The sequence below is a fragment of the Mycobacterium sp. 1423905.2 genome, from assembly GCF_001673155.1.
In the GTDB taxonomy this organism is placed as follows: Bacteria; Actinomycetota; Actinomycetes; order Mycobacteriales; family Mycobacteriaceae; genus Mycobacterium.
In genome coordinates, this window is the sequence record NZ_LZLE01000005.1 from 1 (window position 1) to 55,925 (window position 55,925).

The 55,925-nt window shown below is 66.9% G+C and carries 57 protein-coding genes, 1 tRNA gene and 1 other RNA gene; 23 read left to right on the plus strand and 36 right to left on the minus strand.

Features of this window, described 5'->3' with window-relative positions; genetic code table 11:
- The 10 genes from egtE to A9W95_RS00220 all read right to left on the minus strand — a co-directional run.
- A partial coding sequence (gene egtE / locus A9W95_RS00175) for an ergothioneine biosynthesis PLP-dependent enzyme EgtE (RefSeq protein WP_067408532.1) occupies window positions 1-925 on the minus strand: 925 nt, incomplete at its 3' end.
- Complete coding sequence (gene egtD / locus A9W95_RS00180) at window positions 922-1,887, minus strand: L-histidine N(alpha)-methyltransferase (RefSeq protein ID WP_067408534.1); 966 nt, start codon at window positions 1,885-1,887, stop codon at window positions 922-924. The genes egtE and egtD, both read right to left, overlap by 4 nt.
- Entirely contained in the window at window positions 1,884-2,582 is a 699-nt protein-coding gene (gene egtC, locus A9W95_RS00185) for an ergothioneine biosynthesis protein EgtC (RefSeq protein WP_067408537.1), read from the minus strand. Before egtC ends, egtD begins: the two co-directional genes overlap by 4 nt.
- Complete coding sequence (gene egtB / locus A9W95_RS00190) at window positions 2,582-3,859, minus strand: ergothioneine biosynthesis protein EgtB (RefSeq protein WP_067408539.1); 1,278 nt, start codon at window positions 3,857-3,859, stop codon at window positions 2,582-2,584. Before egtB ends, egtC begins: the two co-directional genes overlap by 1 nt.
- The gene (egtA, locus tag A9W95_RS00195) at window positions 3,856-5,145 is read right to left on the minus strand and encodes an ergothioneine biosynthesis glutamate--cysteine ligase EgtA (protein WP_067408541.1); all 1,290 of its coding nucleotides are present in this window, start codon (window positions 5,143-5,145) and stop codon (window positions 3,856-3,858) included. Before egtA ends, egtB begins: the two co-directional genes overlap by 4 nt.
- A gap of 134 nt (window positions 5,146-5,279) precedes the next feature.
- The gene (locus A9W95_RS00200) at window positions 5,280-5,921 is read right to left on the minus strand and encodes a sensor domain-containing protein (RefSeq protein WP_067408544.1); all 642 of its coding nucleotides are present in this window, start codon (window positions 5,919-5,921) and stop codon (window positions 5,280-5,282) included.
- Window positions 5,921-6,349: an organic hydroperoxide resistance protein gene (locus A9W95_RS00205; RefSeq protein ID WP_172826512.1), complete on the minus strand. Its 429-nt coding sequence runs from the start codon at window positions 6,347-6,349 to the stop codon at window positions 5,921-5,923. The genes A9W95_RS00200 and A9W95_RS00205 overlap by 1 nt, the downstream gene beginning before the upstream one ends.
- 15 nt (window positions 6,350-6,364) lie before the next feature.
- Entirely contained in the window at window positions 6,365-7,816 is a 1,452-nt protein-coding gene (locus A9W95_RS00210) for a catalase (protein WP_067408548.1), read from the minus strand.
- Between the two features lie 156 nt (window positions 7,817-7,972).
- Window positions 7,973-8,407: a hypothetical protein gene (locus A9W95_RS00215; RefSeq protein ID WP_067408550.1), complete on the minus strand. Its 435-nt coding sequence runs from the start codon at window positions 8,405-8,407 to the stop codon at window positions 7,973-7,975.
- A gap of 115 nt (window positions 8,408-8,522) precedes the next feature.
- Entirely contained in the window at window positions 8,523-8,906 is a 384-nt protein-coding gene (locus A9W95_RS00220; RefSeq protein ID WP_067408552.1) for a hypothetical protein, read from the minus strand.
- Between the two features lie 85 nt (window positions 8,907-8,991).
- On the opposite strand from A9W95_RS00220, the gene A9W95_RS00225 reads away from it, so the two are divergent.
- Window positions 8,992-9,459, plus strand: a complete 468-nt coding sequence (locus A9W95_RS00225) for an SRPBCC family protein (RefSeq protein WP_067408624.1) — start codon at window positions 8,992-8,994, stop codon at window positions 9,457-9,459.
- Here A9W95_RS00225 and A9W95_RS00230 read toward each other — a convergent pair.
- The 3 genes from A9W95_RS00230 to A9W95_RS00240 form a co-directional block, all read right to left on the minus strand.
- Complete coding sequence (locus A9W95_RS00230; RefSeq protein WP_371328000.1) at window positions 9,446-10,486, minus strand: DUF4185 domain-containing protein; 1,041 nt, start codon at window positions 10,484-10,486, stop codon at window positions 9,446-9,448. The genes A9W95_RS00225 and A9W95_RS00230 overlap by 14 nt on opposite strands.
- An 89-nt stretch (window positions 10,487-10,575) precedes the next feature.
- On the minus strand, window positions 10,576-11,610 hold the full coding sequence (locus A9W95_RS00235) for an aspartate-semialdehyde dehydrogenase (RefSeq protein ID WP_067408556.1): 1,035 nt from the start codon (window positions 11,608-11,610) through the stop codon (window positions 10,576-10,578).
- Complete coding sequence (locus A9W95_RS00240) at window positions 11,610-12,875, minus strand: aspartate kinase (RefSeq protein ID WP_067408558.1); 1,266 nt, start codon at window positions 12,873-12,875, stop codon at window positions 11,610-11,612. Before A9W95_RS00240 ends, A9W95_RS00235 begins: the two co-directional genes overlap by 1 nt.
- A gap of 344 nt (window positions 12,876-13,219) precedes the next feature.
- Here A9W95_RS00240 and leuA point away from each other — a divergent pair, with 344 nt between their 5' ends.
- Window positions 13,220-15,022, plus strand: a complete 1,803-nt coding sequence (leuA, locus tag A9W95_RS00245) for a 2-isopropylmalate synthase (RefSeq protein ID WP_067408560.1) — start codon at window positions 13,220-13,222, stop codon at window positions 15,020-15,022.
- Here leuA and A9W95_RS00250 read toward each other — a convergent pair.
- Window positions 15,019-15,537 carry a hypothetical protein gene (locus tag A9W95_RS00250; RefSeq protein WP_156745917.1) on the minus strand — a complete coding sequence of 173 codons (519 nt, stop codon included), beginning with the start codon at window positions 15,535-15,537 and terminating at the stop codon, window positions 15,019-15,021. The genes leuA and A9W95_RS00250 overlap by 4 nt on opposite strands.
- Window positions 15,538-15,632: 95 nt before the next feature.
- Complete coding sequence (locus A9W95_RS27075) at window positions 15,633-15,788, minus strand: DUF6131 family protein (protein WP_172826513.1); 156 nt, start codon at window positions 15,786-15,788, stop codon at window positions 15,633-15,635.
- Window positions 15,789-15,908: 120 nt separating this feature from the next.
- On the opposite strand from A9W95_RS27075, the gene A9W95_RS00255 reads away from it, so the two are divergent.
- Window positions 15,909-16,577 carry a response regulator transcription factor gene (locus A9W95_RS00255; protein WP_067408564.1) on the plus strand — a complete coding sequence of 223 codons (669 nt, stop codon included), beginning with the start codon at window positions 15,909-15,911 and terminating at the stop codon, window positions 16,575-16,577.
- Between the two features lies 1 nt (window position 16,578).
- Here A9W95_RS00255 and A9W95_RS00260 read toward each other — a convergent pair whose 3' ends face one another.
- The gene (locus A9W95_RS00260; protein WP_371328001.1) at window positions 16,579-17,565 is read right to left on the minus strand and encodes a DEDDh family exonuclease; all 987 of its coding nucleotides are present in this window, start codon (window positions 17,563-17,565) and stop codon (window positions 16,579-16,581) included.
- A gap of 245 nt (window positions 17,566-17,810) precedes the next feature.
- On the opposite strand from A9W95_RS00260, the gene A9W95_RS00265 reads away from it, so the two are divergent.
- Both A9W95_RS00265 and A9W95_RS00270 read left to right on the plus strand, forming a co-directional pair.
- Complete coding sequence (locus A9W95_RS00265) at window positions 17,811-19,040, plus strand: Mur ligase family protein (RefSeq protein WP_067408628.1); 1,230 nt, start codon at window positions 17,811-17,813, stop codon at window positions 19,038-19,040.
- The gene (locus A9W95_RS00270) at window positions 19,033-19,740 is read left to right on the plus strand and encodes a type 1 glutamine amidotransferase (RefSeq protein WP_067408566.1); all 708 of its coding nucleotides are present in this window, start codon (window positions 19,033-19,035) and stop codon (window positions 19,738-19,740) included. Before A9W95_RS00265 ends, A9W95_RS00270 begins: the two co-directional genes overlap by 8 nt.
- 73 nt (window positions 19,741-19,813) lie before the next feature.
- Here A9W95_RS00270 and recR read toward each other — a convergent pair whose 3' ends face one another.
- Complete coding sequence (recR, locus tag A9W95_RS00275; RefSeq protein ID WP_067408568.1) at window positions 19,814-20,425, minus strand: recombination mediator RecR; 612 nt, start codon at window positions 20,423-20,425, stop codon at window positions 19,814-19,816.
- 12 nt (window positions 20,426-20,437) lie between these two features.
- Window positions 20,438-20,809, minus strand: a complete 372-nt coding sequence (locus A9W95_RS00280) for a YbaB/EbfC family nucleoid-associated protein (protein WP_067408570.1) — start codon at window positions 20,807-20,809, stop codon at window positions 20,438-20,440.
- Between the two features lie 98 nt (window positions 20,810-20,907).
- Between A9W95_RS00280 and A9W95_RS00285 the strand changes: the two genes are divergently transcribed.
- Window positions 20,908-21,669 (plus strand): Rv3717 family N-acetylmuramoyl-L-alanine amidase, encoded by a 762-nt coding sequence (locus A9W95_RS00285; RefSeq protein ID WP_216638115.1) that lies wholly within the window; start codon window positions 20,908-20,910, stop codon window positions 21,667-21,669.
- Here the strand turns inward: A9W95_RS00285 and A9W95_RS00290 are convergent, their stop codons facing one another.
- Entirely contained in the window at window positions 21,670-22,107 is a 438-nt protein-coding gene (locus A9W95_RS00290) for an SRPBCC family protein (RefSeq protein ID WP_067408574.1), read from the minus strand.
- A gap of 82 nt (window positions 22,108-22,189) precedes the next feature.
- On the opposite strand from A9W95_RS00290, the gene A9W95_RS00295 reads away from it, so the two are divergent.
- The gene (locus tag A9W95_RS00295) at window positions 22,190-23,566 is read left to right on the plus strand and encodes an FAD-binding oxidoreductase (RefSeq protein WP_156745918.1); all 1,377 of its coding nucleotides are present in this window, start codon (window positions 22,190-22,192) and stop codon (window positions 23,564-23,566) included.
- Entirely contained in the window at window positions 23,563-24,879 is a 1,317-nt protein-coding gene (locus A9W95_RS00300; protein ID WP_216638116.1) for a class I SAM-dependent methyltransferase, read from the plus strand. Before A9W95_RS00295 ends, A9W95_RS00300 begins: the two co-directional genes overlap by 4 nt.
- A 5-nt stretch (window positions 24,880-24,884) precedes the next feature.
- Here the strand turns inward: A9W95_RS00300 and A9W95_RS00305 are convergent, their stop codons facing one another.
- From A9W95_RS00305 to ffs, 3 genes are all read right to left on the minus strand, one after another.
- Window positions 24,885-26,702, minus strand: a complete 1,818-nt coding sequence (locus A9W95_RS00305) for a DNA polymerase III subunits gamma/tau (RefSeq protein ID WP_067408578.1) — start codon at window positions 26,700-26,702, stop codon at window positions 24,885-24,887.
- Between the two features lie 149 nt (window positions 26,703-26,851).
- Window positions 26,852-28,138, minus strand: a complete 1,287-nt coding sequence (locus A9W95_RS00310; protein ID WP_156745919.1) for an aminotransferase class I/II-fold pyridoxal phosphate-dependent enzyme — start codon at window positions 28,136-28,138, stop codon at window positions 26,852-26,854.
- A gap of 55 nt (window positions 28,139-28,193) precedes the next feature.
- Window positions 28,194-28,288, minus strand: an RNA gene (ffs, locus tag A9W95_RS00315) — signal recognition particle sRNA small type.
- Between the two features lie 79 nt (window positions 28,289-28,367).
- Between ffs and A9W95_RS00320 the strand changes: the two genes are divergently transcribed.
- Window positions 28,368-28,453 (plus strand) — tRNA-Ser (locus tag A9W95_RS00320).
- 27 nt (window positions 28,454-28,480) lie between these two features.
- The gene (locus tag A9W95_RS00325; protein WP_067408582.1) at window positions 28,481-29,326 is read left to right on the plus strand and encodes a hypothetical protein; all 846 of its coding nucleotides are present in this window, start codon (window positions 28,481-28,483) and stop codon (window positions 29,324-29,326) included.
- Window positions 29,327-29,331: 5 nt separating this feature from the next.
- On the opposite strand, the gene A9W95_RS00330 is transcribed toward A9W95_RS00325, so the two are convergent.
- A complete protein-coding gene (locus A9W95_RS00330) occupies window positions 29,332-30,093 on the minus strand; it encodes an enoyl-CoA hydratase/isomerase family protein (RefSeq protein ID WP_253851508.1) in 762 nt (253 codons plus the stop codon).
- Entirely contained in the window at window positions 30,093-30,461 is a 369-nt protein-coding gene (locus A9W95_RS00335) for a hypothetical protein (protein WP_067408584.1), read from the minus strand. Before A9W95_RS00335 ends, A9W95_RS00330 begins: the two co-directional genes overlap by 1 nt.
- 162 nt (window positions 30,462-30,623) lie before the next feature.
- On the opposite strand from A9W95_RS00335, the gene A9W95_RS00340 reads away from it, so the two are divergent.
- From A9W95_RS00340 to A9W95_RS00350, 3 genes are all read left to right on the plus strand, one after another.
- A complete protein-coding gene (locus A9W95_RS00340; protein WP_371328003.1) occupies window positions 30,624-31,073 on the plus strand; it encodes a lipoprotein LpqH in 450 nt (149 codons plus the stop codon).
- Between the two features lie 92 nt (window positions 31,074-31,165).
- Window positions 31,166-32,914, plus strand: a complete 1,749-nt coding sequence (locus A9W95_RS00345) for a hypothetical protein (RefSeq protein ID WP_067408588.1) — start codon at window positions 31,166-31,168, stop codon at window positions 32,912-32,914.
- Window positions 32,905-34,269 (plus strand): CHAT domain-containing protein, encoded by a 1,365-nt coding sequence (locus A9W95_RS00350; protein WP_371328002.1) that lies wholly within the window; start codon window positions 32,905-32,907, stop codon window positions 34,267-34,269. The genes A9W95_RS00345 and A9W95_RS00350 overlap by 10 nt, the downstream gene beginning before the upstream one ends.
- 3 nt (window positions 34,270-34,272) lie before the next feature.
- Here A9W95_RS00350 and A9W95_RS00355 read toward each other — a convergent pair whose 3' ends face one another.
- The gene (locus A9W95_RS00355; RefSeq protein ID WP_371328004.1) at window positions 34,273-34,695 is read right to left on the minus strand and encodes a hypothetical protein; all 423 of its coding nucleotides are present in this window, start codon (window positions 34,693-34,695) and stop codon (window positions 34,273-34,275) included.
- Between the two features lie 99 nt (window positions 34,696-34,794).
- Here A9W95_RS00355 and A9W95_RS00360 point away from each other — a divergent pair, with 99 nt between their 5' ends.
- From A9W95_RS00360 to A9W95_RS00385, 6 genes are all read left to right on the plus strand, one after another.
- Window positions 34,795-36,114, plus strand: a complete 1,320-nt coding sequence (locus tag A9W95_RS00360) for a hypothetical protein (protein WP_067408594.1) — start codon at window positions 34,795-34,797, stop codon at window positions 36,112-36,114.
- Window positions 36,111-37,247 carry a hypothetical protein gene (locus A9W95_RS00365; RefSeq protein ID WP_067408596.1) on the plus strand — a complete coding sequence of 379 codons (1,137 nt, stop codon included), beginning with the start codon at window positions 36,111-36,113 and terminating at the stop codon, window positions 37,245-37,247. Before A9W95_RS00360 ends, A9W95_RS00365 begins: the two co-directional genes overlap by 4 nt.
- Before the next feature lie 51 nt (window positions 37,248-37,298).
- On the plus strand, window positions 37,299-38,357 hold the full coding sequence (locus A9W95_RS00370; RefSeq protein WP_067408597.1) for a dihydrodipicolinate reductase: 1,059 nt from the start codon (window positions 37,299-37,301) through the stop codon (window positions 38,355-38,357).
- A gap of 47 nt (window positions 38,358-38,404) precedes the next feature.
- On the plus strand, window positions 38,405-38,578 hold the full coding sequence (locus A9W95_RS00375; protein ID WP_067408599.1) for a CsbD family protein: 174 nt from the start codon (window positions 38,405-38,407) through the stop codon (window positions 38,576-38,578).
- Between the two features lie 27 nt (window positions 38,579-38,605).
- Window positions 38,606-39,109 (plus strand): nitroreductase/quinone reductase family protein, encoded by a 504-nt coding sequence (locus tag A9W95_RS00380; protein ID WP_067408601.1) that lies wholly within the window; start codon window positions 38,606-38,608, stop codon window positions 39,107-39,109.
- A 101-nt stretch (window positions 39,110-39,210) separates the two neighbouring features.
- A complete protein-coding gene (locus A9W95_RS00385; RefSeq protein ID WP_082982823.1) occupies window positions 39,211-39,834 on the plus strand; it encodes a cutinase family protein in 624 nt (207 codons plus the stop codon).
- A gap of 51 nt (window positions 39,835-39,885) precedes the next feature.
- Here A9W95_RS00385 and A9W95_RS00390 read toward each other — a convergent pair whose 3' ends face one another.
- From A9W95_RS00390 to A9W95_RS00420, 8 genes are all read right to left on the minus strand, one after another.
- The gene (locus A9W95_RS00390; RefSeq protein ID WP_253851509.1) at window positions 39,886-40,701 is read right to left on the minus strand and encodes an HAD family phosphatase; all 816 of its coding nucleotides are present in this window, start codon (window positions 40,699-40,701) and stop codon (window positions 39,886-39,888) included.
- Window positions 40,702-40,757: 56 nt separating this feature from the next.
- On the minus strand, window positions 40,758-42,167 hold the full coding sequence (locus tag A9W95_RS00395) for a mannitol dehydrogenase family protein (protein ID WP_082982824.1): 1,410 nt from the start codon (window positions 42,165-42,167) through the stop codon (window positions 40,758-40,760).
- A 193-nt stretch (window positions 42,168-42,360) separates the two neighbouring features.
- Window positions 42,361-43,179: an inositol monophosphatase family protein gene (locus tag A9W95_RS00400; RefSeq protein ID WP_082982822.1), complete on the minus strand. Its 819-nt coding sequence runs from the start codon at window positions 43,177-43,179 to the stop codon at window positions 42,361-42,363.
- Complete coding sequence (locus A9W95_RS00405; RefSeq protein ID WP_156745920.1) at window positions 43,152-44,459, minus strand: hypothetical protein; 1,308 nt, start codon at window positions 44,457-44,459, stop codon at window positions 43,152-43,154. Before A9W95_RS00405 ends, A9W95_RS00400 begins: the two co-directional genes overlap by 28 nt.
- Before the next feature lie 71 nt (window positions 44,460-44,530).
- Window positions 44,531-45,109 (minus strand): hypothetical protein, encoded by a 579-nt coding sequence (locus A9W95_RS00410; protein ID WP_067408610.1) that lies wholly within the window; start codon window positions 45,107-45,109, stop codon window positions 44,531-44,533.
- Between the two features lie 14 nt (window positions 45,110-45,123).
- The gene (locus tag A9W95_RS00415) at window positions 45,124-46,272 is read right to left on the minus strand and encodes a zinc-dependent alcohol dehydrogenase (RefSeq protein WP_067408612.1); all 1,149 of its coding nucleotides are present in this window, start codon (window positions 46,270-46,272) and stop codon (window positions 45,124-45,126) included.
- A gap of 35 nt (window positions 46,273-46,307) precedes the next feature.
- Window positions 46,308-46,463 (minus strand): hypothetical protein, encoded by a 156-nt coding sequence (locus tag A9W95_RS27080; RefSeq protein ID WP_172826515.1) that lies wholly within the window; start codon window positions 46,461-46,463, stop codon window positions 46,308-46,310.
- Between the two features lie 44 nt (window positions 46,464-46,507).
- Window positions 46,508-46,894 (minus strand): PPOX class F420-dependent oxidoreductase, encoded by a 387-nt coding sequence (locus A9W95_RS00420; protein WP_067408638.1) that lies wholly within the window; start codon window positions 46,892-46,894, stop codon window positions 46,508-46,510.
- Between the two features lie 90 nt (window positions 46,895-46,984).
- On the opposite strand from A9W95_RS00420, the gene A9W95_RS00425 reads away from it, so the two are divergent.
- Window positions 46,985-47,974 (plus strand): NAD-dependent epimerase/dehydratase family protein, encoded by a 990-nt coding sequence (locus tag A9W95_RS00425; RefSeq protein WP_067408640.1) that lies wholly within the window; start codon window positions 46,985-46,987, stop codon window positions 47,972-47,974.
- A 7-nt stretch (window positions 47,975-47,981) separates the two neighbouring features.
- Here the strand turns inward: A9W95_RS00425 and A9W95_RS00430 are convergent, their stop codons facing one another.
- Window positions 47,982-51,146, minus strand: coding sequence for an AAA family ATPase (locus tag A9W95_RS00430; protein ID WP_067408613.1), 3,165 nt, complete (start codon window positions 51,144-51,146; stop codon window positions 47,982-47,984).
- Window positions 51,147-51,232: 86 nt separating this feature from the next.
- Complete coding sequence (ligD, locus tag A9W95_RS00435) at window positions 51,233-52,267, minus strand: non-homologous end-joining DNA ligase (protein WP_067408615.1); 1,035 nt, start codon at window positions 52,265-52,267, stop codon at window positions 51,233-51,235.
- A gap of 38 nt (window positions 52,268-52,305) precedes the next feature.
- Here ligD and A9W95_RS00440 point away from each other — a divergent pair, with 38 nt between their 5' ends.
- The 3 genes from A9W95_RS00440 (at window position 52,306) to A9W95_RS00450 (ending at window position 54,746) form a co-directional block, all read left to right on the plus strand.
- A complete protein-coding gene (locus A9W95_RS00440; protein WP_067408617.1) occupies window positions 52,306-53,376 on the plus strand; it encodes an ATP-dependent DNA ligase in 1,071 nt (356 codons plus the stop codon).
- A gap of 34 nt (window positions 53,377-53,410) precedes the next feature.
- Window positions 53,411-53,977, plus strand: coding sequence for a TetR-like C-terminal domain-containing protein (locus A9W95_RS00445; protein WP_082982825.1), 567 nt, complete (start codon window positions 53,411-53,413; stop codon window positions 53,975-53,977).
- A gap of 352 nt (window positions 53,978-54,329) precedes the next feature.
- Window positions 54,330-54,746: a hypothetical protein gene (locus A9W95_RS00450; RefSeq protein ID WP_067408620.1), complete on the plus strand. Its 417-nt coding sequence runs from the start codon at window positions 54,330-54,332 to the stop codon at window positions 54,744-54,746.
- A 34-nt stretch (window positions 54,747-54,780) separates the two neighbouring features.
- On the opposite strand, the gene A9W95_RS00455 is transcribed toward A9W95_RS00450, so the two are convergent.
- On the minus strand, window positions 54,781-55,925 hold a 1,145-nt coding region (locus A9W95_RS00455; protein WP_067408622.1), incomplete at its 5' end, for a cytochrome P450.

Consider the following 55,925-nt stretch of genomic DNA (forward strand, 5'->3'; position numbering starts at 1 on the left):
CCTCCTCGACCACTGCCCATCCGTCGACATCGGCGAGCAGGGTGCGCGCGGTGTCGCCCACTTCGGCCAACCGCGCCCGGATCAATTCCGGGCCGTAGGCTAGGTGTTCCCCCAGCGCTACCGAAAAGCCTACGCGGGCAGCGACATTGGCTTCGCCGAAGCCTAGTTGTTGCGCCACTGAGGAATCCGCGGCCCACGGCGGCGCGGGTAGCCGCGGGGTCAATTGCGACACGAGCGCCGACGTCACCGCCAGCACCCCCACCCCGCGCGGACCCGCGATCCACTTGCGCGACGAGGAGTACGTGACATCGGCACCGACCGCGCAGTCGATCTGACCCAGGGCTTGAGCGGCGTCGACGACCAGCGGCAGCCCGAGTTCGCGGCACAGCTGAGCCGCCATGGCGAGCGGTTGCACCACGCCTCGGTGACTGGCCACCGGCGTCAAATGTACGAACTCCGGTGGGTTCTCGGCCAAGTCGAATGCCGCGTCGTCAAGAGCCAGGCGCCCGTCCGCCAGCGTTGGCAGCGTGCGGACTTCGAACCCGTAGGCTTCCATGACCGCCAAGTTGGGGCCGTATTCGCCGGGCAGGCAGGCCAGGGTGCGCCGGTCGGCCGGCCAGCTGCCGAGCAACAGGTCAAGCGCATGCAGCGAGCCGGTGGTGAAGACCACCTCGGCATCGGGCATGCCGAATAGCGTTGCCGCCGCGGCCCGTCCAGCATCCAGCACGGGTGTGGCGGCTTCGGCTGCGACGTACCCGCCGACCTCCGACTCGTGCAGACCGTGCTTGGCCACAGCGTCCAACACCGCGAGGCTCTGTCGAGAACAGGCTGCGCTGTCCAAGTGCAGACCCACGACCGGCGGACGCGCCGCACGCCACCGGTCGGCCAGCGTGTCGGCGTCCCCGCTTTGCCCGGCGGAGCTCATTTGGCGGCCAACGACAACCCGAAATCACCCGCGTCGTCGGTCCACCAGCAGACGCGACGCAACCCCACGGCCCCCAGCTCGGCCTCGACGGCCTCCGGACGGAACTTGCACGACACCTCGGTGAGCATCTCCTCTTCGGCGGCGAAGTCGACGGTCAAATCCAGCGCATTCACCCGCACCCGCTGCTGACGCTGAGAGCGCAGCCACATTTCGATGCGCTCCTCCTCGGCGTTCCAGCGCGCCACATGGGCGAAGGCGTCGACATCGAAGTCCGCGTCGAGTTCGCGGTTGACCACCGTCAGCACATTGCGGTTGAACTTCGCGGTCACTCCAGCGGCATCGTCGTAGGCCCGCACCAGCCGGTCGGTGTCCTTGACCAGGTCGGTGCCCAGCAGCAGGCTGTCACCTGAACGCATGACGCCGGCCAACGTGGCCAGGAATGCCGCGCGCGGCCCCGGGGTGAGATTGCCGATCGTCGATCCCAAGAAGACGAATAGTCGGCGCCCACCGCCGGGTATCTCGGTCAGGTGCTCCTCGAAATCGCCGCATACGGCGTGGATTTCGACTCCGGGATACTCTCGTTGGATGGCGTTGGCGGCCGCCGACAGCACGCTCGCGTCGACGTCGAATGGCACGAATCGGCGCAGTGAACCGCTGTCACGCAAGGCATTCAACAACATGCGGGTCTTCTCCGATGTGCCACTGCCCAGCTCCACCAGGGTGTCCGCTGCGCTGGCGGAGGCGATCTGGGCGGAGCGGGCGCGCAAAATCGCGGCCTCTGCGCGCGTCGGATAATATTCCGGCAACCGGGTGATCTGCTCGAAGAGCTCACTCCCGACCGAGTCGTAGAACCACTTGGGCGGCAGGGATTTTGGCGCCTGCTGCAAGCCGTCGAACACATCGCGGCGCAGCGAGAGATGAGCCGAGTCCTCGGCCAGATGGTTAGACAGCGACAGCGTCATCCGATTCCTTTCCCGGTCAGGGCGGTCATGCTGACTTGATCTCCATCGACCGCGACCAGGCGATGGTCGGGCACGTCCTCCCAGCCTGGGTCGTCGTCGTAGGGTTCGCTGGCCATCACGACCCCGTCCGGGCGATGCAGGATCGACAACGTATCTCCCCACGTGGTAGCGAGCAGGCGAGACCCGTTGCCGGCCAGAATGTTCAGCCTGGCGAGCGGGTCGGCGGCGCCGACCTCGGCGATGGTGTCGCCCAATGCGTCCATCCCCCGCTCGAAGATCTTAGCTGCCAAAATCGCACTGTCGCAGAGGGACTCGGCTGCCGACCGCAACGGCAATACGGTGCGGTCGACAACGCCGTTGTGCGACAACAACCAGCTGCCGTCGGTGAACGGCGCGGTCGCGCTGATCTCGATCGGCATGCCGACGGTTGCCGACCGTACGGCCGCGATCACGCAGTGGCTGCGCAGCGCTGGCGCCACCGACTCGAACGACGTTTCCCCCCACAGCGGTGCGGCACTGCGCCAGCGCCGGGGCACCGGGCCGTCGAAAAAGCCGACTCCCCATCCGTCGGCGTTGAGCAGCCCGTGTTTCTGGCGACGCGGCGCGTATGACTGCACTCGGAGACCGTGCGGCGGATCCCACACCAGAGCGGACACCGGTAGCGGCGCGCCGAGCCAACCGAGGTGACGGCACATCAGGCGTCCCAGGCCAGCCGGACACCGGAGAAGATCTGACGACGGACGGGGTGGTCCCAGTTTCGGAAGCTGGGCCGCAGGATGCTCGGCTCGACCGCCCAGGATCCGCCGCGCAGCACCCGGTAGTCGCCGTCGAAGAAGGGTTGTGAGTAACGCTCGTAGATCATCGGGACGAAGCCGGGCCAGGGCCGTAACGGCGAGCTGGTCCACTCCCACACGTCGCCCAGCATCTGCTCGGCCCCGTAGGCCGAGGCGCCCGCCGGATAGGCCCCCACGGGCGCCGGGCGCAGCGCCGCGCCGCCGAGGTTGGCGTGTTCCGCCGACGGGTCGGCGCTGCCCCACGGGTAACGCCGCCGCGAGTTGGTCGCCGGATCCCACGCGCAGGCCTTCTCCCATTCGGCCTCGGTGGGTAACCGGGCGCCGGCCCAGGCTGCGTAGGCCTCGGCTTCGAAGTAGGTGACGTGCTGCACCGGCTCGTCGGGCGGAACTTCTTCGACGTAACCGAACCGGGTGCGCGTCGTGGCGTCGGGACCCCAGAATTGCGGGGCATCAAGACCCGCGCTCTGCCGGTGCTGCCAGCCGCGTTCGGACCACCATCGCTGCTGGTGGTAGGCGCCGTCGTCGATGAAGTGCCGCCACTCCCCGTTGGTGACCGGCACCCGGCCGATGCGGAATGGCGCCAGGTCGACGACGTGGGCGGGACGTTCGTTGTCCAACGAGTACGGTTCGACGGCCGCGTCCACCCCCAGCAGGAACGGGCCGCCGGGTACCAGCACCGACGTCCCGGCCAGCCCCGGTCGGCCGGGCGGCAACGTGCCCGACTCGCGCAGCAACGGCGCGCCGGTTCGCAGGTTCAGTGCCTGCAGCATGGTTTCGTTGTGTTGGTTCTCGTGGCTGATGACCAGGCCGAACGCGAAGTCGTCGGCGTCCTGCGCCAGCGCGTCCAGGGCATCGAGCGCCGCCGAGCGAACCGTTCGGCAATACGAGCGTGCTTGCTGCGGGGACAGGAGTGGCAGGTCGACCCGGCTGGCCCGGGTGTGCACGAAGGCGTCGTAGAGCCCCTCGACGGCACTCGGCAGCAGCCCCGGCCGGGTCGGGTCGCCGCCGCGCAGCAGCCAGAATTCTTCCTGCTGACCGATGTGCGCAAGATCCCACACCAGCGGACTCATCAGCGGATCGTATTGCCGGCGGAGTTCAGCGTCGTCGAAGTCGACCAGTCGCAGCGTGCGATTCCTGGTGCGCTGCAGGTCGTCAGCGATCTTCTCGCGTGTGCTCACCGATCTCCTCGAGCCAATTCGGCGACGGTGGGGGCAATGCCATGTGCGATCACCCGGTCGGAGAAGTCGTCGGCCGCACATCTGCCGGCCTCGACGCTGAGCACCAAGCGCTGCATCGCGTCGGTCAGCTCGGCGGGAACGCGTTGGGCGACGATGGCCAGGCACTGGTTGGCCGCGGTGTAGAGGCGACGGTCACCGAGCCCCACGCGGGCGGCGGTGTCCCACGCGGTCGCCACGGGTTCGACAGCCTCGGCGGCCAGGTCGGCGGCGGCCGGGTCGTCGAGGAGAGCCGTCAGGGTGAACACCAATGCGGGCCACACCTCGTCGGGCGCGCTGTCCAGGTAGCGGATCTCCAGCCATTGGCGGGGCCGCACCGGCGGGAACAGCGTGGTCAGGTGGTAGTCGAGGTCGGCAATGGTGGGGCGCCGGCCTGCCAGCAGCACCCGGCCGTCGACCCAATCGGTGAAAGGCACGTAGTCGGTGACCGCCGACGGCTCCGGGTCGAGCACCATCATCACCGGCGCTTTCAAGGCGTATCGGGCCCACTCGGCGCCCGGGTCATCGGCGCTGACACCGAGGATCGGTCCGCAGCGCGCGGAGTCCATCTGCCCCCACACCCGCTGCCGAGTGGATTTCCAGCCCGAGAACTCGCCGCTGATCATCGGGGAGTTGGCGGCGATCGCGATCATCGTCGGTCCGAGAGCGTGCGCCAGCCGCACTCGTGCGGCCCACCCTGGCTGCGGACCGGCGTCCAGATTGACCTGGATCGAGGCGGTCGACGTCATCATCGCCGCGCCGGCGGCGCCGCTGTGGCTGGCGCCGAAGAACTCCTCCATCGCGCGGTAGCGCAGGCCCGGGTTGACTCGCTTGGGTGGCCGCAGCGGGTCGGCCCCTAAGAAGACCAGACCCAATCCCGCCTCCGCGAACGCCGACCGCAGCACCACTTGGTCGGCCGCCATCGCGTCGATGGCCGGCACGATGCCGTCCGCCGGTGGTCCGGAAAGTTCCACCGCGCCACCGGGTTCTACGGTGACGGCGCTGCCCCCGGGCAGGGGGCCCAGCCATTCGATGACCTCGGAGATCTCCGGCCAGGTGGGCCGGCGTGCTGGGGCCTGCGGATCGAAACAATGCGCCTCGAGTTCCAGGCCGACGCGGCCCAACGGGCCATCGACCAGACATCCCTTCGCGATGTGTTCCGCGACCGTCGCCGAACTGGTCATGTCGACCTCGTCCGGGCGGGCGTTCTCCAGCGGGGAAGCTGCGGCGGTGGTTGCGCCGAACGTCATCTCACGATCCCTCCGGGCCACGAGCTTCTTCCGCAGCCTAGGTTGCGCAGCTATCCCGGAACGATAGCCGCCAACACTTCATCTTCCAGATCGCACCGACATATTCCCACCGCCGCTTGGGAGTATCCGTACGGCTACTGGCCCAGCGCGTTCTGCATCGCGCCGGCCAGCACGTTGACCGCGGGCCCGGCGTTGCCAGACTGGCAGACCTTGGCCTGCAACAACACGTTTTCGCGCAGCCGGGTTTGAACAAAGCAGCGGCGGTCGGTGTCGGCCTCCTGCTTGGTCCAGGCCTCGTCGGTGGCGCTGGCCGGCCCGCCGGTGAACGACCACACCTGGGTGGAGCCGTCGTCGAAATGCACCGCGGTGGTCTGGCCCGGGCAGCCCACGGTCCGGTCGACGACCCGGTGGAAAGCCCGGGCGGCTGCGTCATTGGTGGCGAAGACCCCGACCGCCTGCTTGACCAGGTGGGTTAGGTCGGTGGCCGACGTCTGGGCGGTTGCCCCGTTGAACGAAGCCAGGTCCGGATCGTTGTAGACCTCGGGCAACCCGATGTCCGCCCAGTTGTTGCACTCGGCGAGGTCGACCCATTCCGACTGGAACGGTTGGGTGAACGTCGACTCCGAGCCCATCGGTCCGCCGACGATATTGCCGACCGATCCCCTGCCCAGGACGGCGTAGTTCACCACTCCCGGCTCCGACGGGTGCGCACCGGCCACCGGAATGGCCGGCGCGGCTGCGACCGCGAGCGTCACCGCCACCGTGGCTGCGCGCATCAGACCTTCGCTGACACCGCGACGTCGACGTTGCCGCGGGTGGCCTTCGAATACGGGCACACCTGGTGGGCCTGTTCGACCAAGTCGTCGGCGGCGCTTTGCTCCAGTCCGGGCAAGTACCCGACGATCTTGCCGGTGAGACCGAAGCCGCCCTCGGAGTCCTTACCGAAGCCGATCTCGACGGTCACCGTGGTGGCGTCGTCGAGCTTGACCTTGGACTTGCCCGCCACCAACCGCAGCGCACCCAGGAAGCAGGCTGCGTAGCCGGCCGAGAAGAGCTGCTCGGGGTTGGTGCCTTCGCCGTTGCCGCCCATGGCTTTCGGTGGCCGGGTGTCCAGGTCGATGCGGCCGTCGTCGGACTTCACATGGCCGTCGCGGCCGCCGCCGCTGGCCGTCGATGCGGTGGTGTAAACGACTTCGATGCTCATGGGCAAGATCATGCCCTACTGGCCCAGATTGCCCCGAACGCCTTCCTCGACCTTCTTGCCGAGATCGGCGTCGACATTGCGCCAATAATCGAACACCCGCGACAGCACCGGCTCCTTCACGCCCTTCGACACGTGCCCGACAATGTTGTGCACCAGGCGATCTCGGGCTTCGTCGTCGAGAACTTCGCGGACCAGGGTGCCGGCTTGGCCCCAGTCGTCGTCCTCGGCCCGCAGGGTGTATGCGGCACGGATCATCGCCCCGTCGGCCTGCCAGCGCACTTCCGCGGCGCGGGCGGGGTCGGCGTGCGGCCCGCCGTAGGAGTTCGGGGCGTAGACCGGATCGGTGGCGTTCTTGATCCGCATCGCGCCGTCTTTGGAATAGCTGTTGACTTCGACCTTCGGCTCATTGACCGGAATCTGCCGATAGTTGGTTCCCAGCCGGGCGCGGTGGGCGTCAGAGTAGGAGAAGCCGCGAGCGAGCAGCATCTTGTCCGGGCTCAAGCCGGTGCCCGGCACGATGTTGTTCGGTTCGAAGGCGGCCTGCTCGATTTCGGTGTGGTAGTCGGTGACGTTGCGGTTCAGCGTCAACTTCCCGACATCGATCAGCGGGTAATCGCCGTGCGGCCACACCTTGGTCAGGTCAAACGGATTGAACCGGTACGTCTTGGCTTCCTCGAACGGCATGATCTGCATCTTGAGCGTCCAGCTCGGGAAGTCCCCGCGCTCGATCGACTCGTACAGGTCGCGCTGGTGGTAGTCGCCGTCCTCGCCGGCCAGCTGGTCGGCATCCTCCTGGGTCAAGTAGTCGATGCCTTGATCGGAGATGAAGTGGTACTTCACCCAGAAGATTTCACCGGCGGCGTTGATCCAGCTGTAGGTGTGGCTGCTGTATCCGTTCATGTGCCGCCAGGTCTTGGGGATGCCGCGATCACCCATCAGCCATGTCACTTGGTGCGCGGACTCCGGCGATAAGGTCCAGAAGTCCCACTGCATGTTGTTGTCGCGCAGGTTGTTTGCCTGCAGCCGCTTCTGCGAGCGGATGAAGTGCTGAAACTTGAGCGGATCGCGGATGAAGAAGACCGGCGTGTTGTTGCCGACCATGTCGAAGTTGCCCTCCGACGTGTAGAACTTCAGCGCGAAGCCGCGGGGGTCGCGCCAGGTGTCTGGGCTGCCGCGCTCGCCCGCCACGGTGGAGAACCGGATCAGGGTGTCGGTCTTGGTGCCCGGCTGGAATACCGCGGCCCGGGTGTACTGGCTGACGTCGTTGGTGACCTCGAAGTGGCCGAAAGCGCCACCGCCCTTGGCGTGCGGTTGGCGTTCCGGGATGCGCTCCCGGTTGAACTGAGCCATCTGTTCGATCAGGTAGTGATCCTGCAGCAGGATCGGACCGTCGGGCCCGACGGTCAACGACTGATCGTCACTGGGCGCCGGTGCGCCGCCGTCCGTCGTCGTGAAGGGCTGAGTCATATCGGTACTCCTCGTCAACTCGGGCTAAATCAACGAAACATGAACGGCGACAATAAAATCGCCTAGCACAAACTTCACTGGAAGACCCAGGGGGTCACGACGCACAGTACGCGCCGATTCTGGAGTGGATCAAGAAAGGCGAGCCTTGCCGAAACGCTAGGGACGAGCCGGGGCAGTGCTGGGACCCGGGCTCGCCGGCGCCGGCGAGGGACCGCTGGGGCCGGCGGACGGACCGCCGCTGGCCGGAGCGCCCGGAGCGCCCGGAGCGCCGGGAAAGCCGGGGCCCATCCCGGGCGGCGGACCGGGGTAGCGGAATTGCCAGCCCGGACCGGGGCCGGGTCCGCCCGGACCGCCGGGGCCGAACATGCCGTGGTGGTGGTGCCGATGGTGATGGTGGTGGTGGCCGAAGATCATCGCACCGGTGAAGAACAGCGTCGATGCGATGAAGATGACTCCGGCCACGATCACCACCCAGGCCGCGGCCTGGTACAGCCGGGGCGGCTTCTCCAGGTACGCGGGACCACGGTGCGGCGGCGGGGGTTCGGTAGCGACCGGACGAGCAGCGGTCGAGGGCTCGGGTGTTTCAGTCATGCCTTCGAATATGGCCCGGACCGCGACGGCCGTAAAGGGCTGGGAAGACAAAGTTGTGTGAAGTGATGTAGCCCGGTGCTCGTGCAACGAGCACCGGGCTACGGGTTGCGAGTTTTCAGCGACCGGGTGTAGGGGCCGGCGCGCCCGAGGGGGCCACCGATGAAGGCACCTGACCGGGGCCGGTCGGACCGGTGCCCGGGGTGGCGCCCGGTGCTCCGCCGCCGTTTACGGCGCCGGGTCCACCGCCGGGCCCGCCGGTACGGTGCCACAGCGCGTGATGCCCGTGGTGATGACCGCCGTGGTGGCCGCCACCGCTGTGCATGCCGAGCCGGAACCCGGTGAAGAAGATGACCGAGACGATGAAGACGATCCCGGCGACGATGGCGACCCACGCGGCGGCCCGGAAGACTTTTGGAGTCTGGTATGCCGGTGCGTCGACTGGGTGAGGTGCTACCGCGGCCGAAGTCCGCGTTGTTGGGGTGTCAGAAATTTCGCTCATGAGACAGATGATGCGGCTGAAACCAGTAGTAGCCGCTATGCGGAACTTATGTAGCAGCTGTGAGCCCAGGCATACGATGGGCCACGTGCAGGGAGCAGTGACGGTGCACATGCAGGCACCGGCCATGGAGATCTGGAGGCTGGTCGCCGATGTCCGCAACACCGGGCGGTTTTCGCCGGAGACGTTCGACGCCGAGTGGCTGGACGGAGCAACCGAGCCGGCCGTCGGCGCCCGCTTTCGCGGGCACGTCAAGCGCAACGAGATCGGGCCCGTGTATTGGACCACCTGTCGAGTGACCGCGAGCGATCCGGGGCGTGAGTTCGGTTTCGACGTGCTTGTTGGCGGCCGAGCGGTCAACTCTTGGCATTACCGATTCACTCCGACGGACAACGGCACCGACGTGACCGAGTCGTTCCGGGTACCGGTCCCACGTTGGTTGCGGGCGACGTCGTTTCTGGGCTTCCTGCGCAGGCGTCGCAACCTTCGCGACATGCGCACAACGCTGGAACGCATCAAGGCCGTCGTCGAGGGTGATGGGGCTACTCCGGCTTGAACGGGTTCACCGCGAATTGGATGACCCGGTAGGGTCCGGTCTCCCGCGGCCGGGTGTCCCACTGGCTGACGAAGATTCGCAGCTCGTCGAGCGTGGACCCCGGCGAGATGTAGCCCCCGTAGGGTTGGGCCAGCCGATTGTCGTGCGGCGGGGGCAGGCTTTCCGCCGGGTCGGGCCATTCGTCGTGCTGCACCACCGTGGTCACTGGGGCGGCGCCCAATTGCGTCGGGTCTCGCGCCACCCGGACTTCCATGTCACCGGTGCTCGCGTTGAAGTAGGACAACACTGTCTGGCCCTCGATCTGACGAATGCTCATCTCGCCCACCAGATCCGGCCACAGCGGGGTGGGCGGCCTGTTCCAGCCGCCGTCGGGTCCGGCCGCCCAGCCCTGCCACCGCGCCCGGTCGGTGAACGCCTCGGGCGTGGCCCGATACAGCACCACCGGCTGCCTGCGGGTGAAGCTGTTGGCGACGATGTACACCCAACCGGTGGGCGAATCGGGCGTCGGGATCGGGTCGTAATAACCACTGATCTGCGTCTGACGCCCATCCTGATAGGCCGGGTCGCGCGTGGAGCCAGGAACCGTGCGCCAGCTTCCACGCGCGGGTTCGGCCGCCACCAGCCGTGACGTCTGTGGTTCGAGGTTGCGGGCCGTGGTGACCATCAGGTAGTTGCGGCGGTTGATCTGCACCACCCCGGCGGGCAATTGCGAGGTCGCCGTGGGCGTCGGGTCAGCCAGCAACGGCTCCCACATACCCAGTACCCCGGAGTAGCGCACCCCCTCGGGGTCGTCGACCGTTGCGGTGTCGACCCGCAACGCGATCGGTGCGAAGTCGCGGCCGAAGCCCACCCCTTGCCCGGGGAAACTGTCCCCGCAGATCTGCAACACCTCGGTGGGAAACTCCATGAATTCGCAGAGATCCGTCGCGCCGATGTTGAAATCCCTTGTCGGCGTTCCGGTTCCAGCCGACGGACCGATCCGCAGCACCTGACCCGGCTGCAGCGGTTGCAGAACCGGCTCGGGCATCGGCGCGGGCGGGTCCGCGTGAGCGGACCAAACGCATTGCGGCGCGACCAAACACACGAAAACCGCAAACGTCGCCGCGCGCGCCGAGCTCACAATTGGGCGGCGAGCAGCTCTGCAATCTGAATGGTGTTCAACGCGGCGCCCTTGCGCAGGTTGTCCCCCGAGACGAACAGCGCCAGCCCGCGACCATCCGGTACGCCGGGGTCCTGTCGAAGGCGACCGACCAGGGATTCGTCGACGCCGGCGGCGGCCAACGGTGTCGGCACCTGAACCAGCTTGACGCCCGGCGCCTCCTTCAGCAGTTCGCGGGCTCGTTCGGGGGACAGCGGCCGGGCGAATTCTGCGTTGATCGACAGAGAGTGGCCGGTGAACACCGGCACCCGCACGCAGGTACCGCTGACCAGCAGGTCGGGGATGCCGAGGATCTTGCGGCTCTCGTGGCGCAGCTTCTGGTCCTCGTCGGTTTCACCCGAATCGTCGTCCACCAACGATCCGGCCAGCGGCACGATGTTGAACGCGATCGGCGCGACGTACTTGCTGGGCGGCGGAAAGGTGACCGCACCGCCGTCGTGCACCAACCGCTCCGCGTCGTCGATGACCGCACGGGCCTGGGTGGCCAGTTCGTCGACGCCTGCCAACCCGCTGCCGGACACCGCCTGATAGGTCGAGACCACGATGCGCACCAGTTCGGCCTCGTCGTGCAGCACCTTGAGGACCGGCATCGCGGCCATGGTGGTGCAGTTGGGGTTGGCGATGATGCCTTTGGGCCGGTTGGCGGCGTCGCGGGCGAAGTTCACTTCGGACACCACCAGCGGCACGTCCGGGTCTTTGCGCCACGCCGAGGAGTTGTCGATGACGGTCACACCGGCCGCGGCGAAGCGCGGCGCCTGTACCCGCGACATCGAGGCGCCTGCCGAGAACAGCGCGATGTCCAGTCCGTTGGGGTCGGCGGTCTCGGCGTCTTCCACCTCGATCTCTTGACCACGGAAGGACAGCTTGCGGCCCTGTGAGCGAGCGGAGGCGAAGAACCGCACCGACTCGGCCGGGAAATCCCGCTCGTCGAGCAGGGTACGCATCACCTGGCCCACCTGGCCGGTGGCCCCGACTACTCCGATGGCAACCATTACCGCCCCGTCCCCGCGTACACCGTCGCTTCCTCCTCGCCACCGAGACCAAACGCCTCGTGCAACGCGACAACGGCCTTGTCTAGTTCCGTGTCGCGGCACAGCACCGAGATCCGGATTTCGGAGGTGGAGATCAGTTCGATGTTGACGCCCACGGCGGCCAGCGCTTCACAGAAGGTCGCCGTGACACCCGGGTGGCTGCGCATGCCCGCGCCGATCAACGACACCTTGCCGATGTGGTCGTCGTAGAGCAGTTGGGTGAAGCCGATCTCGTTCTTGAGCGAGTCCAGCTTGGCCACCGCGGTGGGACCGCTGTCGCGCGAGCAGGTGAAGGTGATGTCGGTCTTGCCGTCTTCGACCTTTGAGACGTTCTGCAACACCATGTCGATGTTCACGTCGGCCTCGGCGACGGCGCGGAACACCCTGGCGGCATAGCCGGGGATGTCCGGGATGCCGACGATGGTCACTTTGGCTTCGCTGCGGTCGTGCGCGACACCGGTCAGCAGGGGGCTTTCCATAACAATGTCCTTGATCGATCCGACGACGACGGTGCCTGGCTTGTCCGAATACGACGACCGGACGTGCACCGGAAGGTTGTAACGACGGGCGTACTCGACGCAGCGCAGCATCAGCACCTTGGCGCCGCAAGCCGCCATCTCGAGCATCTCCTCGAACGTCACCGTGTCGAGCTTGCGGGCGTTGTGCACGATCCTGGGGTCCGCGCTGAAGATGCCGTCGACGTCGGTGTAGATCTCGCAGACGTCGGCGCCCAGCGCCGCGGCCAGCGCCACCGCGGTGGTGTCCGAGCCGCCGCGGCCCAGCGTGGTCACGTCCCGGGTGTCCTGGCTGACGCCCTGGAAACCGGCCACCAGCACGATGCGCCCCTCGTCAAGCGCGGCCTGCAGCCGTCCCGGCGTGACATCGATGATCTTGGCGTTGCCGTGGGTGCCGGTGGTGATCACGCCCGCCTGCGAGCCGGTGAACGACCGGGCCTGCGCACCCAGCGACTCGATCGCCATGGCGACCAGCGCGTTGGAGATGCGCTCGCCCGCGGTCAGCAGCATGTCGAGTTCCCGCGGCGGCGGGACCGGGCATACCTGCTGTGCCAAGTCCAGCAGATCATCGGTGGTGTCACCCATCGCCGAAACGACCACGACCACGTCGTGGCCTTGCTTCTTGGTCTCGACGATGCGCTCCGCGACACGGCGAATCCGGTCGGCGTCGGCCACCGAGGATCCGCCGTACTTCTGCACGACGAGCGCCACTATTTCCCTTCCGCTACCAAGAGATCCGCGCTGAGCGCTGGCTATAAGTCCACAACAGGATACGTGGCGGCGCATCTCGACTTATCCGATGCTCGCGGGTCTGCGGACCGCCGACCGTGGGCCCTAAGTACGTGACGCGCCCGGAATTCGTCCGTAGGCCCCACGCTCGGCGGCCAAACCGTCGCGGTTTTGGCCGCAGCGCCGATCGCGGTAGAGTTCAACATCGTGCAGCGGGTGCTCCTTCTCGGACGCCGCGACGGGGTCTGATCCAGACCGGCTTCCCGTCGCGGGGGTTCGCGATGCGCCGGTCTGAGGTTCCTTCTCACTCCCCCGGAGCAATTACCGTGACTAACCCTGATTCACCCGACTCGTTTACTTCAGTACGCACCATCGTGACCCCCGCCGGCCCGCCACGGCCCGGCCAGCCCGCATGGAATCCCCAGCGCGGATCGTCCATGCCGGTCACCCGTTACCGCCCGTTCGCCGAAGAAGTCGAGCCCATCCGGCTGGCCGACCGCACCTGGCCAGACCGGGTCATCCAAACCGCTCCGCTGTGGTGCGCGGTCGACCTGCGCGACGGCAACCAGGCACTGATCGACCCGATGACCCCGGCCCGCAAGCGCCGCATGTTCGAGCTGCTGGTGCGGATGGGCTACAAGGAGATCGAGGTCGGCTTCCCGTCGGCCAGTCAGACCGACTACGACTTCGTCCGCGAGGTCATCACCGACGGCGCCATTCCCGACGACGTCACCATCCAGGTGCTGACCCAGTGCCGCCCCGAGCTGATCGAGCGCACCTTCGAGGCGTGCCGAGGCGCGGCGAACGTCATCGTGCACTTCTACAACTCCACCTCGATCCTGCAGCGCCGCGTCGTGTTCCGCGCCGACCGGGCAGCGGTGCAGGCCATCGCGACCGACGGAGCCCGCAAGTGCGTCGAGGAAGCGGCGAGGTATCCGGACACCCGGTGGCGCTTCGAGTACTCGCCGGAGTCCTACACCGGCACTGAGCTGGAATACGCCAAGCAGGTCTGCGACGCCGTCGGCGACATCATCCAACCCACGCCCGACAACCCGATCATCTTCAACCTGCCGGCCACCGTGGAGATGGCCACACCCAACGTGTACGCCGACTCGATCGAGTGGATGAGCCGCAACCTGGCCAACCGAGAGTCGGTTATCTTGAGCCTGCATCCGCACAACGACCGCGGAACCGCCGTCGCCGCAGCCGAGCTGGGCTACCAGGCCGGCGCGGACCGGATCGAGGGCTGCCTGTTCGGCAACGGCGAGCGCACCGGCAACGTCTGCCTGGTCACGCTGGGTCTCAACCTGTTCTCCCGCGGCGTGGACCCGCAGATCGACTTCTCCAACATCGACGAGATCCGTCGCACCGTCGAGTACTGCAACCAGCTGCCGGTGCACGAGCGGCACCCCTACGGCGGTGACCTGGTCTACACCGCGTTCTCCGGCAGCCACCAGGACGCCATCAACAAGGGCCTGGACCAGATGAAGGTCGCTGCCGATGAGGCCGACACGGACGTGGACGACCTGCTGTGGCAAGTGCCGTACCTGCCCATCGATCCCAAGGACGTGGGGCGCACTTACGAGGCCGTCATCCGGGTCAACTCGCAGTCCGGCAAGGGCGGAGTGGCCTACATCATGAAGGCCGACCACGGTCTGGCCCTGCCGCGCCGGCTGCAGATCGAGTTCTCCCAGGTGATCCAGAAGATCACCGAAGGCGAAGGCGGGGAGGTCGCGCCCAAGGAGATGTGGGAGGCGTTCTCCCAGGAATACCTCGCGCCGGTGCGGCCATTGGAGCGCATCAAGCAACGGGTGGAGGCACCCGAGGATGACAGCGGCGCCACCAGCATCACCGCGACGGTCAAGATCGATGGGGTGGACACCGAGATCAGCGGCACCGGCAACGGCCCGTTGGCCGCGTTCGTCGACGCGCTGAGCCAGGTGGGTTTCGACGTGGCAGTGCTGGACTACTCCGAGCACGCGATGAGCGCCGGCGGGGATGCGCAAGCGGCGGCCTATGTCGAGGCTTCGATCTTCGGTAAGACCGTGTGGGGCGTCGGCATTGCCCCGTCGATCACTACCGCATCACTGCGAGCCGTGGTGTCCGCGGTCAACCGGGCGGCCCGTTAGGTCAGCCTGGTCACCAGGGAGCGCGCCAACTGCTCGGCGTGTGGGCAGGTGTCGGCCACCACCGTGACGTAATACCAGCGCTTGAGCGCCTCGACGGTGGCAAAGGGCGCCGGGAGGCAGAACGCCTGGTCGCCGAGCCCGCTGATCGGCGCAACCGGACGAGTGGCCTGCTGCTTGTCCGTCGCGAAAGCGCGGTTCACCGAGTTGAGGCAATCCATGTTGGGCGGCTTGCCGTCGACGCAGTAGCCCCAGAACAGGTTGGCGTCGACGGCGACGTGGCCCTGCGGACTCGACTCGCAGCTCTGTTCACCGAGCCCGGTTTTGAGGCGACGAAGCGCCGGATACTCAGTGCCGGTTGCCTGACTGATGTCGGCGGCGCTGAGCAGGCTGCAGAAGTCCGCGGGGATCCGCACGATGTCGGCGTTCGAGCCGGCTTGGGCGCCGCCACATGCCGAGCAGGCCAGCGCGGCCCCGAGCAGCAGCGCCACCACGGTCCGCGCCCGCCCGTTCAGCATGGCGATCAACATAGCGTCCGACCCCCGCCCGTGTGACCACAAAACATCGGCCTGCATCGAACGGGGGCCGGGCTATAGACGGCTTAGAACACGGCTTAGAAGTAGTGGCGGCGGCCGCCGACGGCGCGTCCGGTGTTGCCGAGTACCGCCAGGATCGCGCCAATGACGATCAGGATGATTCCGATCGTCCACAAGATCGAGATCTTGAGCACGAACCCCACGATGAGCGCGATGATGCCGAGAACAATCATGACGAGCCTTCCTCTAGGTGATGGCCGACTATTCGTTGGCCCGGTTCCCCCGACGCCGATCTCAGTTGACCACCCCTAAGGGGGGTAGCAATACACCCCTACGGAGGTAATGTGCCGGACATGTCGTCACCCGCAAGCGCGCCGATCCGCGTTGCGCTCGTCGACGACTATGACGTGGTCGTCAAGGGCGTCGCCAACATGCTCGACCCGTACCGCGACCGGGTTGTCATCGCCGAACTCGATTCGACGATGCCGGTGGAAGACGCGGTCGACATCGCCTTGTACGACTCCTTCGCCCAGCCCGAATCCGACCATGAGGAAATCGGTGTCCTGGTGGCCAACCCGCGGGCGCGCCGGGTTGTCGTCTACACGTGGAACTTCCATCCCGATCTCATCGAGAGCGCGCGGCAGCGCGGCGCGCACGGGTACCTGTCGAAGACCTTGCCGGCTCGAGAGCTGGTCGCCGCGTTGGAGGCGGTGCATGCCGGGGAGGAGGTCATCAGCGACGTGGCCCCGCGGGCGCGCAGCGCGCCGGGCCTGGACTGGCCCGGGCGCGGCGAAGGGCTCAGCGACCGGGAGGCGGAGGTGCTGGCGCTGATCACGCAGGGTAAGAGCAACGCCGACGTGGCTCGGCTGACGTATCTGAGCCCCAATACCGTCAAGTCCTACATCCGCACGATCTATCGGAAGCTCGGCGTCGCCAGCCGCACCCAGGCGGTGCTGTGGGGTGTGCAGCACGGGTTCACTCCCGACCATCACCGCATCGAGCACTGGCGCGGCGGGCCCTGATTCAGAACAGGGCGAACTGCTCGTCGACCAGGGTGGTGTCGGTGAACTCCTCCATGCTCCGGCCGCCCACCACGGCGCCGACACAGTCCATGAAGTGGTTGTCGGAGACGACGGGAACACCTAGCTGCAACGCGTGGTAGCCCTTGCCTTGTTCGGGCACGGACTCGTTGCAGACCACCAGCGACGTGTCGCGGTCGACGGAGTCGGTGTAGGCCAGGCCGGCGTGCAGGATGCGCTCGACGAGTTCGTCGTGGGTGCGGCGCACTTCGGCCGCCAGCGCCACGCGCATGCCTTGGACCAGTGGCCGACCCGAGACGTAGCGGCCGGGGTTGAGATAGGCGCACGGCGTACGCGACGCCAACAATTTCAGCGGACGCAGCTCGTCGTGTGTCACCCGGCCGTTGGGCCAGCGCCGCCGAGTCACCGGGTAAACCGGCAGCCAGACGTCGCGTTCCCGGGCGCGTTGCAGCGCCGGGCTCAGGATGCCGGTCAGCACGCGGGCGTCGTCGAACGCGTCATGAGGGCGCTCCTGCTGCACGCCCCAATGCGCGGCGAGCGTCTCCAGCCGCAGGTTGTCCAGGCCGAGTTCCAGCCGGCGGGCCAGCTCGACGGTGCACATGACCGAGTCGACCGGCAATTCGGCTTCGGCGAGTTCAGCCTCCGCGGCGAGGAACGCGTAGTCGAAGGCCACGTTGTGGGCCACGAGTGTGCGACCGCGCAACACCTGCGCGACATCACTGACGATGTCGGCGAATCGCGGCTGATCTTCGAGCATGGCGGCGGTCAAGCCGTGCACGTGTGTCGGTCCGGGATCAACGCCGGGGTTGAGCAAGCTGACCACCGACTGCTCGACGCGTCCGGCGGCGTCAAGTCCGAGTACGGCGATGCTGATGATGCGTGCCTGGCCGGGCCGGAAGCCCGAGGTCTCGACGTCGATCACGGCCCATCCCCCGTCCGGCTCTCGCGCCGGCCGACCCCAGGACATCATGGCTTGAGGATGACACGTCGGACCGACAGGTTGGGGTCGCTGCGCGGCCGTGTCGGCGACTCGGTGTAGCTGGCCCCGCTGCACCCGGCGACAAGCGCCGGGCTTGCGATCACCCTGGGCTGATGCGGGCGACCCGCGGCGCCCGGCGACAAGCGCCGGGCTTGCGATCACCCTGGGCTGATGCGGGCGACCCGCTGCACCCGGCGACAAGCGCCGGGCTTGCGATCACCCTTAAACTCACCCGCGTGATCACCACCCGCGCCCGTCTGGCGCTCGCCGCCGGTGCGAGCGCACGCTGGGCGTCGCGGGTGACCGGGCGCGGGGCCGGCGCGATGATCGGCGGACTGGTAGCGATGACCCTGGACCGTTCGATCCTGCGACAGCTCGGGGCCGGTCGGCGCACGGTCATCGTCACGGGCACCAACGGCAAGTCGACCACCACCCGGATGACCGCCGCCGCCTTGGGCACCCTGGGCTCCGTGGCCACCAACGCCGAAGGCGCCAACATGGACGCCGGCCTGGTCGCCGCGTTGGCCGCCGACCGCAACGCCGGGCTGGCCGCCCTGGAAGTCGACGAGATGCACGTCCCCCACGTTTCCGATGCGGTCGACCCCAGCGTGGTCGTGCTGCTCAACCTCTCCCGCGACCAACTCGACCGGGTCGGGGAGATCAACGTCATCGAGCGCACCCTGCGCGCCGGACTGGTCCGACACCCGAATGCCGTCGTCGTCGCCAACTGCGATGACGTGCTGATGACCTCGGCCGCCTACGACAGCCCGAACGTCGTGTGGGTCGCCGCGGGCGGCTCCTGGGCCAACGACTCCGTCAGCTGCCCGCGCAGCGGCGAAGTGATCGTCCGCGACAAAGGCCACTGGTACTCCACCGGCGCCGACTTCAAGCGGCCCAGCCCGCACTGGTGGTTCGACCACGAGACCTTGTACGGCCCGGACGGGCTGGCGCTGCCCATGCGACTGGCCCTGCCCGGCGCGGTGAACCGCGGCAACGCCGCGCAGGCCGTCGCCGCCGCCGTCGCGTTGGGCGCCGATCCGGCCAAGGCCGTCGCCGCCGTGTCCGGAGTCGACGAAGTGGCCGGGCGCTACCGGACCGTGCGCGTCGGCGCGCACGAAGCACGCATTCTGTTGGCCAAGAACCCCGCCGGCTGGCAGGAGGCGCTGTCCATGGTGGACAAGCACGCGGCCGGGGTGGTGATCGCGGTCAACGGTCAGGTTCCCGACGGCGAGGACCTGTCCTGGCTGTGGGATGTGCGGTTCGAGCACTTCGAGCAGACCCAGGTGGTGGCCGCCGGGGAACGCGGCACAGACCTGGCGGTACGCCTCGGCTACGCCGGCGTCAAGCACACCCTGGTGCACGACACCATCGCGGCCATCGCATCCTGCCCGCCCGGCCGGGTGGAAGTCGTCGCCAACTACACCGCGTTCCTGCAGCTGCAGCGGGCATTGGGGCGCCATGGCTGAATCGACCGTGCGGATCGGGCTGGTGCTGCCCGACGTGATGGGCACCTACGGCGACGGCGGCAATGCGTTGGTTCTGCGCCAACGGCTGCTGCTGCGGGGCATCGACGCGCAGATCGAACAGATCACCCTCGACGACCCGGTGCCCGAATCGTTGGACCTCTACACCCTCGGCGGCGCCGAGGACTACGCGCAGCGGCTGGCCACCCGGCACCTGTTGCGGCATCCCGGCTTACAGCGGGCCGCCGAGCGGGGTGCGCCGGTGCTGGCCATCTGCGCGGCCATCCAGGTCTTGGGCCATTGGTATGAGACGTCGTCGGGCGAACGGGTCGCGGGCGTGGGACTGCTGGATGCGACCACCTCGCCGCAGCCCACCCGCACCATCGGTGAAGTGGTCGCCAAGCCGCTGCTGCCCGGGATGACCCAACGTCTCACCGGATTCGAGAACCACCGCGGCGGCACGACGCTCGGACCAGCGGCGTCGCCGCTGAGCGAGGTCGTGAAGGGCGCGGGCAATCGGGCCGGGGACGGCATGGACGGCGCAGTGCAGGGCAGCGTCGTTGCGACCTACATGCACGGCCCGTGCCTGGCCCGCAACCCGGAGTTGGCCGACCGGCTGTTGAGCACGGTGGTCGGCGACCTGGCGCCCCTGGAGCTGCCCGAAGTGGAGTTGTTGCGCCGCGAACGGCTCTCGGCGCGCTGAGCCTGAAGAATTGCAGCGGAAGTTCGAGTAGCGGCCTGAAAAACTTCAGGCTCGCCGACGGATCAGGGTCTCGTCACACCATGGCGCGGCGGCCGGTGAGCGCGCGCCCCAGCGTCAGCTCGTCGGCGAACTCCAAGTCACCGCCCATCGGCAGGCCCGACGCGATCCGCGTGACAGTCAGCCCGGGGATGTCGCGCAGCATCCGCACCAGATACGTCGCCGTCGCCTCGCCCTCGGTGTTGGGGTCGGTGGCGATGATGACCTCGGTGATCTCGACGTCGTCGACCCGCTCCCCGATGCGGCTGAGTAACTCGCGGATCCGCAGCTGCTCGGGTCCGATGCCCGACAGCGGATCCAGCGCGCCGCCCAACACGTGGTAGCGGCCGCGGAATTCGCGGGTGCGTTCGACGGCCTGGACGTCTTTGGGTTCCTCGACGACGCACACCAGCGCGCCGTCCCGGCGAGGATCAGCGCAGATCCGGCACCGCTCGGCGTCGGAGACGTTGCCGCACACCGCGCAGAACCGCACCCCGTCGCGAACCTTGCCCAGCGCGGCGGTCAGCCGGTCGATGTCGGGCGGTTCCACCGACAACAGGTGAAAGGCGATGCGCTGGGCGCTCTTGGGTCCGATACCCGGCAACTTGCCGAGCTCGTCGATCAAATCCTGGACAGGTCCTTCGAACATGTCGACCGCAGGTCAGAGGCCCTGACCGCCGGGGGCACCCGGCATAGCCGGCGGCGCAGGCGGAGCCGGCGGAGCTGGTGGGCGCATGGCACCGGCCAGCGCTCCCAGTCGCTCCTGGGCCATCTTGGTGACTTGTGACGACGCGTCGCGCATCGCGCCGACGATCAGATCCTGCAAGGTCTCGATATCGCTCGGGTCGACCACCTTCGGGTCGATGGTCACCCCGATCACCTCACCGCTGCCTTTGACGAGGACCTGGACCAGGCCACCGCCGGCTTGCCCATGCACCTCGGAGTTCGCCAGCTGTTGCTGGGCCTCCAACAGTCTCTGTTGCATCTGCTGCGCCTGAGCGAGCAGCTGCGACATGTCGCCTCCGGGTTGCATGACAGTCCCCTCGCATCTTGGTCTCGAGTTGGTTTCGCCTGCGGGTGTCGGGCGATTCGAAACCCCCAGCGTAGACCGCGCGACGCTACCTTGACGCCGTGGACCTACGAGTGAGCCTGCGTGTCGGAATAGCCATGGTTGCCGGGGTGCTCGTTGCTGCTTCGACGCCGACGATGCCCACCGCGACCGCGAATCCCTCCAACATCGCCGGCATGGTGGTGTTCATCGACCCAGGGCACAACGGCGCCAACGACGCCTCCATCGGCCGTCAGGTGCCGACCGGTCGGGGCGGCACCAAGGACTGCCAAGCCAGCGGAACCTCGACCAACAGCGGCTACCAAGAGCACACCTTCACCTGGGACACTGCACTGCGACTGCGCGCCGCGCTGAACGCGCTCGGGGTGCGCACTGCCATGTCCCGCGGCAACGACAACGCCCTGGGTCCGTGCGTCGACGAACGCGCCAACATGGCCAACGCGCTGCACCCCAACGCCATCGTCAGCTTGCACGGCGACGGCGGGCCGGCTTCGGGCCGCGGTTTCCACGTCAACTATTCCTCGCCGCCGCTGAATGCCGCGCAGTCCGGGCCGTCGGTGCAGTTCGCGCGCGTCATGCGCGACCAGCTGCAGGCATCGGGCATTCCGCCGGCCAACTACATCGGACAAAGCGGCCTCTACGGCCGCTCGGACCTGGCCGGCCTCAACCTGGCGCAGTACCCGTCGGTCCTGGTGGAGCTGGGCAACATGAAGAACCCCGCCGACTCGGCGCTGATGGAATCGGCCGAAGGCCGGCAGAAATACGCCGACGCGCTGACCCGCGGCGTGGCGGGGTTCCTGGCCACCCAGGGCCAAGCGCGCTAGCTAGCGCTCCAACTCCGACTTCAGGTTCGCCAGCACTTCGCCCTGGATCCGCTTGAGCCCTAGCGGGGCAAACGTCTTCTCGAAGAACCCCTTGACCCCGCCCGCACCAGTCCAGGTCGTCTTCACCGTGACGCTGGAACCCGGTCCGGCCGGCGCCACCGTCCAGTTGGTGACCAACGACGAGTTGGTGTCCTTCTCGATGACGGTATGCCCGGCGACGTCGACGTTGACCTGCACGTCGCGCACCCGGGACTTGGTCGCCTGCAGCCGCCACTTGGCGACCGTGCCTTGCCCCTTACCGCCCTGCAGCACTTGGTAGTCGCTGTATTGCCGGGAGAGGATCTTCGGGCGAACAGTCTGGTAATCGGCCACCGCATCGAGCACGGCTGCGGGGTCGGCGTCGATCAGAATCGTGCTGGCAGCGCTCACTTGTCCCATCGTCGAGCACCTCCTCAGTGGTAGTCGCGGCAGCGCCCGCGCGCAGATGCAGGGGCCCTAGTCGAGGACTAGGGTATATGTGATGCCTGTCCCGGGATCCGCACTGTCTACCTACATGTCCGGCGTCGAGCGACTGCTGGCCAGTTATCGATCCATCCCCGCGACAGCACCCGTGCGCCTCGCCAAGCCCACCTCCAATCTGTTTCGCGCGCGCGCCAAAACCCGTGCGCCCGGCCTAGATACATCCGGACTGACCGGGGTCATCAGCGTCGACCCCGACGCGCGCACCGCCGACGTCGCCGGCATGTGCACCTACGAGACCCTGGTGGCCGCGACTTTGCGATACGGCCTGTCGCCCCTGGTGGTTCCGCAATTGCGGACGATCACCCTCGGCGGCGCGGTCACCGGCTTGGGCATCGAGTCGGCGTCGTTTCGCAACGGCCTGCCGCACGAATCGGTGCTGGAGATGGACATCCTCACCGGCGCAGGCGAATTGCTGACCGCGTCACCCGATCAGCACCCCGACTTGTATCGCACCTTCCCCAATTCCTATGGCACGCTGGGGTATTCGACGCGACTGCGGATCGAGCTGGAGCCGATCGCACCGTTTGTGGCGCTGCGGCACATCCGATTCCATTCGTTGGACGCGATGCTGGCGGCCATGGAAGGCATCGTCGAAACTCGCGGCCTCGATGGTGTGCCGGTGGATTATCTGGACGCCGTGGTGTTCAGCGCCGAGGAAAGCTACCTGAGCGTGGGCAGACGGACCACCACGCCCGGCCCGGTCAGCGACTACACCGGAAAAGACATCTACTACCGGTCGATTCAGCACCCAAGCGGCGTCAAGGAAGACCGGATGACCATCAACGACTACTTCTGGCGGTGGGACACCGACTGGTTCTGGTGCTCACGGGCCTTCGGCGCGCAGAATCCCCGGCTGCGGCGCTGGTGGCCGCGCCGCTTCCGGCGTAGCAGCGTGTACTGGAAGTTCATCAGCCTCGATCAGCGGTTCGGAATCGGTGACCGGGTCGAACGCCGCAACGGTCGCCCGCCGCGCGAGCGGGTGGTGCAAGATGTCGAGGTCCCCGCCGAACGGGCCGGTGAGTTCCTGGATTGGTTCCTCGGGTCGGTGCCGATCGCACCGATTTGGTTGTGCCCGTTGCGTCTTCGCGACCACGACGGCTGGCCGCTGTACCCGATCCGGCCCGATCACACCTATGTCAACATCGGTTTCTGGTCGTCGGTCCCGGCCGGCGATACCGAAGGCGAGACCAACCGCGCGATCGAGCGGAAGGTCAGCGAGCTCGACGGGCACAAATCGCTGTACTCCGACGCGTTCTACACCCGCGAAGAATTCGCCGAGCTCTACGGCGGCGAGTCTTACAACACCGTGAAGAAAACCTACGACCCCGATTCGCGTCTCCTTGATCTCTATGCAAAGGCGGTGCAACGACAATGACGACGGTCAAAGAACCCCACCCGGCACGCTCGATCGGCGGCCGACTGAGCATGGCCGAGGTCCTGGCGGTGTTCACCGCCGGCGGCCAGCAGCCGCTGAGGTTCACCGCCTACGACGGCAGCACCGCCGGCCCTGATGACGCCGTCCTGGGTCTGGACCTGCGCACCCCGCGCGGCGCCACCTACCTGGCCACCGCGCCCGGCGAACTCGGCATCGCCCGCGCTTACGTGTCGGGCGACCTGCAGTTACACGGTGTGCATCCCGGCGACCCGTACGAACTGCTCAAAGCTCTGACCAACAAGGTCCAGTTCAAGCGGCCGTCGTTGCGGACGCTGGCCAACGTGGTGCGTTCCATCGGAGTCGAGCACCTGTTGCCGGTCGCCCCGCCGCCACAGGAGACACCACCGCGCTGGCGGCGCATCGCCGACGGCCTGATGCACAGCAAATCCCGGGACGCCGAGGCCATCCATCACCACTACGACGTGTCCAACACCTTCTACGAGTGGGTGCTGGGGCCGTCGATGACCTACACCTGCGCGGTCTATCCCGACGCCGACACCACGTTGGAACAGGCCCAGGACAACAAGTACCGGCTGATCTTCGAAAAGCTGCGGCTACAGCGGGGTGACCGGTTGCTCGACGTCGGGTGTGGCTGGGGCGGCATGGTCCGCTACGCCGCGCGCCAGGGGGTTCGGGTCATCGGTGCCACCCTGTCGGCCGAGCAAGCCAAGTGGGCGCAGCAGGCGATTGACGAGGAGGGGCTCGGCGAACTGGCGCGGGTACGCCATTGCGACTACCGCGACGTGGCCGAGTCCGGCTTCGACGCGGTGTCCTCGATCGGGCTCACCGAGCACATCGGCGTCAAGAACTATCCCGCCTACTTCGGCTTCCTCAGGTCCAAGCTGCGGACCGGTGGTCTGCTGCTCAACCACTGCATCACCCGCCACGACAACAAGTCGACCTCGTTCGCCGGCGGGTTCACCGATCGCTACGTGTTTCCCGACGGCGAGCTGACCGGCTCCGGCCGGATCATCACCGAGATCCAGGACGCTGGGCTCGAGGTGCTGCACGAGGAGAACTTCCGCCATCACTACGCGATGACGCTGCGCGACTGGTGCCACAACCTGGTCGCGCATTGGGACGAGGCGGTGGCCGAAGTCGGCTTGCCCACCGCGAAGGTGTGGGGCATGTACATGGCCGCGTCGCGGGTGGCGTTCGAGCAGAACAACTTGCAGTTGCACCACGTGCTGGCGACCAAGGTGGACACCTGGGGGCACGACGACTTGCCGCTGCGCCCCTGGTGGACGCCGTAAACGGCTCAGACGTTGTCGATGCGACGAGCGCCCAATTCGTGTTGCAGTAACTCGAGCGCGACCTCTTCAGGGTCACGGCGAGGCGCCGACGTATCGGTCTGGCCGGCTTCGGCAAGCATGCTTTCCTCTTCGTCCCGCTGAGCGGAGATCACCTCGGGCGGGGGCTCTGGCGCCTTGGTCGCCGCTACGCTCGGCGTCGGCTCTGGTGCGCCGGTCTCGCACCGTACCCGCCAGTTGACGCCCAACGCGTCCTTGAGCGCCTCGGCGATGACGTCGGCGTTGCGCTGCTCGCACAGCCGCCGGGCCAGGGGCGCGGAGTCATGGCTCAAGACCAGGGTGTTGTCCTCGAGTGCGCGCACGGTGGCGCCGGCCAGCATCACCTCGGTGGTACGGCTGCGCTGACGGACTTTTTCGCGCACGGTCGGCCACATGCTGCGCACTGCGGCGGCGTTGAGTTCTCCGGGTGCACCCGCCGGTTCGGGGGCCGGCTTGGGTGCCGGTTCGGACACCGGCTTGGGTGCCGCCTCGGGCACCGGCTTAGGTGCCGGCGGCGCCGCCGCGGCCGGAGGCGGAGCTTGGGGCTCGGCCGGCGGTGCCGGCTTGGCTCGCCGGACCGGCGGCGCGGGCGTGGCGGCTGGTGCCGCGGCGGCCTGCCCGGCCGGCAGCGACATGTCCAGCCGGGTCTCGATGCGTTCCACCCGCTGCAGCAGCGCCGACTCGGCGTCGCTGGCCGAGGGCAGCAGCAGCCTGGCGCACACGACCTCCAGCAGCAGCCGCGGCGCCGTCGCGCCGCGCATCTCGCCCAAGCCGGCCTGCACCACCTCGGCGTAGCGGGTCAGGGTGGCCGGCCCGATGCGAGTGGCTTGTTCGCGCATTCGTTCCAGGACGTCCTCGGGCGCATCGACCACACCGCGCGTCGCCGCGTCGGGGACGGCCTGAAGCAGGATCAGGTCACGGAAGCGCTCCAACAGGTCGGTGGCGAAGCGGCGCGGGTCGTGCCCGGCGTCGATCACCGACTCGACGGCCCCGAACAGGGCAGCGGCATCACCGGCGGCCAGCGCGTCGACCGCGTCGTCGATCAGGGCGACGTCCGTGGCACCCAGCAGCCCCAGCGCCCGCGGATAGGTCACATGCCTGTTCTCGGCGCCGGCTACCAACTGGTCCAGCACCGACAGCGTGTCTCGGGGAGAACCTCCACCGGCACGGATGACCAGCGGATACACCGCGTCGTCGACCACCACGCCTTCTTGGGCGCAGATCTGCCCGATCAACGCCCGCATGGTCTTCGGCGGCAACAGCCGGAACGGGTAGTGGTGGGTGCGCGACCGGATGGTCGGCAGCACCTTCTCCGGTTCAGTGGTGGCGAAGATGAAGATGAGGTGCTCGGGTGGCTCCTCGACAATCTTGAGCAGCGCGTTGAACCCGGCCGTGGTCACCATGTGCGCCTCGTCGACGATGAACACCCGGTACCGCGACTGGGCCGGCGCGTAGAACGCGCGATCGCGTAGCTCGCGGGTGTCGTCCACGCCGCCGTGACTGGCGGCGTCGAGTTCGACCACGTCGATGCTGCCCGGCGCGTTGGGGGCCAAGGCCTGGCAGGACTCGCAATCACCACACGGCGACGCCGTGGGCCCCTGGGCGCAGTTCAGCGAGCGCGCCAGGATCCGCGCCGAGGACGTCTTGCCGCAGCCGCGGGGGCCGCTGAACAGGTAGGCGTGGTTGATCCGGCCCGCTTCCAAGGCGATGGACAACGGCTCGGTGACGTGTTCCTGCCCCACCACTTCGGCGAAAGTCGCGGGTCGATACTTGCGGTACAGAGCCACGTCAGCAGGTTACCGGCGCGCTATGACGACATTCTGGGCCCAGGCGTCGAGGGTGCATCAGCGGCTTTCACCCTGCGCACAGGGCGGGATGGTGCGCGATTTCCCGCCGCCTGCGCACACCGGAAGCAGCCAACGCACCCCCGAAGGGCTCACCTGGCCGGCGCCAGGTTGAGCAGTGACTCGGTCGCCGCCAGCAACGCGCACGTCGCGAGTCCGTCGACCGCATTACGCAGATCCGGGAGCGACGGGAACGTCGGCGCTATGCGGATGTTCGTGTCGTCGGGGTCCTTGCGGTACGGGAACGACGCGCCCGCCTCGGTGACCGCTATCCCGGCGTCCTTGGCCAGCGCGACGGTCCGCCGCGCGGTGCCGGGCAGCACGTCAAGGCTGATGAAGTAACCGCCTTTGGGCTCGGTCCAGGAGGCGATCTTCGACTCGCCGAGCCGGTCGTTGAGGATCTCGAGCGCCAACGCGAACTTGGGCGCCAACATCTGCTGGTGACGCAGCATGTGCAGCCGCACCCCGTCCGCGTCGCCGAAGAAGCGCAGGTGCCGAAGCTGGTTGACCTTGTCCGGACCGATCGACTTCTTCCCGGCGTATTGCAGATACCAGGCGATATTGCCCAGCGAGCCGCCGAAGAAGCTGACGCCGGCCCCGGCGAAGGTGATCTTCGAGGTGGAGGCGAACACGTACGGCCGGTTGGCGTTGCCCGCCTTGGCGGCCAGTCCCAACACGTCGACCTGACGGATGAATTCGTGGGTCAGGGTGTGCACGGCATAGGCGTTGTCCCAGAAGAGACGGAAGTCGGGGGCCGCGGTGTGCATCTGCACCAGCCGGCGCACCGTCTCCCAGGAGTAGGTGACGCCGGTGGGGTTGCCGAAGACAGGCACCGTCCACATGCCCTTGACGGCGGGGTCGTTTTCGACGAGCTCTTCGATGAGGCCGACGTCGGGACCGTCGTCGAGCATCGGCACGGGGATCATCTCCACGCCCATGGTCTCGGTGATGGCGAAGTGCCGGTCGTACCCGGGAACGGGGCACAGGAACTTGACGGTCGGCTCGTCTTTCCACGGCCGCGGCGAGTCCACGCCGCCGTACAACATGGAGAAGGCGACGACGTCGTGCATCATCTCCAAGCTGGAGTTGTTGCCCGCGATCAGGTTCTGCACCGGGATGCCCAGCAGTTCACCAAAGATGCCGCGCAACGCGGGCAGGCCGTGCGAGCCGCCGTAGTTGCGGGTGTCGACGCCCTCTGGGTCGCGGAAGTCCTCCCCGGGCAGGCTCAACAGCTGGTTGGACAGGTCGAGCTGCTCGGGGGCGGGTTTGCCGCGGGTCAGGTCCAGGCTCAGCTTTTTGGACTGCAGCTCCGCATATGCCTGCTGATGCTTTTCATGCAGCGCGGAGAGGTCTTCGGGGCTGAGGGAATCAAACGACACCATGCGGCCCTTTCGCCGTCGAGTGGTTGCAAGCACTGGTTCGGCTGTCCCCGAACTGAGGGGACCCCGCGCACCCGACAGAGCCCGTTGACCCTTGCTGCCTTCCGGCCCTGGGGGAGTTCACAGGATAGACGCCGCGCGGGGTCCATGGTGAGTGTAATACCTGTGCGGACACACTCGGCGGCCACCGCAAGACACTAGGGCTTCACTGAGCGGCTACCATGACCACGGAGGATTCGCCTAGTGGCCTATGGCGCTCGCCTGGAACGCGGGTTGGGTTAATAGCCCTCGCGGGTTCAAATCCCGCATCCTCCGCTGTACGTTCTGCCTTTTAGGAGGGGTATGGGGCGCAAGGTTGCCATGCTGTTGCACGCGTCAGTCTCCGTTGGCGCCGGCGTCCTCTTCTTTTACTTCGTGCTTCCCCGTTGGCCAGAGCTGATGGGCGACACGTCGCACAAGTTGGGCACGGCGCTGCGTGTGACGACGGGCGTGCTGATCGGCTTGGCCGCGCTGCCGGTGCTGTTCACGCTGTTGCGCACCCGCAGGCCCGAGCTCGGCACGCCGAAGTTGGCGCTCACGCTGCGCACCTGGTCGATCGTGGGCCATGTCCTGGCCGGGGTGCTGATTGCCGGCACGGCCATCAGCGAGATATGGCTAAACGTGGACACCTTCGGGCGGTGGCTGTTCGCCATCTACGGGGCCGCTGCGGCGATCGCCGTGCTCGGGTTCTTCGCGTTCTACCTGTCCTTCATCGCCGAACTGCCGCCACCGCCGCCGAAACCGCTGAAGCCCAAGAAGGAGAAAGAGCGGCGCGTGCGGCGCCAGAAGAAGGGCGCCGAAGCGACCGACGACCTCGACGAAGATGAAGAAGTCGAGGGCGACGAAGCCGAGTCTGAAGAAGCCGAGCCGCAAGAAGCCGAGACCCAAGAAGCCCAGACCCAAGAAGCCCAAGTGGCCGAGCCGGCCGAAACGGTCGCGGAGTCCGACGCGCAGGAGCCCACCCCTACAGCGCCCACGGTGAAAGCCGCCGCTGCTGAAGAAGAAAGACCGAAGCCGGACGCCGCAGAGACGGTCGAAGCTCCCGCCGCCGAAGACGAACCCAGAGCTGGACTACGCAATCGCCGCCCGAGCGGCAAGACGTCGCACCGGCGCCGCCGCACACGCGGCGGGGTCGCCGTCGACGAATAGTCGCCTCATCGGCGCCGCAGCCGCTCTAGGTAGTCGGCGATGCCCTGGCGTGTCTCTTCAGCACCCCACAACGTGCGCACCTCACGATCGATCTGCTCGCCCGCGCGGATGCGGTCCAGGGCGGGCGCACGCAGTTGCGCTTTGGTGTGGCGATAGGCCGCGGCGGGAATCTCACCGAGATCGGCCGCCTCGGTGATGGCCGCCTCGGTCAACTCGTCCTCAGCGACCACCCGGTGCGCCAAGCCCCTGGCCACGGCCTCGGCGCGACGATAAGTCCGGCCGCCGAGCAGGACTTCTTCCGCGTGCGCGCCGCACGCGTAGCGCATCACTTCCAGCGCAGCCACCGGGAAGGACACGCCGACCCGCACCTCCGAGGCGCCGATCTGAGCCTCGGGGCTGATCAGCCGCCAATCGCAGGCGCAGGCCAGCACGCAGCCGCCGGCGATTGCGGCGCCGTTGATCGCGGCCACGGTGGGGCCGGGATAGCCGAACACCGCCTCGAACGCCGCAGACAGCGCCGGGACCAGTTGGTCGGTGTAGCCGGATCCCCCTTGGGTCACCCGGTTCAGATCAACTCCCGCGCAGAACACGCGACCGGCGCCGGTCACGACGAGCGGGCCGCCGAAGTTTTCAGCCAGCTCGTGCACGGCTTCGGTCAGCTCACCCAACAACTCGACGTCGAGGGCGTTGACGCGCCCCGACGACATGGTCACCACGCGCGCGGATGGCGCTTCCTCGATGTCGATCACAGTGACAAACTCTCCCACTACACGAGGATCACCGGAATGTCGGTGTTCTCGTCGGTGTAGAAGCTGGCGCAGACCCGGTGATAGCCGTCGGCGATCTGCAGCGGGATGCCGGTCGCGAAGTTCCCGCGCACCAACAGTATTGGCGACAACGGCTGCCCCTTCTTGATCTTCGACAAGTCCTCGGCCACGTGCGCGTTCTTCTTGGGCAGCAAGGTGAGCTGCGCCGCCCGCAGAATGTCTTTCGCCTTCTTGTGGGTGACCGTCCCGGCCCGCAGTTTTTTCGTCAACTTCGCGACCGTGGCCGAATCCGCAAGCAGGTCAAGGTAATCAGCGGCAGCCGGATAATCGTGCGCTTCAGGGGCTGCCAACCACTTCACCTGCGCCATCACCGGGCTCCTTTTCTGATGTCGCCTTTTCCGTGTCGACTCCGACGCAACGATAATTGGGATCGGTAGCGATTCAACGCCTCTGTACTTGCTCCCATGACGACGCCAACGGGGCGGCGTATGAGGGAAGGAAGTTCAGTGAAGCGTGTTATCGCGGTTGCGATCGGCAGCCTTGCTTGCGCGTCGGCCCTGGTGGGCTGCTCGAGTGGCGGTCACTCGGCCGGCTCGACGGCCAGTGTCTCCAACGGCAATGGCGGCACCCAGGTCCAGGTGGGCGGCACCGACCTCCCCGGCCTCAACCCGGCCTCGGTGACCTGCGTGAAGCAGGGCGGCAAGATCGACATCGGCAGCGGTTCCACGGGTGGTCAACAGCAGGCGCTTGCGGTCGTGATGACCGACGAGGCCACGCCCCGAGTCGAGTCGCTGGCGTTGGTGGTGGATGGCAACGCGCTGTCCGTCAGCGACGCCATGGGCGCCAAGGTCGGCTCGGCCAAGGTCGCGGTCGACGGCAAAACCTACACCATCACCGGGCAGGCCCAGGGCGCCGACATGAAGAACCCCATGGCCGGCATGATCACCAAGGACTTCAACATCAAGGTGACGTGCGGCTGATGGTGTCCTCTACCGGGCGGCGGGCGTGCCAGGCACGTCCGCCGCTGCGGATTGCCCCCACGGTCGCCCGGGCACGGACTTATGATGCAGCCGTGTCGATCGTCGACGAACTCGACCGCGCACAGCAGTTGGCCTTCGCCGCCTACGAGAACGCGGCGCAGGACTTGCTGCTGTCGCTGATACCGGAGATCGAGCGGCTCGACCGAGACGACCTGATACTGGAAGTTTTTGCCCAGCTAGGGGCGATTTACCTGGTCCGCGGGGCCATCGACGCAGTGCCCGATCGGATCCAGCGCATCCGCGACTGCCTGTCTATCTACCAGGGTGTGCTGGCCGGCACTATGCCGGAGGCGGCCAGCCAGGTCCGGATGTCGGAAACCGAGATCGCGCACATGATCTGTCGATACTCACGGCGCGCGCACTTTCTGCAGACCGGCCTGGCGGCGGCGCTCGGCGACCACGAGGGCGCCGCGGCGGCGCTGGCGCAGTTGGATGACCGAAGCGATGCCTTTCCCGACCTCGCCGACGAGCATGCCTACCTGCGCACCTACGCCCGCATCTGGTGCGCCGAGGCCCTCTGCGACGATGACCTGCACGTGCGGTCGGTGCCGTTGTGGTCGGACGTGGTCGAGGCACTTAACGGCCCTGGCGCGACCAGTCAGCGAGCCGACTTTCTGTGGGTTGCCGGCGCCACTGGCTACGCCCGGTTCTGCGTGGAAACGGGACGGCTGGCAGAGGCCGAACCCTGGCTTCGGCGCGCCGACGCCCGCGCACAAGCCAATGGTTGGGAATTGGCCTCCGCCAGGACGCAATTGGAGCGCGCCGCGGCGGCGTGGACCGCGAACGATCACGAAAGCACCGAGCGGCTGATTGCACAGGCCTATCCGGTCATCGCGAAATACGCCCGCGCGCACGACGTTGCCCGCTGCTGGTTGTATGCCGGCCTCACTCGCGTCGGGGCTGGTGCGCTGCAGGCGGCCGACGAATGTTGGGAACATGCCGAGCGGTATTGGCGGGAACTGGGCAAGCCCCTGCATCTTTATCGAATCCTGCTGCAGCGCAGTTGGATCGCGATATTCTGGGGACGCTTCGCTGGGGCGGTGGAGTTGATCGCGCAGGCGCGCGAGCTACTCGACTCGTCACCGCGCAGTAACTGGCTGCAATATGCCCGCCTGGACAGTCACTTGGGTACGGTGTGGCGCGCGGATGCGTTGACCGATCTCGGGTTTGACGGAGCCGGAGACCCCGACGATTCCTTGCAGGAAGTGGAAGCGCGCCACGCCGAATCCCTTGGCATATTGACCGGCGAGATCGGCACCCCGGAGTACCGGCGGGCGATGACCAAACTCGAGCAGGCCGCCGAACTCAAGGTGCCCGCCGCGCTAGCCGTCGACTCGGTACGGTATTCGATCACCGATGCCGAGGCGCGATCGCGGTGGGCGACCCATGTTTCAGCGCCCATCCTGGCCAGTGCCTTTGCGGTCGCCTGGGAGTGGGAGAACACCGAACTGATCAGCGAACTCGTCGAATACCATAGTGCTAGAGGCACTTTCAGCGCCGACAGTTACCGCGACGGATCCGGCCAGACGGGCGAATGGACCTCCACCGCCGCCGCGCCGGCAATCCTCGACACCGCCACCGATACGGCACCGGAGCTGGCCACCGCCGCAGCCGGGCCGACGCTCCGGGACGCCGGCTCGCTGACGCGGCTGGGCCCGCTACCGCCGTTGCGGATGCAACCCGACGCTTCGCCGATCTTGAGCCACTATCGGGCGCTGGCCCTGCAGCGCTACGGCCGTGATGTCACCGCGGCCGAGCCGGCCTGGTCCACTTGGCCGTGACCGAACCCGACCGACTGACCCTGGTGTTGCGATTCGCCGACGTCGGCATCGCCACCTACGCCAGCCTGCGGATCGTTGGCCAGCCGTCGCGGACGGTCGCGTGGGTGATTGAAGAACCAATTCTATTGGCCGCATTAGAAGAACTAGCCGATGCACTGCCCGAACCGCGGAACGCCGAGAGCCGGCGCGAGGCCATCGGGCGCGCGCTGCGACACGGTCGGTTCGCGTCGCCGGAGTCCGAATTGACCCTCGCATACATCCTGGGGGTGTTGCTGATCGGTGTATCGGGCTGGCGGCTGCTGACCGAGTGCATCGCGTTTCCTCGCCCGGTGCTGTTCGTCTCGCCCAGCGCCCGACTCGCGCGGGTGCCCTGGGGCTTGCTCGCGCTGCCGAAATCTGGCCCCACCAAGGAAGAACTCGTACAGGCCCGGCACTCCGCGATCACCGCCAGCGGCCGAGCGCCGGCGCGAATCCCGTGGCAGCTGGCCGACATCAAGGACCACACCGACGGTTTCCGGCTGATGGAAGTGGCCGACGTCTTCTGGGCCGTGCCGCAGAACATCGTGCACGCGCCGCGCACGCCCGCCATTTGGCACACCCGGCACGACGGGCCGCCGCTGCTCGTATTGGACCCACGAGTGCCCGGCCAGCGGCCGGATTCTCCACTTGGTTCGGTACTCGGCAGGCCGTCAGACCAAACACCGCTGGCGCGCCACTTCACGCAGTTGTTGCACCGCCGCGCAGTACAGCCACAGGTCACGGCCGCGGTCGAGTTGTTCCGCCGTCCCGACGCCGACCGCAGGTGGCTGGCCGAACTACTGGCCCGACAGCCGAGTCGCATGCTGTATGTCGGGCACGCCAGTTCCGCGGACGAAACAGGCCAGGCACACCGCGCCGCCCTGCACTTCGCCTGCACCGCCGACTGCCCCGGAGATGCCGAGCCCATCGGCAACCACCGTCCGTTGACCGCCGCGGACCTGATGGCCCTGCGGCTGCCGATGCCACCGCGGGTCGCGCTGATCGCCTGCGCCTCCGGTGGTGACTACCAATTCGACGAGGCGACGGGTCTGGTGGCCGCCATGATCCTCGGTGGCGCGCAGCTGGTGACCGCCACACTATGGTCCCTGCCCACCACCGCGGCATATCGCCAATTCGGAACCGGCACAACCGAAGACACCGATCCGATGGCTGAGGTGGTCGCGGCCGTGGACGAAGCACATGAGGCCGCGGAGGCCGGTTACGCGGTGAACCGGTGGCAGCGGGCACAGATGCGGCGCTGGCGGGACGGAACCGTCACCGCCAGCCCGCTGTATTGGGGTGCACTGGCCACCTTCGCCGTCGACGGTGCGCGCTGAGCATCAGGTGAGAACCAACCCCGACGCGCGCACCGCCAGCACATCGTCAGGCAACGAAAGGTGTTCGCGTTCCTCGGGGTTGAATGCCACCAGCACCACCAGACCGGGACGCAGCGCCCCAACGTCCGGGTCCGATTCGCCGCGCACCAGCCGACCGATGAAGGTGTCACCGTGGACGCTGGACACCTCGATCCACACTTGCTGCGGCCCGGTGTCGGTCTGCGCTGAATCATCGTCGACCTCGCGCACGGTGCCGACGCCGACGATCCGTTCGGCGGGTGGCAGCGAGCGCTCGCCGCAGCGACTGATGACGAATATGGTGACCCCGGCCAGCGCGACGCTGAGAATTGCGATCCACAACTCGTGGAATGCGAGGTACAGGACGGTGGTTGCGATCAGGGCGATCTCGGCTCCGAAGGCCAGCAGCTTGGATTTGTTCATGGCATCAGGCTGCTATGCCCGGCGGGCTACCGAACCCAACTTTTCTGATGGCCCCTCGTTCACCGTTACCCCTATTCTGTGCACATGAGCGCGGACCCACAGGTGGTGACCGCCGCTCCGGTGGGTCATCCGCGCCGGGCGGTGATCGATCAGGCGTGGCGCGCGATCGGTCCCGGTGTCGAAGTGCTCAGCAGTGACGACGGTGGGCCACTGAGCCGAACCGTCAAACGCATCATCGACCCGCTGGTGTTGCGGTTGCGGGCCAATCCGCAGTACTCAGCCCCGGTCGTCACCGCCGACACCGCCGCGCAGATGCATGACCTCATCGTCGGCAATGGCACTCAATTATGTTCCGCTGCAGCATGGTTCGAGGTGCTCAAGCTGGAACGGCGCCGACAGCGGATTCGCAGCGGCAATGCACAGGAGCTGTACTTCCCGGTGTGCTTCGAGCTCGCGGTGACCAAGGGCAGGCCGGCGCCGGAGGACCGCGAGATGGCCGCCGCGGTGCTGGCGGACATACACAAAGGCCGGGACCGCACCGCCGTGGAGGTACTCCACGACTACGTCGCCGACCCGCAGGTCGTCGCGGACCTGGCCCGCCAGCTCGATCGGAGCTGGCGCGATGTTCGCCCCGACGACACCGCCATTGAACCGTTCCTGGCCGAGCTCGGCACCGTCTTGGGACCCGCCACCAGCCATAACGCCAAGACCGCGCGGCAGCGCGTGTGGTCAGCGGTGATCGCCGATGCCACCCCGTACCACCTGGGGGCGCTGGCGCGCATCGATCCGGTGCAGCTGCCCTGGTCGATCGTCACTTTGGGCCTGAGCTCGATTGAGCCGCAACGTCCGCCGTCCATCGTGGGCGGCTCCGACAGCGATCGGCCGCTGGATCGCAGCGTGGTCGACCGAGTACGGGCGACCTTGCGCCGGGCTTTGGATCGTGATGCGCTGCCCGATGTCCCGCTGTTGTGCGCCGAGGAAGTCGATCGGGCCTGCGCGCCGTGGGGGCTGCTGAGCGAAGACAAGCAGGCCGCGCTGGTGGCCGGTATCGAGGTCGCCGTCGAGCTCTCCCCGCTGGACCGATCGACCACCAGCCGCTACGCCCTGGCCGCGCAGATTCAAGCGCGGCTGCGTAAGGAGGCATACGTGCTGCATGCACGGCGCTATCTCGCCGAGGGCGGCCCAATGCATCCGCGGCAACGCCAGGTGGTCGACGATCTGGCCGCCTACTCCCAGCCCTATCTGAGCCGTTTGTGGGCGCGCTTACACGGACGCGACGTATGGCAGGAACCGTGCGACGACGTCGACGACGTGCGGTCGCTGCTCGAAGGTGTCGCCCGGTCGGTCAGCCTGGACCACCGGCAGCGCATCAAGGCGATGCTGGAATTGCAGGTGGCCGGATGAGGCTGGTCACCGAAGCCGGGCTGTGGAGCACCGGTCCCACCGAGCCCCTGCAGACACCGTCGCCGCTGCTCGCCGTGCTGGAGGTCAGTGGCGCGGTGTTGTCCTGGACGATCGACGAACCGGCCGAGGCGATCCGAATCACCTTCACCGACGTCACCCGCGCTGACTGGCTGTGGCGAGTGGTCGGCGAGTCGGGTCATGTCGCCGTGACCGCTGCGGTGACCTCCGTCGACGAGCAAGACTCGCCGAGCGTCGAACTCACCGATGTCGACGTCGCGGTCGGGCCGTTGGCCGCGCTGCGCCGGCTGGCGCTGGGGCACTGGCTGCGACGCTGGTGGCCGGCCAGTCAGCGCGACGATATCGCCGCGTTGGACCGCGCGTTGCTCGACGTCGAAGTGGCCTTGTTGACCAGCGGCGCGCAGGATTTCTTCACCGACGACACGCTGGACTCCGATGTCACTGGGCTGCTGGAGCCGCATGCCGCTGCCCTGATCGGGCACCTGTACACCGGTGATCCGCGCATCCGTGACCTCATCGCGGCCGCCGCCGAACTGGCCGACGAACTCGGTCTGGACTACGGCGGCTGGGCGGAACTTTCCGACGCGGTCCACGATTCGGCGGCGCCAAGTGCGCTGGCGACCGGCCACCGCGATGACTACGCGTTGGCCGCGGGAACCGACCCGCGGGCTCCTGGCGCGATCGCTCAGGGCGTCGCGTCGATCAACTGGGGTGCGGTACCGCCCGGCATCTTCGACGCCGCCGAGCAGACCGTGGACTGGCGAGTGGAGAGCGCCGGTCAAGACGTCGTCGCCATCGTGCGTGCCGCCGTGATCGGTCCCGACCCAGCGACCGGTGTCCCGGTCGCGGTGCGCTCCGGCGACGTCAGCGGTTCCGGCGCCTTGGCGGCCGACGGTCGCGCGACCGTGCCCATCCTCGACGCGCAGCGCCGGCCGATCACCGAGACCGCCGCCTGGGGCCATGACTGGCCCGCGACGTCAGTGGTGGTGGGCGCCGCCATCGAAGAGTCACCCCAGACCCGGGACCGGGTGCGCCGGTGGGCGGGGGCCCGGCTCGACCAGCCGCCGCAAGACGCTTTCCTGGCCGAGGCGCTGGCCAGCGAATCGGCCTACTGAGGTGCGCTTGCACCCCTGTCGCGGGCGCGCACGCTTCCCTATGCTGAGCGAGTGCCAAACACTTATCGGGTCGTGCAATGGACCACCGGGAACGTCGGCAAGAGCTCGCTGCAGTCCATCACCGACAATCCCCTGCTGGAACTCGTCGGCTGCTACGCCTGGTCGTCGGACAAGGCCGGGCGCGACGCCGGTGAACTGTGCGGACTGCCGCCGCTGGGAGTCACCGCCACCAACGACGCCGAGGAGTTGCTGGCGCTCAAACCGGATTGCGTGGTCTACAACCCGATGTGGATCGACGTCGATGAGCTGGTCCGCATCCTGTCCGCCGGGGTCAACGTCGTCACCACCGCGTCGTTCATCACCGGCCACAACCTGGGTGCCGGCCGGGACCGAATCCTGGAGGCTTGCCAGGCGGGTGGCTCGACGATTTTCGGATCCGGAGTCAGCCCCGGTTTCGCTGAGTTGCTGGCGATCGTGTCGGCAATGGTGTGTAACCGGGTGGACAAGGTGACCGTCAACGAGGCGGCGGACACCACGTTCTACGACTCGCCGGCCACCGAACAACCGGTGGGATTCGGCAAGCCGATCGACCATCCAGATCTGCAGGCCATGACGGAGCACGGCACAGCCATCTTCGGTGAAGCGGTCCGATTGGTCGCCGACGCCCTCGGGGTCGAACTCGACGACGTGCGGTGTGTCGCCGAGTACGCCCAGACCACAGCAGACCTCGATCTCGGGTCATGGACCATCCAGGCAGGCTGTGTCGCCGGCGTGTACGCCAGCTGGCAAGGTGTGGTGGGCGACAAGACCGTCGTCGAGCTCAACGTCCGGTGGCGCAAGGGTCAGACGCTGGAACCCGATTGGAAAATCGACCAGGACGGTTGGGTTATCCAGATCGACGGACAGCCAACCGTCACGACCAAGGTAGGTTTTCTGCCACCGCCGTACTTCCAGGCAACCACCATCGCGGAATTCATGACTCTCGGGCACATCATGACGGCGATGCCCACCATTCACGCCATCCCGGCCGTCGTCGCCGCCGCACCGGGAATCGTCACCTACGCCGACCTCCCGCTCACCCTGCCGCGCGGTGTGGTTCCGCTCGGGTGAGGTGATCGGCGGTTTCAAGATCGACCCCGCTCGGGTATCCCCCACCCATGAGCGCTGAAGACAAGATCAAGAACAAGATCGACGACGTGGGCGGCAAGGCCAAAGAGGGCCTCGGTCGCGCCACCGACGACGACAGCACCAAGAACGAAGGCAAGCTGGACCAGGCCAAATCAAACCTGAAAGACGCCGGCGAGAAGGTCAAGGACGCCTTCAAGCATTAACGCCGGCGTAGCGGGTACCTGGCCAGGATGCCCCTGCGCTACGTCGATCCCGAGCGCCGCACCACGCCGTTGTCCCGGGTGGCTGCCGGTTTCGCCCGTTCGCGGGTAGGCCAGTTGTTCGCCAAGCGCGTCGCGGCGCGGACCGATCCCTTGCTGAGCCGGATCTCCCACGGCAACTTGAGCTGGGGGGCGTTGGTGGCTCCGTCGGCGACGTTGCGGATGAGCGGCGCGAAAACTGGTGAACCGCGGGAGACTCAACTCGCGTACTTTCATCAGGGACGCGACGTGATTGTGGTTGCCTCCAATTTCGGCGAAGACCGCAATCCGCAGTGGTATCACAACCTGCTGACCCATCCGGACTGCGAGTTGGGCGGAGAACGGTTCCGCGCCACGGAGGTCCAGGATCCCGACGAGTACCGACGGCTTTACCAACTTGCCGAGCGTTCCTACGGTGGGTACCGCGATTACCGAGGCAAGACGGCCGCCGAAGGCCGCCACATCCCGATCCTGCGGCTCACTCCGGCGAGTTGACCCCAGAGACAACAAGGAATTTCGTGACACGACAGTTATTTTCGGCGGTGCGCCGCCTCGCGGTCGGCACCGGCATAGCAGCGAGCGTGACCACGTCGGCCATGGTGGCCGCCCCTACATCGGCGGCCGAACCATGCCCGGACGTCGAGGTGGTGTTCGCCCGCGGCACCAGTGAACCGCCCGGCGTCGGCGGCATCGGCAACTCTTTCGTCGACGCGGTGCGATCGCGAGTGGGCGGTCGCTCCTTCAACGTGTACGCGGTGAATTATCCGGCCAGCAATGACTTTGGTAGTCCGGACTTTCCGAGGACGGTCGTCGACGGGATACGCGACGCCAGTTCGCACATCCAGTCCATGGCCGGTAGCTGCCCGCAGACCAAGGAAGTGCTGGGCGGATTCTCCCAGGGCGCTGCGGTTGCCGGGTATGTGACGTCGGCCGCTGTGCCGCAGGGAGTCTCACCCGCCGACGTGCCGCAGCCGCTGTCACCGGAGGTGGCCAATCACGTCGCCGCGGTGGCGCTGTTCGGCACTCCGTCACCGCAATTCCTGACCAATCTCAAAGCGCCGCCGATCGCTATCGGTCCGCTCTACCAAGGCAAGACCATTCAGCTGTGCGCGCCCGGGGACGGAATTTGCGGGGCGGGCAATGACCCCGCCGCGCACGCGTCCTACGGCGTCAACGGGATGACCGCTCAGGCAGCGGACTTCGTCGTCGGCCGCCTCTGAGCAGTCACAGCCGGCCGCGGTTGAGGGTTTTGAGCAACGCGGCGCTAACCGTCAGCCGGTCGCCTCTTGGTTTGTGCGGAGCAGCGTCGAGGCATCCGACCAGAAGACGTAATCGGTGATCGCGGCCCAGGAGTCGGCCACGGCGCTGGCGCCGGCGGCCACCAGTTCTTCGCTGCGCGCGGCACGCTCGTCGGGGGCGACGAACATGAGGTTGCCGATGGTGGGGAATCCCGCCGCGACTGCAGACAGCACACCGGGCACCGAGTCTTCGATCGCCAACCCTTGCGCCGGGCCGATCCCCAAAACCTGACCGGCCAACAGGTACACCGCCGGATCGGGCTTGCTGGTCGGAACCGGTAGGGAATCTTCGGCGCTGAATCTCAGCGGCGCGGGTATCCAAACGTCCAGGCCGGTCGCAGTGAAGCACCCGTCGAGCCGAACGGCGGCGCTGGAGCTGACCGCCGCAAGACCATGGTGAGAACCTAGAGCCTGCAGAGCATCCTGGACGCGGGAGTCCGGACGCAGGGCGACCCGCAGGTGAGCGGTGACATGATCGCGTTCCCGCTCCACCCAATGCTCCAGCTCGGCGCTGCCCAGCGCGCGTCCCTGTGCGATGTCGTCGGGCGAGGCGATGCGCGCATCGGTGCGCCCCACTGCCAAGCACTCTTCGACCGGAACGCCCGCCTGCACCGCCAGGTCGACGGCCGTGGTGCGGAAGTTTTTGCCCGTGGTGCTTTTCCGGAGTTCTTCGGCGGTGTACCGCATCGTCACCCCGAAAGTGGCGAGGAAGTCGTTGGTCACCTCGATCGAGGCGTCGAATGCCGGTTCCTCCGAAGGGAATAGGTTCCCATCAGCGTCACAAAGCACCGTGGTGATACTGGCGAGGTCAATATGCCTGACGACTATCATTCGCTCCCGATTCATCATCGACGCAGCAGTTCTCGGTGCTCGCTCCACAGGTAACGACGTAAGGTGGGCACCACCCCGCGGGTGTCCAAGCTGTGCACCAGTTGGCCCAGGTCACCTACCAAGTCTGGCACCAGGTGCAGCTCGCCGAACAGTTCGTGCCGAAGCAGCGGGTCAGGGTTGTATCTGCCCATGGTGGCCAGCGTGGTCAGCAGATCGGCTTGCACGTCCTGGATTTCGATAGCGGTGCCGTCGAGGTCGTACCCCCACAGGTAGCGAATCCAGGCGGCAGCCGCCAACATCAACAATGTGCGGGGCCTGCCGGTAGCGGTCGCCTCGTGCAGTGACGGCAGCAGATACGACGGCATCTTCACCGAACCACGTCCCGCCAACCGCGAAAGTTGGTCACTGATGCGGGGATTGCACAACCGGTCCAACACGGTGGTGAAGTATTCCTGCACGTTCACCCCGGGCACGGCCGGCAACAGCGGCGCCACTTCTTCGCGCATCAATTGCTCGACATAGGAGTAGATCACCGGATCACTCATGGCCTCGTGCGTGCGCCGATAGCCGGCGAGAGTTCCCAAATATCCGATGGCGGAATGGATTCCATTCAACAGGCGGGTCTTGACCAGCTTGTGGCCGGACACGTCGACGACGAACTCGACGCCCACCTCGTCCAGCGGCGGGCGACCATTGCAGAAGTTGTCTTCGACGACCCACTGGCGGAACTCCTCGGCCACCACGGGCGCTCTGTCGGCAATGCCGAAGCTGCCTTCGACCAATTGCAGCTCGCTGTCACCGGTTTTGGGGGTTATGCGGTCCACCATGCTGGACGGGAAGGCGACGTTCCGGTCAATCCATCGGGCCAGCGACTCATCACGCAGGGCGGCAAAGGACACCAAGGCCGTGCGAGATGCCTTACCGCTGTCGGGCAGGTTGTCACAGGACAACACCGTGAAGGGGGCGATGCCGTTGCGCCGGCGCCGATCCAGGGCTTCGGCCAGGTAAGGCCACGCGGTGGTATACGTGCGCGCCGACTGCAGATCGGCGCGTACGTCGTCGTGGTCGCCATCGAATCGCCCGGTGGCGCCGTCGACGTAGTATCCGTTGCCGGTGATCGTGAGGCTGACGACCTTGGTCCGTCGATCCGCGAGGACGCCGAGCACCGCATCGCTTTCCTCACCGGCGTAGTGGCATTGGCCAATCGAGCCGATCACCCGTGCGGTGTCCCCACGGCTGCCGCGCTGCACCACCGTGTACAGGCCGTCCTGCTCAGCCAGGAGATCTCTGGACCGCCCATTGCGCAGGCTCACTCCGGTGAGGCCCCACTGCCTCGAAACGTTCAGCGCCGCAAGGTCATCGAAATAGACGGCTTGATGGGCCCGGTGGAAGTTGCCGATACCGATGTGAACGATCCCGGGCATCAACGCCGATCGGTCATAGGTCGGCACTTCGACTGCGCGGCAATGCAACTGCAATGTGGCGCTGTTGAGTGGAACAGCGACACTGCGCCGCAGACGGATAACACTGGACACACGCTTCTCCCTCTAGGGGCAACTGATCAGCAGAAGCGCAAGTGCTAGACGCTCGGTGCCGACATACCCGGGGAAAACCTCGTCAAACAATTCCGTGGTAAATCGGCGCAAGCAGCGACTGTAACGATGCCCACAGCGCCGGGCGCGATGCCAGCACGTCGCCACTGGCCGGCCAGCACGGCGGCGTCCGCCCGGACAGATCCCCCACCGCACCGCCGGCCTCGGCGACCAGCAGCACACCCGCGGCCCCGTCCCAGGGCTGCAGCCCCGGAACCCACGCCGCGTCCGCACGACCGGTCGCCACCTGAGCCAACGCGCTGGCAGCGCTACCCCCGCGGCGGACGTCCCGGGTGTGCGGTGCCAGGGCATCGATCATCGCGCCCGCTGCGTCCCGCTGGTCGTCACGACCGAAGTTGACCTCGATCAACGCACGGGCCAGCGAATCGAGATCCGACATGTGGATTCGACGTCCTTGGGCCCACGTGCCGCCCCCGTGGTGCGCAGTGGTCATCAAACCCAGTGTCGGCTCGGCGACGGCCGCGGCCAGCACGCAGTTGTCGTCTCGGCGCATGGCAGCGACGCTGACCGCCCAGTCGGCCCGGCCGTAGAGATAGTTGGTGGTGCCGTCGATCGGGTCGACCGCCCATATCACGTCGCTGCTGCCCTCGACGGCGCCGCGTTCTTCACCCAGGATGCCGTCGTCGGGTCGCATTTCGCGGAGCACCGAAACGATGGCGTCTTCGCTTTCCCGGTCGGCTCGACTGACCAGGTCACGTGGGCCGGTCTTCTGCTCAATCGGGAGGTGCTCGGCGTTTTCACGCCAATACAGGGCGACGCGAGCGCCGGCTTCGGCGGCTCGCTGCGCAACCTCCATCAGCTCGAGCGCTGTGCGGTCGCCCACGCCTGGCTTTCATCGCTAGGGTGCCGCTGCACTGCCTGCCAGGTGGTGGGGCCGAGCACGACCCGTCCTGCTACCGCACCGACTCGACCGGCGAGGTAGCGAACGACGTTGGGCCGCTCCAACTTTCGTAGGCTGCGGGTGCTGAAGAACAGGTACGCGCCCATCAGCAGCAGCCAGGGTAACGCGGTCAGCATCGGACGTGGCACCTGCAGCACCGTCACGATCCCCAGGAACAGCAGCGCGGTCAGCACCACCGCCAGGCGCCGGCGGCCCGGCGCGCCCACGGCCAGTGCGGCGGCCACTCCACCGGCAGCGGCGACCAGCAGGCCCTCGGCGACGGGGCACGGGCCGGACAGCAGTCGGCCCGTCAACGCACCCGCCGCGCCGGCAGCTATGGTCGCCCCGTTCCACGGTGCGGTGACCGCGGTGTATTGCTGCAGCGGAGCCCAGTCTCGGATGCCCTTGTCTGGCTGGGTGATTGCACTGGGAAGCCATCGCACCAGCGCCAACAAGTGCTCTCGCGCTTGGTCTGCCCGCGCGGTCCAGATGAGTCGCCGGTTGCGAACCGAGGCGAAACTCGTGGCCTCGACCGCCCAGCGCGACGTCACGAATGCGGTCCCGTAGCACCACAGTGTGACGACCGCGGCCGCCGCCAGTGTGGGTCGTCGAGTCGGGTCGACCGCCAGGGCCAACCCGACCATGCCGCGCACCACGTAACCGGCACCCACGAGCACCCACAGCGAGACGACACCGGGCCGAACCGGAGGCGGTATCACTCCGCTTTTCCCGGTGCTAGCCGAGCGAACCACCTCGTAGAGGATGGCCACACCGAACACGCCGAGGACGGCGAAGGTCAGGACGCCGGCCAGGTGCAGCCCCGGAAGCGACACGATGACCAGCGCGGTACACCCCAGTTTCGCCAAGGCGACGAGACCGCTGGCGGTGATGCGAGCGCGGGCCTTGCTCAATGGCCCGGGTAACCGACCACGTCGGCTCGCCGCCGGATGGTTCTGATCGGCGACGAACCCGCGAATGTCGTTCCACTGATACCGCGCCGGGTAGATCAGGAGTTCGACCACGGCCAACACCACCAGCGCGCGAATGATCGACTGGGCACTGACGGCACCGGTGCTGAGCAGCCCGATCACATACGTGACGACCAGCAGCCATCCCTTGACCAGATCTTTCGGTCGTGGCATGAGCAGGTAGCTGACCATCGTTCGCTGGCCGGCACGGGCGGGTTGCAATACCCGCCGGGTCTGCATGCCGATGACGGTCATGGGCTGCATGTTCCCCGAAATCGTTCCGACAAACTTTGCTGGCTCGCGCAAGACAGTGGGGCGTGTACCGGTCAGGCGTCGTCGCCGCTGCGGCGTCTGGCCCGGGCGGCCCACACCGCCACGACGCCGGGAACGATCCATGGCGCACCGATGAGAATCGGATCGATCCAGGTGTGCGCCAGGTCGACGCGCTTGGTGCCCACCCGGGACCGGTAGCCGTGGTGGGTCAGTTCGCTTCTGATCCCGGTCTCCGTCAGCGGATTGTCCGGATGCCCAGTCACGAGCGAAGTCAGGTGACTCTCGATCGCGTCGACGCGGTCCGCCGCAATCAGCAGGAGCCAGTGCGCTGCCCGTCCCTCACTGTATTTGCGGTATGCGTACTTGCGGATGACGCCGGAGAGGCCCTTGGGCGGGGACGAAGTGCCGAACACCGGCGTGAGGAACTTGTGCTCGATCGACCGTTCCCGGGGCCACTTCTCGGGTTGGCGTTCCGGGAATTGCCAATGCGCCCCGGTGGCCGGTGGGGCGTTCTCCTGGAGTTTCGGGAAGGACGGACGGTCCCTGGGGTCAAGGTCGGCTCCCCAACCGGGAATCCTGGCTCGCAACGCGTCGGAGTTGTGGGTAAGTGGCAGATTCGGTGTGTAGGCCATCGGCTTTCCTGACGTCAGCTTGCGGTGGGCAGGATCACTGGCTTGATGCAGTTGTCCAGCTTGGCTGAGAAGATGTGGTAGCCCTCGGCAATGTGCTCCAGCGGAACACGATGCGTGACAATGTCATTGGGCTTGAAATAGCCATTCTGGGTGTGCTCGAACAGTCTTGGCCACTGCCGTTTGACTGGGCACTGGTTCATGCGCAGCGTGAGCCCTTTGTTCAGCGCGTCGCCCAACTTGACGGCGCTGAACATCGGCCCGTAGGCGCCCATGATGGACACCGTGCCACCCTTGCGCACCGAGTCGATGGCCCAGTTGACCGCTATGGGTGAGCCGCCTTGCAGTTTGAACTTGGCGGCGGTGACATGTTGCAGGAAATTGCCGTCGGCCTCGGCACCGACGGCGTCGATGGCAACATCCGCCCCCAGGTAGTCGGTTTCCTGCTTCATCTTGACGATGATGTCGTCGCAGTCGGCGAAGTTGATGGTTTCGGCGAAGGCGAAACTGCGGGCCTTTTCCAGGCGGTACTCCAAGTGATCAATGACGATCACCCGGCCGGCGCCCATCAGCCAGGCCGATCGTGCGGCATACAGTCCGACCGGGCCGGCACCGAAGACCACCACGGTGTCGCCCTCGGCGATGTCACCCAACTGCGCGCCGAAGTAACCGGTGGCCAACGCGTCGGTGCACAGCAGCGCGTCCTCTTCGTCCATCCAGTCCGGGATTTTCGCGGGTCCGACATCGGCGAATGGGACGCGGACGAACTCCGCCTGACCGCCGTCGTAGCCTCCGCAGGTGTGCGAGTACCCGTAGATGCCGCCGACCGCCGTGGCGTTCGGGTTGACGTTGTGACAGTTGGAGTACAGACCTCGAGAGCAGAAGTAGCAAGATCCGCAATAAACGTTGAACGGCACCATGACTCGGTCGCCGGGACTCAGATTCTGCACAGAGGGCCCGACTTGCTCGACGACCCCGATGAACTCGTGACCGAACGTCATGCCCACTCGGGTGTCCGGCATCATGCCGTGGTACAGGTGCAGGTCGGACCCGCAGATCGCCGCCATCGTCACCCGCACGATGGCGTCGTTGGGGTGCTCGATCGGAGGCATGTCCTTTTCTTCGACCCGCACCTTGTACGGACCGCGATACACCATCGCTCGCATGTTGCTCCCTGAATTCGCTCGGGGAGCTTCTACCCCTAATTCGGGGGGTCAAACGAGGGGGGCTCCGGCGGCATCTGAGGTTTTGGCGGCAGGGGCGAGTTGTTCAGATACCTACGCAGCCGAAGCAGTCCGTTGATCACGATGCCGAGCCCCAGAAGCACCAACACCGTCACCACAATCACCGTGGTCACGTCTCCATGGTGACAGGCCCGCGGCGACAATGCCTCGGCCCGGCTCAGGCGGCGGGCTTCACCTCGAGTCCGATGTGCACCTTGTCGATGCCGCCGCGCACGATCGAGTGTGCGTAAAACCACCAGGCGTGGTACCAGTACCGCTTGAGCACCGCGTTGTAGACCCGCCGGGTTTCGGACTTGGGCAGGACGCGGGCGACGGCCTCCACCTCCTCGCTTTTGGGCTTTCCCAATACCGCGCTCTTGGCGATGGTCACCCGTGGCGTGTTGTTGATTCGCTTGACTTTCCACGACCCGTCGTCGGTGATCACCAGCAGCCGGTCACCGTCTGGCACACCCCAGATCGGCGTGGGTTTGGGGCGACCGTCTTTGGTGAACGTCGTCAAGAGCAGGTACTTGGACTTGATGACGTCGTTGAAACTCAGAGCCACGCCTGGCATTCCCTCCCCGAGAAGGTGCGAACTGGTAACGGGTGTTACCCGATCGGAAGGTGCAGCAAACCCGTCATGCACAATGCGTCCATGCGTGTTCTGGTAACCGGGGGTACAGGGTTCGTCGGCGGATGGACCGCCAAAGCCATCGCTGACGCGGGCCACTCGGTCCGCTTCCTGGTACGAAAACCCGAGCGCCTGCAGACGTCGGTTGCCGCGCTCGGGGTGGACATTTCCGACTACGCGGTGGGCGACATCAAGGACCGCGAATCGGTCGGCAAGGCGTTGCAGGGTTGTGACGCCGTCGTCCACGCGGCCGCCCTGGTGGCGACCGACCCGCGGCAGCGAGCGCAGATGCTGTCCACCAACATGGAAGGCGCGCGCAACGTGCTCGGCCAGGCGGTGCAACGGGGGCTCGATCCGGTGGTGCACGTCTCGAGTTTCTCGGCGCTGTTCCATCCCGACTTGGAGACGCTATCCGCGGATCTGCCGGTGGTGGGCGGAACCGACGGGTACGGCACGTCCAAGGCTCAGGTCGAAATCTATGCTCGCGGTTTGCAAGACGCCGGCGCGCCAGTCAACATCACCTATCCGGGTATGGTGCTGGGCCCGCCGTGTGGCAACCAATACGGTGAGGCCGGCGAGGGTGTCAAAGCCGCGCTGCAGATGCACGCCATCCCCGGCCGCGCCGGGGCATGGTTGGTGATCGACGTCCGCGATCTGGCCGCGGTGCACGCCGCGTTGCTGGAGCCGGGTCGAGGACCGCGTCGCTATATGGTTGGCGGGCACCGAGTTTCGGTCACCGAGCTGGCGGATCTGCTCGGCGAGGTCGCCGACACCCGGATGATTCCCCTCCCGGTTCCCGACGGCGCGCTGCGCGCGGTGGGCGCAGTGATGGATCTGGTGAATCCCTATCTACCGTTCGACAATCCGCTCACCGCGGCGGGGATGCAGTATTACACCCAGATGCCGGCGTCGGATGATTCGCCCAGCGAGAAGGAGCTTGGCATCACCTACCGGGATGCGCGCACCACGCTCGCCGACACGGTCGCCGCGTTGCGCGAATCAGCCGGGCCATGAACATGATTCACGGCATCGCCTGAGCCCACACAATGTGTCCTTCGAAACCGAGCGCGGTGGCCATCTCTCGGTAACGGCGCGCCAGCTGCGCATAGTCATCGGCTCGGCCCTGCGCCCGGGCCAGCAGCGCCCGCATCCGCAACAGCCAGACGTCGCGCACTGGCAGATCCCCGTCGTGGGGTTCGGTCGCCACCCGGTCGATCGCCGCCGCGGCTTCGGCCACGTCAGTTTCGGCGCTGCGGTCGAGCAGGGTCTCCACCAGCATCGCCGTCGCGGGAATGCCCCACGTCAGTAGCTGACCTTCGGTGGCCAATTGCTCGACGGTGGCGCGCAGCAGGGGTATCGCCTCCTCGGGTTGTCCGCGCCGGGCCATGTCGCGCGCGGAGTACACGTTGACGATTGGTAACTCCGACAAGTTGTGGCCGTGCCGGCGAAACAGTTCGCTCACCTCGACCAGCAGCCGCTCTCCGCGGTCATGGTCGTCCGATGTCTCGTTGTGCACCAGCGCGACCCCGAGGGTGAGCCGGGCAAACGCCAAAGCGAAGTCGTCACTGGACCGTTCGGCGATGCGCAGCGCATCCTCGATCTCCCCCACCACGCGAGCGTCCGGCCGCAACACACCGGCCGGGATAGCCGGGAAGTAGACGTATGCGACTGACCTGCCGTAGGTCAGCGGGTCGGCGTGACGGGCCATGTCCAGTCCCTGCCGCACGTCTTCACGCCATCCGGGCCGGCCCAGGCAGTAGCACGCGATGGCCCGCGTGGTGTGAGCGATGGCCAACGGCGATCCAATGATGAAGTTGCCCTTCGCCGGATCACCGTCGGCCAGGTCGATGACCCGCTGTGACCACTGCAGCACATGCAACCATTCGGCGCTCTCCCCTTTGACATAGATGAGCGCGAACGACAATGCCACGGTCAGCGTCGGGTCGTTCACCGATTCGATCAGCGCCATCGCCTCGGAGGCCAACTGCGACGCCTCGCGGATGCGCGCTTGATACGCCAGGTCGATCACCAACCCGGCCATCGCGATGGCCAATGACGCCTTATCCCCGGCCTCGCTGCACAATTGGCGCAACTCTTCGAAGGTGGCGGTGGGATCGGTGTGGGCGCGCCAGGCGCTGCCGCACAGCATGGTGCGGGGCGCGATACGGAACGGCTTGCGCAGCGGGTCGTCGGCGGGCAGTGCATCGGCGATCTTCTGCGCGCGTTCCCAGCTCAACCGTGCCGCGGCGATGTCCCGGTTGGTGGCCCAGGTGGCCGCGCGCATGTGCCAGCCGTACGCGTCGGCACCGTCACCGGCAGCTTCGAGGTGCTCGGCGATGAGGGCCGCGTTCTGGTCCGGTGAGTCCGGGTCACGCGCTTGGATCGCCGCGGCCAATCGCCGATGCCATTGCGCGCGATCGGATTTCAGTTGTGACTCGTATGCCACGGTCCGGATCAGCGGATGGCGGAACGCGTACTCCGGGCGGGCGTTGAATTGCACCTGGTGAATCAGTTCGGCATCGATGAGCTCGCCGATGCAGGGGTCGATGCCCAGTGTCATCAACAGATCCGATCTGAATCGCGAACCGATGACCGCGGCGGCGCTGAGCGTGTGTTTGGCGGGCGGGCTGAGCCGGTCGATGCGCGCGGCGATGGCGGACTGCAGCGTGGCCGGCACCCGGACCTCGTGGGCGTCGGCGTGGCATGCGTAACGCCCGCGCTGGCCGCCGAGCACGCCTCGTTCGGCGAGCTCGCGGGTGATCTCCTCGGCGAACAACGGATTGCCGGCCGCGCGCGCGGCGATGACCTCACCGATCTCGCCGACGGAAGGATCGTCGCCCAACAACTCGGCCACCAGGGTCGAAGCTTCGCTGTCGGTCAACGGTGCCAACGCGAACGTTTGCGCGCCGGCCACGAGCTGCAGGGCGCCTCGGTAGTCGGGGCGGTAGGTGATCAGCACGACCGACTGTGTCTGCGGGATCACCGGTAACAGGTCGACGATCATCGATTCGCTGGCTTCATCGATCCAGTGGGCGTCCTCGATGACGAAGATCGCCGGCTCCGTGCGGGCCAACAGCGTCGTGTTCATCAGCGCGGTGAGCCGTCGCCGACGCGCGTCCGGGTCGACCTTGCCCAACTGGGCCTGGGGATCGAGCACTCCCAGCAGATCGTCGAACAGCAGCAGGTCGTGCGGGTCGCCGTCCGGAAATCGCTCCCGAACGGCGGCGCGTGCGGCGTCGTCGTCGAGTCCGTCGGTGCGCACCACCGCACCCAGCAACCGCTTCATCACGTGGTAGGGAACGTCCGTGGCGTGCGATTCGCCAAACGTGGAAAACACGTGGAAGCCAAGAGCTTCCGCACGTTGTACGGCCTCGCGCACCAGCCGGGTCTTTCCGATGCCGGCCGGTCCGCTGATGGATACGACCGACCCGCGCCCACCGATCGCCCGGTCCAGCAGCGCAGCCAGCGCGCTCAGCTCCCATTCCCGGCCCACCAGGGTCGACTCCGACACCTTGAGGCGTTCGGGCTGGGTGGCGACACTGATCAACTGCGAGGCCGCCATCGGTTCTCGGGCACCCTTGACCCGCACCCGCTGCGGCTCGCCCAGCACCGCCACCCCCTCGATAAGCCGGGCAGTGGATTCGCTGACCATGACGCCACCACCCGGCGCCACCGACTCCATCCGCTGGGCCATGCCGACCTGTTCCCCGATCGCGGTGTACCCGAAAGCGCCGGAACCGATTTCGCCGGCGATCACCTCCCCGGAGTTGAGTCCGACCCGCAGCACCAACGGCACGCCGTCGGCCAGGTCGGCTGCCAGCCGCTTGGCCTCGTCTTGGATGCCCAGGGCCGCCAGGCTGGCGCGCAACGCGTGATCCTCCAAGGCGGCCGGTGCGCCGAACAGCGCCATGATGCCGTCGCCGGTGAATTTGTCCACGGTGCCGCCGTAGCGCTGCACCACTGCCGACGCGCGGGTGACCAGTTCGGTCATGATCTCGCGCAGTCGTTCGGCGCCGACGGCCGCGGCGATGTCCATCGAATGAACCACGTCGGCGAATAGGACCGTCACCTGCTTGTACTCGGCGAGGGCGCCGGCACGGGCTACCGGCGCGCCGCAGCCGTGACAGAAACGAGCATTCTCCAGGGGTTGGACTCCACATGCGGGGCACGCCGTTACGGCCGTCATCCGACCCTCCGCAGTCCTGGAGCCCGAAATACGTGGTCCGAACAGAATAAGACGCTGCTCACCACAGGCCGCACCGACCCGCGCCGTCAACCGTCCTTGCGCTTCAGGTCCGTATCGCGGCTCGGCTGCACCCGCTTGGGTTCGCCGGGCATCTTCGGGTAGTTGGGCGGATACGGCATGTCGCCGAGCCCCCGCTCTTCGTCGGCATCGACCATCTCCAACAGTGGGGCGATCGATTGGGCATTGGCGTCCATCCCTGCCCACGGGTCCTCGCGGCATCGCACCAACTCCGCCACGGTGGCCATGGTGTAGTCGTCCGGATCGGCGTCGGCCAGTTCGGCCCAGCTCAGCGGCGTCGAGACGGTGGCGATCGGGGTCCGGCGCACCGAGTACGGCGAGGCCATGGTGCGGTCGCGGGCGTTCTGGTTGAAGTCGATGAAGATGCGCTCACCTCGCTCTTCCTTCCACCACGACGTGGTGACCGCATCCGGGGCGCGACGCTCCACTTCCCGGGCCAGCGCGATGCCGGCCCGACGCACCTGGATGAAGTCCCAGTCGGGGGCGATGCGCAGGAACACGTGCACGCCCCGGCCGCCTGAGGTCTTGGCGTAACCGACCAGCCCGAGTTCGTCCAGCAGCGGGCGCAGCACGTCGACGGCGACGGCGCGGGCTTGCGGGAAACCGGTGCCGGGTTGCGGGTCGAGATCGATGCGCAGTTCGTCGGGGTGCTCGGTGTCCGGACAGCGCACCTGCCATGGATGCAGGGTGACGGTCCCCATCTGGGCGGCCCACACCACCGCTGCCGGATGGGTCACTTTGAGCGCATCGGCCGTGCGCCCCGACGGGAACGTGATCCGGCAGGTTTCGAGGTAGTCGGGGTGATGCTGCGGCACGCGCTTCTGGTAGATCTCCTCGCCGTCGATGCCGTCGGGAAACCGTTGTAAGTGGGTGGGTCGGTCGCGCAGCGCGTCCAGCATCGGGCCACTCGCCACCGCGCGGTAGTACTCGACCAGCCGCCCCTTGGTGCCGTTGGAGCCGAGTTGCGGGAAATACACCTTGTCCGGATTGGTCAACCGCACCGCGATGCCGTCGACGTCGACCTCTTGCGCTGTTGCAGCCATATCTTCGATTCCAACATGGCGCAGGCCAGAATGAAGCAATGGACTTACCCGTCATGCCGCCGGTGTCGCCGATGCTGGCGAAGTCGGTGAAAACGATTCCCGCCGACGCGTCGTACGAGCCGAAGTGGGATGGCTTCCGCTCCATCTGTTTTCGAGATGATGACGAGGTCGAACTGGGCAGCCGTAACGAACGGCCGCTGACCCGCTACTTCCCCGAACTCGTCGCCGCGGTCAGAGAAGAGCTGCCGCCGCGCTGTGTCGTCGACGGCGAGATCGTCATCGCCGCCGATCACGGTCTGGATTTCGAGGCATTGCAACAGCGCATTCACCCGGCGGATTCGCGAGTCCGAATGCTGGCTCAGCAGACGCCGGCGTCCTTCATCGCCTTCGACCTGCTCGCCCTGGGCGACGACGACTACACCAAGCGTCCGTTCAGCGAGCGCCGCGCCGCATTGGTCGATGCGTTAGCCGACTCCGGTCCCTGGATCCATGTGACACCGGCGACCACCGACCAAACGCTGGCGCAGCGGTGGTTCGACGAATTCGAGGGCGCCGGGCTCGACGGTGTCGTCGCCAAGCCACTGACCGTGACCTATCAGCCGGACAAGCGCGTCATGTTCAAGATCAAGCACGAACGGACCGCGGATTGCGTGGTGGCCGGTTACCGCGTGCACAAGTCCGGCGGCGATGCGATCGGCTCATTGCTGCTGGGGCTGTATCAAGACGATGGCCAACTGGCCTCGGTGGGTGTGATCGGTGCCTTGCCGATGGCCGAACGGCGTCGCCTGTTCACCGAACTGCAGCCCCTGGTCACCACGTTTGACGGCCATCCGTGGGATTGGGCCGCGCACGAAGCCGGTGAGCGCACGCCGCGGAAGAACGAATTCTCCCGCTGGAATGCGGGCAAGGACCTCTCGTTTGTGCCCTTGCGCCCAGAACGGGTGGTCGAGGTTCGTTACGACCACATGGAGGGCGCGCGGTTTCGCCATACCGCCCAGTTCAACCGGTGGCGGCCCGATCGTGATCCGCGGACCTGCACATATGACCAACTCGAGCAGCCGGTGACCTTTAGTCTTGGCGACATAGTGCCGGGCCTAGGCACGAGGTAGGGGTGGACGTATGCGGCCGTATCAACAACCCGACATGTCTCGCAGAGCCATTCCCGCGGACATCAAGGCGCGGGTGATGCCGGCCGTGCTCGACGAGTTGGCGCGTTGGGGCGTCGAGCGATTCAGCATCGAAGCACTTGCCGAACGCCACCGCCTCGATGCGGCGCTGATCTACCGCTACTGGGGTGACCGACAGCGATTGATCATGGACGCCGCCCTCGACGATGGCGATGCGATACGGGAAGCGTTGGACACCGGCTCGCTGCGGGGAGATCTGCTGGCGTTGGCCCGGCACATCACCGCCCAGATCAACACCAAACACGGTCGCATCTATCTGCGCGCGATGGTGATGGACGGGCGAGGACACCACGACACCGACACTCGATTGAACTACTGGCAGGAGCGCTTCGCCGCGGTGCGCACCGTGATCGATCGGGCCCGAGAGCGCGGCGAGCTACGCGACGGGGTCAACACACTGGCGGCGGTGCAGATCGTGTCGTCGCCGCTTTACATTCGCGGCCTCTACGGTGACGGACCGATCGACGACGCCTATTGCGCGATGATCGCCGACCTGGCCTGGCATGCGCTCGTCCGCAGATAGGTCATCCCGGCTGTAAGCCGTTGTGGCGCTGCACGTCTCGTCCTTATTCACCGCGGGTGCCGCCTCGCTGGACGAACGCGGCGCAATCAACGCCCACCTGCCTGCCCATGACGTGGTTTGAAGGCACGGGGCCGACGAACAGAACCGGCCGTCGAAATACCGATGCTTTACCCAAGACCTTTCGATCCCGGTGGAGGTGCTCGGCGAGTACACCATCGGTGCTTACTACGATCCCGACGGTATGTTCGAGTTATGCACGCCCATACCGATTTCCATCGTGCTTGCCGGGAACTCCGGAAACGAAACCGTTGGCGTTGATCGGACTTGGCTCGGGGACCGATAGTCTGTCGGGATGCACGTAGCCGCACTGCTGGTAGCTGGAACCGCGACCATTGACGACTCCGCCATCGACGCGACTCGCATACCGACGACGAGTTATTGGGTTACCCATGTGCCGGTTTGGCTGACCGTTCCGCTGGTGCTCGTAGTGCATGCGCCCGCCGGTGACGACTACAACGCCGAGATTTTCGTGGTGTGCAAAGATCCCGACGGCACGGTGCGCGGCGCACTTCGTTCGGCGTGGCAATGGCCCGATGAAGACGGCAGACCGTCGAAATACCGATGCTTCAACCCGCAGCTTTCCTTCGCTGTGGAGACCGTTGGTGAGTACACCATCGGCGTCTACCTCGACGCGGAAGGAACCTTGCCCGTCGCGACGCCGATCCCGTTGCTGATCTCGTTCGGCGGTGACCGTTTCCAGACGCGCTGAGCGTCCGATCGTTTCTTGCGCGCAGGTGAGACCTTCAGACGGTGACCGTCAGCGCCGACAGTCCACGCAAGGTGACATTCGCCTTGTAGTGCGGTGCGCTGTCCAGTCGCGCCGCCGGGAATCGGGCGGTGACCGCCGACAACGCCACACTGGCTTCCAGCCGCGCCAGCGGCGCACCCAGACAATAGTGCGCGCCACGGCCGAAACCCAAGTGCCGCACCGTGCCTCGGTCGGGATCGAAGACGTCGGGCCGGGTGAACTCGGTCGGATCGCGATGCGCGGCCGCCAACAGCAGCATCATCACGTCACCCTTGGCCACCTGGGTATCACCGATCGCGAGGTCCGCGTCGGCGATGCGGCCGAGCAACTGCACCGGCGGGTCGTAGCGCAGTGTCTCCTCGACGACAGCCGCCGCGCGGGTGGGGTCGGCGCCCAGCGCCGCCCACTGTGGACGGTCGCGCAACATCGCCAGAACGGCGTTGCCGATCAGGTTCACCGTCGTCTCGTGTCCGGCAACCAGCAGCAGCACGCAGGTGGAGACGATCTCTTCCTCGGTCAGCTGATCGCCCGATTCCTCGACCGCGATCAGGCCGGACATCAGGTCCTCACCAGGCCGCGAACGACGCCGCGCGATCAGCCCGTGCAGATATTCGCGTAGCCACGCGCCGGCATCCAGCGCCTCGTTCAGGTCGTCGGCTTCTTCTCCGGAGAACGAGAAGAACGGATCCAATGACTGTGCCAGCAGCGCCGAGGCCCAACTGAACTGCGGTTCGTCTTCGAGTGGCACTCCCAGCAAGCGACAGATAACCGCGACGGGCAACGGGTAGGCGAAGTCGTCGATGACGTCGAAGTGGCCCGCGGCGGCGATGCGGTCCAGCAGCCCGTTCACCAGCGCCCGGATCTCGGGTTCCAAGGCGCTTACCACCTTGGGCGCGAACGCCTTACTGACCAATTTGCGCAGCCGGGTGTGATCGGGCGGGTCGAGGAACAAGAACCCGGGCGGGGTTTCCCGGCGCGCCGCCGGGTCGATCTCCATCTGCTGGGCGGCGGTGGATTTGAGCTGGTCACTACTCGACGCCGGATGCCGCAACACCTCGTCGCAGTCGCGGTAATTGGAGAACAACACAAAATTGCCGCCCGGCAATTGCAACGGCCCGCGCTCGCGCAGTTGGGTGCACA

Excerpts from the sequence above, each read along its gene's own strand:
- A9W95_RS00210 (WP_067408548.1), bottom strand. The coding sequence starts at position 7,816 with ATGACTCAGCCCTTCACGACGACGGACGGCGGCGCACCGGCGCCCAGT.
- A9W95_RS00360 (WP_067408594.1), top strand. The coding sequence starts at position 34,795 with ATGAGCGCGGACCCACAGGTGGTGACCGCCGCTCCGGTGGGTCATCCG.
- A9W95_RS00250 (WP_156745917.1), bottom strand. The coding sequence starts at position 15,537 with ATGCTGAACGGGCGGGCGCGGACCGTGGTGGCGCTGCTGCTCGGGGCC.
- A9W95_RS00255 (WP_067408564.1), top strand. The coding sequence starts at position 15,909 with ATGTCGTCACCCGCAAGCGCGCCGATCCGCGTTGCGCTCGTCGACGAC.
- A9W95_RS00450 (WP_067408620.1), top strand. The coding sequence starts at position 54,330 with ATGCACGTAGCCGCACTGCTGGTAGCTGGAACCGCGACCATTGACGAC.
- A9W95_RS00200 (WP_067408544.1), bottom strand. The coding sequence starts at position 5,921 with ATGCGCGCAGCCACGGTGGCGGTGACGCTCGCGGTCGCAGCCGCGCCG.
- A9W95_RS00410 (WP_067408610.1), bottom strand. The coding sequence starts at position 45,109 with ATGGCCTACACACCGAATCTGCCACTTACCCACAACTCCGACGCGTTG.
- recR (WP_067408568.1), bottom strand. The coding sequence starts at position 20,425 with ATGTTCGAAGGACCTGTCCAGGATTTGATCGACGAGCTCGGCAAGTTG.
- A9W95_RS00380 (WP_067408601.1), top strand. The coding sequence starts at position 38,606 with ATGCCCCTGCGCTACGTCGATCCCGAGCGCCGCACCACGCCGTTGTCC.
- A9W95_RS00335 (WP_067408584.1), bottom strand. The coding sequence starts at position 30,461 with ATGGCGCAGGTGAAGTGGTTGGCAGCCCCTGAAGCGCACGATTATCCG.
- A9W95_RS00260 (WP_371328001.1), bottom strand. The coding sequence starts at position 17,565 with ATGATGTCCTGGGGTCGGCCGGCGCGAGAGCCGGACGGGGGATGGGCC.
- A9W95_RS00270 (WP_067408566.1), top strand. The coding sequence starts at position 19,033 with ATGGCTGAATCGACCGTGCGGATCGGGCTGGTGCTGCCCGACGTGATG.
- A9W95_RS27075 (WP_172826513.1), bottom strand. The coding sequence starts at position 15,788 with ATGATTGTTCTCGGCATCATCGCGCTCATCGTGGGGTTCGTGCTCAAG.
- A9W95_RS00220 (WP_067408552.1), bottom strand. The coding sequence starts at position 8,906 with ATGAGCGAAATTTCTGACACCCCAACAACGCGGACTTCGGCCGCGGTA.
- A9W95_RS00230 (WP_371328000.1), bottom strand. The coding sequence starts at position 10,486 with ATGCCCGAGCCGGTTCTGCAACCGCTGCAGCCGGGTCAGGTGCTGCGG.
- A9W95_RS00425 (WP_067408640.1), top strand. The coding sequence starts at position 46,985 with ATGCGTGTTCTGGTAACCGGGGGTACAGGGTTCGTCGGCGGATGGACC.
- A9W95_RS00440 (WP_067408617.1), top strand. The coding sequence starts at position 52,306 with ATGGACTTACCCGTCATGCCGCCGGTGTCGCCGATGCTGGCGAAGTCG.
- A9W95_RS00235 (WP_067408556.1), bottom strand. The coding sequence starts at position 11,610 with ATGGTTGCCATCGGAGTAGTCGGGGCCACCGGCCAGGTGGGCCAGGTG.
- A9W95_RS00205 (WP_172826512.1), bottom strand. The coding sequence starts at position 6,349 with ATGAGCATCGAAGTCGTTTACACCACCGCATCGACGGCCAGCGGCGGC.
- A9W95_RS00215 (WP_067408550.1), bottom strand. The coding sequence starts at position 8,407 with ATGACTGAAACACCCGAGCCCTCGACCGCTGCTCGTCCGGTCGCTACC.
- A9W95_RS00445 (WP_082982825.1), top strand. The coding sequence starts at position 53,411 with ATGTCTCGCAGAGCCATTCCCGCGGACATCAAGGCGCGGGTGATGCCG.
- A9W95_RS00405 (WP_156745920.1), bottom strand. The coding sequence starts at position 44,459 with ATGACCGTCATCGGCATGCAGACCCGGCGGGTATTGCAACCCGCCCGT.
- ligD (WP_067408615.1), bottom strand. The coding sequence starts at position 52,267 with ATGGCTGCAACAGCGCAAGAGGTCGACGTCGACGGCATCGCGGTGCGG.
- A9W95_RS00375 (WP_067408599.1), top strand. The coding sequence starts at position 38,405 with ATGAGCGCTGAAGACAAGATCAAGAACAAGATCGACGACGTGGGCGGC.
- egtC (WP_067408537.1), bottom strand. The coding sequence starts at position 2,582 with ATGTGCCGTCACCTCGGTTGGCTCGGCGCGCCGCTACCGGTGTCCGCT.
- A9W95_RS00280 (WP_067408570.1), bottom strand. The coding sequence starts at position 20,809 with ATGCAACCCGGAGGCGACATGTCGCAGCTGCTCGCTCAGGCGCAGCAG.
- egtA (WP_067408541.1), bottom strand. The coding sequence starts at position 5,145 with ATGACGTTCGGCGCAACCACCGCCGCAGCTTCCCCGCTGGAGAACGCC.
- A9W95_RS00290 (WP_067408574.1), bottom strand. The coding sequence starts at position 22,107 with ATGGGACAAGTGAGCGCTGCCAGCACGATTCTGATCGACGCCGACCCC.
- A9W95_RS00430 (WP_067408613.1), bottom strand. The coding sequence starts at position 51,146 with ATGACGGCCGTAACGGCGTGCCCCGCATGTGGAGTCCAACCCCTGGAG.
- A9W95_RS00365 (WP_067408596.1), top strand. The coding sequence starts at position 36,111 with ATGAGGCTGGTCACCGAAGCCGGGCTGTGGAGCACCGGTCCCACCGAG.
- A9W95_RS00385 (WP_082982823.1), top strand. The coding sequence starts at position 39,211 with ATGGTGGCCGCCCCTACATCGGCGGCCGAACCATGCCCGGACGTCGAG.
- A9W95_RS00395 (WP_082982824.1), bottom strand. The coding sequence starts at position 42,167 with ATGCCCGGGATCGTTCACATCGGTATCGGCAACTTCCACCGGGCCCAT.
- egtD (WP_067408534.1), bottom strand. The coding sequence starts at position 1,887 with ATGACGCTGTCGCTGTCTAACCATCTGGCCGAGGACTCGGCTCATCTC.
- A9W95_RS00295 (WP_156745918.1), top strand. The coding sequence starts at position 22,190 with ATGCCTGTCCCGGGATCCGCACTGTCTACCTACATGTCCGGCGTCGAG.
- A9W95_RS00415 (WP_067408612.1), bottom strand. The coding sequence starts at position 46,272 with ATGCGAGCGATGGTGTATCGCGGTCCGTACAAGGTGCGGGTCGAAGAA.
- A9W95_RS00325 (WP_067408582.1), top strand. The coding sequence starts at position 28,481 with ATGGGGCGCAAGGTTGCCATGCTGTTGCACGCGTCAGTCTCCGTTGGC.
- A9W95_RS00300 (WP_216638116.1), top strand. The coding sequence starts at position 23,563 with ATGACGACGGTCAAAGAACCCCACCCGGCACGCTCGATCGGCGGCCGA.